We start from the raw sequence: 55,634 nt of genomic DNA on the forward strand, positions 1-55,634 counted from the left end.
TCGACAACACGAGCCAGTTTGGATAGGCCAACAACGCCTTCCGCCGGATAATAGGCGATGTGGGCTTCGCCGATAAACGGCAGCATATGGTGTTCACAATGCGAATGGAACGGAATGCCGCGCACCAGAACGATGTCTTGGTAACCGCCAACATCTTCGAACGTGCGCTCGAGGTGTTCGGCCGGGTCTTCGAAATAGCCCGAATATAGCTGCGTAATGGCTTTCACCACCCGCTGCGGGGTGTCGATCAAGCCTTCACGGTCCGGATCGTCGCCGGTCCAGGCAAGAATAGTCCGCACGGCCGCCTCAGCCTCTTCCCGGCTAGGCCGTTGCAACTGGTCCGGTGCTTTGCGCTCGAATGTTTTTTCGATCGGCTTCAGGACAGCGTCCATGGGGATCCTCGCAAATTTACCCTTATCACTCGTCATACGGCGTCCGCTCTTGCTCAGATCAAGTGTTCTTAATCCTAAGGGCGCGGAGATGTAACATACTCCGCTCAAAAAGCGAACGCACAGTTTCAAAGCGGGTGAAGCCAGCGTCAAGCGCCAATGCGGCATGATTTAATACCGGCTGCGACCCCTCTGCCCCTTGCGAATTTGCTGTGGCGTCTGATCTATATATATAAAAGAAGCGTGCCGGCAATGAGGCACGTGTTCACCGGTTGTCACGAAGAGGCGAGAATGCTCGACGACATCTATAATGCCAAGATCCTGGAATTCGCGGGCAACATTCCCCGAGTTGGACGTCTTGAGCATCCAGACGGCACCGCCAAGGCGCATTCTAAACTGTGCGGCTCGACGGTTGTTGTTGATTTGTGCGTTAAAGACGGTGTGGTGACCGATTTTGCCCACGATGTGAAAGCCTGCGCCTTGGGACAGGCATCCTCTTCGATCATGGCGCAACATGTAGTTGGGGCTGGCGCTGACGAGCTTCGGGCACTGCAAAAAACCATGCACGCCATGTTGAAAGAGGGTGGAGACCCACCGGAGGGCCGGTTCGCAGATTTGAAGTTTCTGGAGCCAGTGCGTGAGTACAAAGCCCGGCACACGTCGACACTTCTAACTTTTGACGCGGTTGTCAGCGCACTTGATCAGATCGAAGGCAAGGCGGACGGCGCGGCGGCATAAGCTGGCCGCTCTTCAGCTTTTAAACAGCAGATGTGTCCTCCGACCGACAGGCAACCTGATCCAGAAAAGCGGCTGTCGCCCGCCAGCTATGTCGCGATCGGGCTGATCTGGGTCTACCGGCATTCCCTCTCGCTCTTCATGGGGCGCGGCTGCCGGTATGCGCCGACCTGTTCCGATTACACCGAACAAGCGATCCGCCGCTTTGGCTTTTGGGCCGGCGGCTGGCTGGGCCTATCCCGTATCCTCAGATGTAATCCCTGGGGGGCATCCGGCTTTGATCCGTTGCCAGAAGATTTACCGGCCGGTGCCCGCTGGTTTTTGCCGTGGCGTTATGGCCGCTGGAATGGCCGGCACATTCCACCCGAACACCGGATGGATTGATTTCAAACGGGAATTTACCTTCTGTTAAGAAAGGGTTGAACTTACCTATGGTGAGTGCAACTCTCCGGCTGTGGGCAGTGTGGCCGGAGAGGGTGAATGGACGCAAAAGACTTCCACTTTGTGATGATCAAGCCGACGCATTACGATGACAACGGCTATCCCATTCAATGGCTCCGATCTGCCATCCCCTCCAATACTCTGGCCAGCTTAAATGGCCTTGCCGAAGCCGCCCGGGGAAGAAATGCGCTCGGCGAAGACGTCCGAATTCATCTTCACACCTATGACGAGACCAACAAGCGGGTTCGTCCTGAGAAGATCGCCAGAGATATCCGGCGCAGCGGTGGCAAGGCGCTGATCGCCCTGGTCGGGGTGCAATCCAATCAGTTCCCGCGAGCAACCGATCTGGCTCGCAAATTCATGAAGGAAGGCCTGGCGACCGCAATCGGTGGGTTTCATGTTTCTGGCTGTATTTCCATGCTGGATGAGATGCCGGAGGAAATGGTCATCTTACAAAATGAAGGTGTTGCCTATTTTGCGGGAGAGGCCGAAGACCGGCGGCTCGATCAAGTGTTCCGCGACGCCTGGGCTGGCGAATTGAAGCCGCTCTACAACTTTATGACCGATTTGCCGTCGCTCGAAGGGGAACCGACCCCGATCCTGCCGACCAAACACATCCAATTCACAGCTGGGTCCCATTCCAGTTTCGATCTTGGGCGCGGCTGTCCGTATCAATGTTCGTTCTGCACGATTATCAATGTGCAGGGCCGCAAAAGCCGGTTCCGCTCCGCCGATGACCTGGAACAGATTATCCGGGACAATTATGCGCAAGGCATCGACCGCTTCTTCATTACCGACGACAATTTCGCCCGGAACCGGGAATGGGAGCCACTGTTCGACCGGCTGATCCACCTGCGGGAAGAAGAAAACTTCGACATCAAGTTCATCATCCAAGTGGACACGCTCTGCCACAAGATTGAGAACTTTATTGAAAAAGCGACGCGGGCCGGGGTGAACCGGGTGTTTATCGGGCTTGAAAACATCAACCCGGACAATCTACTGGCCGCCAAAAAACGGCAGAACAAAATTACCGAATACCGTGAAATGCTGCAGAAGTGGCGGGCCCATGGGGCGACCACCTATGCCGGCTATATCATCGGTTTCCCGGGCGATACCAAGGAAGCTGTGCTCCGCGACATTGAAATCATCAAGAACGAATTGCCACTCGATCTCCTGGAGTTCTTCTATCTGACCCCGCTGCCAGGATCGGAAGACCATAAGGTTCTATTGAGCAAAGGCACCTGGATGGATCCGGATCTGAACAAATACGATCTCAATCACCGGGTAAGCCATCATCCAAAAATGTCGGATCAGGAGTGGGAAGAGGCTTACCGCGAAGCTTGGTCTACCTATTATTCGGATGATCATATCGCGACAGTTCTCAGGCGGGCAGCCGCCCACAAGAAGGGACGGCCGGGCAACAAGCTGTTCTTGATGATGTGGTTCAAGCTGATGATTGAATATGAAGGGGTGCACCCGTTGGAGGGCGGGTATTTCCGCCTGAAATTTAGGAGGGACCGGCGCAGCGGTTTGCCGGTTGAGAACCCGCTGGTGTTTTACCCGCGCTACGCCTGGGAAGTGTTTACGAAACATTTGGCCTGCGTTGGCGTCGTCTGGCGGGCCTACAGAATCTATAAGAAGGTCAAGGCGTCTCCGGACCGCAAAGCCTATTCCGATCTGGCCATCGCGCCGATGGATGCGGCATCTGAAGCCGATTTGGCGATGATCAAGGAAACCCGGGGCGGCACGGATGCCGCCGCCAAGTCCGCACGCGATGCCTCCATCGTAAAGGCTGCGAAAGAGAAGGCGCTGGCGTCCTGATTTTTTTTAAGCGGAAACCCGCGTCATGACGTCCCGGCCTTGAGCCGGGACCAGATTTTGTGCCCCCGGCTCAAGGCCGGGGAGGCTGCAGTAGGCTAGATTTTTCCGTGAGAAAAAGGGCTGGTTCTTCTGGAAAATGGCAGGCGCCAGCCAAGGGTCATGCCTGCAGCCGCCAGCATGATGACTGCAATTCCCAGAATTTGTATGGGGCCAAATTTTTGCCCCAAAATAAGATAATCGGTGGCGTAGGCCACGGATGGATAGAGGAAGGTCAGTGCCCCTTGAAGGTGGGTCGGCAGTTTCTGAACAGCGCTGTATAAGATTGTGTACATCATCGCCGTATGTACAAAGCCCAAGGTCAGAAGGGAAGCCCAGGCGGACGTTTCCGTTGGAAGGTCTGAAAAACTAGCTAGCGGGGTCAGCATCAAGGCGCCCGTTGAGACCTGGATTAGTGCGATCAAATGAGGTGGGACATCGCTTAGCTTTTTGGTGGCGACAACAGCGACGGCCCAGAGAAATGCAGCGCCGATGGAAAGTGCGACACCAACAGCAAAGCTGCCTTCAGCATAGGCCAGCTCCGGTTTTGATTGGGCAATCAGGACAACACCGCAAAAGGCAATGGCTAGCCAGCAGAGTTTTCTAAGCGTGAGCTGTTCTCCGAAAAAGAGCGCGCCAAAACAGACAAGCATGAACGGTTGGGTGTTGTAGATGGCAGTCGTCAGTGAAATTGATGCATGGCCAATCGCGTAGAACAGCATGACCCAATTGGTGGTTAAGGCTATGCCGCCGAGCATTGCCAGCAGAAACTGGTTCAACGAGATCTTGTATGCGAAGGCGCCTTTAAAGGCGCAGATGGCCGTAAGGCCGATCGCGCCGAACATGCATCGCCAAAAGGCAACATTGATTGGGCTTTCACCACTGAACACGACGAAAATGCCTAAAGTGCCGATCAAGCTCATGGCGAAGGTCATTTCTAATATGCCGCTGGTTCTTTCTGACATTCGAGCAACTCCTTTGAATGTGCATTCAAGGATCTGCCTTTCGGTGTAAGGGTTCTATGTTTGAAGTTAGGTGTTTGGGTGTGATATCCTAAAAATGTAAGGCAAATTTATCTCGGAGATTAATATTGAAAGATATAGATACTCAGGACCATGAGATCCTGAAGATGCTGATCGAGGATGGCCGGTGTTCGATCAAAGAGATCGCTGCGAAGGTCGGGCTGTCGTCTCCGAGTGTTTCAGAGAGGTTGCGGCGTTTGCAAGAACGGGGGATTATCCGCAGTTTTACTGCGGACATTGACCCGCGCGCTCTGGGGTACTCACTTCAGGCCATTACCCGTGTCCGGCCGCTTCCGGGAAAACTTCATATTGTCCGGGAGCTATTACGGGAAATTCCCGAAGTGATTGAATGCGATAAAGTCACGGGCGACGATTGTTTTGTCGTGCGGCTGGTGATCCGGGAAATCGAGGAGCTGGATGGGATACTGGAGCGGATCACTGATAAGGCGGAAACCAGTACCTCGATTGTTAAATCGCAGCCGATCTCCCGACGTCCCCCGCCGTTGTGTGCCAGCAGTGCTGAAAATTGAACGGACTGGGGCAGGTACATTCCTGGCGATCAGCTTAGCGTAAGTTTATCTCGCTATACTTTTTCAGGCTTGAGGTGACTATGTCCGGTTTGATCAAACGGTTCAGTAAATCAGACAGGGTCAACTTGTAGTTCTATCCAGGGTGGTTGGTCGGTTGTGCTGACGAGTTGCCGGACTTCTGTCGGTTCAAAAAAGAAAAACAGATTAAATCTGCGGATTGTTACTGTTTTTATACCTGGTCTGGTGTAGGTGTTTTAACTGAAGTGTGGGCAACAATTGAAGCAGAAGCTGATTCTTACACCGGATTTGGGTTCGGCTGGATGGGTTTGGAGCATTTGCAATAATGAAAATTGATATGCCCCTGCGATTGGCTGCCACCATAATGATGGCCGTGATGCTGCCCAGTCCGTCCCATGCCGATGCGAACTGCGGTCCGATGGAAGTTGCTGCAGCCGAAATCCCATATTTTGTTGAAAGTCCGGAGAAGGGGCAGTTTGTCGAATTGCTCCGCGCTGCGGCCGAACGCGCTGAAATTGATCTTGAGATCAAGCTCTATCCCAAGAAACGGGCTCTGGGCCTGTTCCAGATCAGTGTCGTTGATGTGTTGATGCCGCATTCCAGTGCAGGTGTCGACGTTCCGTCCTTAAAATCGGTTCCAATCCTGAACAAGCGGGATTTTGTTTTTGTGCGCAAAGGCACGCCAATTCCAACGACCGTTAAAGAGCTTGAAGGCCGGCGGATTGGATTGACGTCGCAATATGCCTATCCCAAGTCATTGATTGGGAATGAAAATATTGAGTTCAGCCGGGCACCGAACTCGGATCTTGAGAGTGTCAAAATGCTGTCTATCGGTCGTTTTGACGGTTCGATTATTGAAGAACGTTCCGGTCTAAAGGCGATCTCCGAAGCCGGGGTCAGCAATATTGTTTATGATAAGAACCATCCGATCAACGAGCTTAACGTCTGGATTTTATTCAGTAATACCCCGTGCGGCTTATTCTATCAGGAAAAGATCAACGCTGCTTTCCAAGCGATGATCGCCGACGGCGAGTGGGATACCATCAAAAAGCTTACGGCACCGAACGGATAATCCTTACCGTATAGAGGCTTTGAGGCGGGTAGCCCGGCAGAATGGGTTGCTGTTTTGCTTTGAATCCCCTATCAGCACACATCTCAAAACCAATGAAACGCTTACCTGCCTTGTCTGCAGGAGTGAGCAGGAGATTAAAATGATTCAATTGACTTTCCCCGACAATTCCGTGCGTGAGTATGAAGCTGGAACTTCCGGCTTTGATGTTGCCTCCGGCATTTCCAAATCGCTGGCCAAAAAAGCTGTTGCGATGGCTCTTAACGGAGAGCTCAAGGACCTTACCGATCCGATTGACGCCGACGCTAATATTGAAATTGTCACCCGAGAAGATCCGCGGGCGCTGGAATTAATCCGCCACGACGCGGCCCACGTGATGGCCGAGGCTGTGCAAGAACTGTGGCCGGGCACTCAAGTGACCATCGGTCCAGTCATCGAGAACGGCTTTTATTACGACTTCAAACGTGTTCATCCGGACGGCGCCGCCAATGCTGGCGACGACTGGCCGTTCACGCCGGAAGAGCTGCCGGTCATCGAAAAGAAGATGCGCGAGATCATTGGCCGCGCTGCGCAGTTCACGAAGGAAGTCTGGACACGCGAGGAAGCCAAGACCTATTTTGCCGCCAAGGGTGAGCACTATAAGGTTGAGCTGGTTGACGCGATCCCGGAAGACCAGGAAATCAAGATCTACAAGCAGGGCCAGTGGCTGGACCTGTGCCGTGGACCGCATATGGTTTCCACCAAGCAGATTGGTGATGCCTTCAAGCTGATGAAGGTGGCGGGTGCCTATTGGCGCGGCGACAGCAATAACGAAATGCTGACCCGTATCTACGCGACCGCGTGGCACGATCAGAAAGAGCTGAAGAACTACCTTCACATGCTGGAGGAAGCAGAGAAGCGCGACCACCGCAAGCTTGGCCGCGAAATGGATCTGTTCCACTTCCAGGAAGAAGGGCCTGGTGTTGTCTTCTGGCACCCGAAGGGCTGGGACATGTTCCAGAACCTGATCGCCTACAAACGGCGTGTGCTCAAGGAAGACTACAGCGAAGTGAATGCTCCGCAGGTGCTCCACACCTCGCTTTGGGAAACCTCCGGTCATTGGGGCTGGTACAAGGAGAATATGTTCGCCGTTCAGAGCGCTGATCCCGAGAGCGAGGACGATCGCGTTTATGCGCTCAAGCCGATGAACTGCCCGGGCCATGTTCAAATCTTCAAACACGGTTTGAAGAGCTACCGCGACCTGCCGATGCGCTTGTCCGAGTTCGGCGTTGTTCACCGTTATGAGCCGTCAGGTGCCTTGCACGGCTTGATGCGTGTGCGCGGCTTTACCCAGGATGATGCCCACGTCTTCTGTACTGAAGAGCAGATGGCGGACGAATGCCTCAAGATCAACGATTTGATCCTGTCCGTTTACAAGGACTTCGGCTTTGACGAGGTTGTTGTCAAACTGTCGACACGGCCGGAAAAGCGTGTTGGTTCTGATGAAGTCTGGGATCATGCCGAAGGCGTGATGACCAACGTTCTCGAGACAATCGAGGAGCAATCGGAAGGCCGCATCAAAACCGCCATCCTGCCGGGTGAGGGCGCATTCTACGGTCCGAAGTTCGAGTATACCTTGCGTGATGCGATCGGCCGGGAATGGCAGTGCGGCACGACCCAAGTCGACTTCAACCTGCCAGAGCGCTTTGGGGCTTTCTACGTTGACAACAATGGCGAGAAAAAGGTTCCGGTGATGATCCACCGGGCGATCTGCGGCTCCATGGAACGGTTCCTGGGCATCCTGATCGAGAACTACGCAGGACATTTCCCGCTGTGGTTCGCGCCTTTGCAGATCGTTGTTGCAACGATCACATCGGAAGCTGACAGCTATGGCCAGGAAGTGGCTGATCTTCTGAAATCCAAGGGCCTCAAGGTCGAGACGGATTTCCGCAATGAGAAGATCAACTACAAGGTCCGTGAACACTCGCTGGCAAAAGTTCCGGTGATGCTGGTGTGCGGGATGCGGGAAGCTGAAGAGCGGACCGTCAACATCCGCCGGCTCGGGTCCAAGAACCAAACACCTATGGGGCTGGATGAAGCGCTTGCTGCGTTTGTCGAGGAGGCAACAGCGCCTGACTTGAAATAACAAGCTCCGTATTATCAACGGAAAAACTGCCAGCTTGCACACTGCCCTGCCATAAGGGCAGTGTGCCGTCATCAGACTGCAATAGAAATTCTGTTAGAGCGTCACATTGTGGGAGGCTCTGATGGGCTGCGCCCAGACAGTTCAATATTAAAAGTCGGCTTGCCGTGGACTACGCAGAATTCAGTTATGCCAATCCTGATCACCATCCGCTGAAGCGCTGGGTGATCCGCACGATTGAAGGTCTCTCCGGACGCCGGAAGATTCTCGATCTTTATGAGATCTGGAAACATTCGATCATCGGGACCTCAGACTATATCTGGAGTGACCTGCTCGGCCTCATCAATATCGATGTCGAAATGGAAGCCGGGGAGTGGCCGCCAAAGGATTTACCGGACGGTCCGCTGGTTCTGATCGCGAACCATCCTTATGGAATCGGCGATGGACTGGCTATCCTCTCGCTTGCAGAACAACTTGGACGGCCTTTCAAGATCCTCATCAACAACGAGCTTTTGAAAGTCCCGGAGGTTCGTCCGTTTTCTCTGCCGGTCGATTTTGAGGAAACCAAAGAAGCCCTCAAAACAAACATGGAGACCCGCAAGAAGGCGTTGCAGCTCTTAAAGGAAGGCACGACAATCGTTGTCTTTCCGGGCGGTGGCGTGGCGACAGCACAAAAGCCCTTCGGCCGTGCGGAAGAGTTCCCGTGGAAGACCTTCACAGCCAAGATGATCCGCTCGTCAAAAGCGACGGTGTTGCCACTTTATTTTGATGGCCAGAACTCCTGGCTGTTCCATCTGGTCAGCAAGTTTTCGCTGACGTTGCGGCTTTCATTGTTGGTCCGGGAGTTCCGCAAGATCCTGGGATCGGTCATTCCGGCCCGCTCAGGCGCGCCAATTCCGTATGAGACATTGTCCGGCTTTAGTGACCAGAAGGAAATCATGGATTTCTTGCAGTCGAAAGTCATGGAAATGGCTCCCTCGGAGCGTAAGCGCCGCTTGCTCGGCCGCCGGTAAAAGCGGCCGTTCTCAAGTCTTTACGCCGAATATTGCCAGGCCGTTAGTTCGCCCTGGGCGCTCTGGTAACCAGTTCGCTTGTCGCTGCGACCACTTCCACTTCCCGGTCTTCGCCCGGCGAAACGGTGAACGTGTGCAAATAGGTGCGGCCGTTGTTTCGGGCGATTGCCTCATATTCCCCGGCTGCCAGGACAAAATCCGGAAATGCGCCGGTCGCTTCTACGACCACGTCACCGCCCGGGCTCAGGACCGACCAGGTGGTGTTGGCGATGGCTTCCCCGCCGCGCTCGTTGACGAGCTTCAATGTGATGTCGGCAGCTTTGTGGAAGATCGTTGCTTCGGTGAGCTTGCCTGGCAGAACCTGGATGTCGGCCCGGATCTCGGCATTGGCCGCGCCATAGCGGCTGACAATATGATAAGTGTTAGCGTTCAAGCGAATAATCGCTCCAGGCTGGACTTGGCTGGCGATGAGATCGCGTTCGCCGCGCTCGTCAAATTCCTGGCTGTAAACATCAAAGGTGACTGGAGCGCTTTCCAGCGGCGCGCCATCAGGCAAGCTGGCATCGAATTTGACTCCGCCCGCATTCAGCGTCACCATTTTTGACAAGACTTCCTTGCCGATCACAATCCGATTGGTCGCCTGGGCGTAGCCGTAAGCGGTATGGATGAGATAGGTCCCCGGATCTAAGCGGAATTCTGCGTCTCCACCTTTGGAGGTCGCAATCAGCTGCAGGCGTCCATCGGCATTTGTGGTTTCCGAATAGATCCGCCAGATAAGGTCGTCATTAAGAGGATCGCTGTCCCGGGTCAGTTTGGCCATCAAATACAATGCGCCCCGGGTCAAACCCTCCGACGTTCCTTGTGCACTTGAAAAGGCGGGGGCATAGGGAACGAGGGTGTTGTCGGAAAACAACGGTTCCGGTTCCCGGTCGAGAAGGTTCTCGATCGGCACAGACGGCGCCGCCACAGGCGCATCCGGATCCGGTTTGAATGCGGGTGGCATCGGTAAGTTGGATTGTGCGCTAGCAGCCATAGGCTGTGCCGCGATTACCGTGCAGCACAGCGCGGCGGCCAGTGTACGGCGCGCAACTGTGTGCTTGGTCTTGATCCGGTTCCACAAAGTCGTTGGATTCTGCATGCCCACTTATTATCGTTTTGGCCAAGCGCTGTCATCTGGTCAGCGGTGCCTTCCAGCTTGTTTCTTCCATTGGACCCGAAATTTTGGCGAATTCAAGACCTTAAGCCACGCACACGCAAATGAAATGAAATTGGTGGGGATGACTCTATTCCGGTACAAGGCGTGAGCCCTCAGGAATCCGTCTGGTTTTCAAGGGACTGCTACGCTGCAGCCGGGCAAATTCACGCCGTCGAGAAGCGACCCCAAAATAGCTTTGATCTGCAGCGTCAAATCGCTCAACCGGGCGCTAAGTTCGGTTCATGCGCTTTTCCGTCCATTTCGTTGCCTTTCCATTTCATTTGCGAGGGCGTTGCCTTTAGACCGGAGTTGACAAATTCCAACAATCAATTACGTAGATAGTTGCAAATGAAACTATCTCAGTTAGAGGCAGTTAAAATGTCAGAAATGGTCAAGGGGTCACCAGAGGCCCTTGAGTTTTTGCGAAAGCGCCGATCACACCCGTCGGTGACTATGTCAGAGCCGGGTCCCGACGAAGGACAGCTTTCGGACCTTTTGACCATCGCAGCCCGGGTTCCCGACCATGGCAAATTGGTGCCTTGGCGCTTCATTGTTTATAGGGCGCCCGATGGTGAAAAAATCGGCCGGTTCCTGGCAGGCCTCTATGAAAAGAAAAATGGTTCGCTGGATGCGGCCCAAATGGAAAAAGAACTGACCCGGTTCACACGCGCCCCCATTGTGGTTGGTGTTGTCAGCCGGGCGGCGGATTACCCCAAAATCCCCTTGTGGGAACAGCAGCTTTCCGCAGGTGCTGTGTGCATGACACTGGTGTCAGCCGCGGCGGCTGCCGGATTTGCTTCACAATGGCTGACCGAATGGTGTGCCTTTGATGAGGACGCCGGTGCCTATCTTGGTCTTAAGGACGGTGAGCGGTTTGCCGGTTTCATCCATATTGGTACGCCGACCCAACCGCCGGTCGAGCGTGCCCGCCCCAATCTCTCCGACATCACTTCCAACTGGACGGAAACTCAATAACGATGTTCTACGAAACGGAAAAAAACGACCACGGATTGCCCCATAATCCGTTCAAAGCAATTATTGCCCCCAGGCCGATTGGCTGGATCTCCAGCTTGGACAAAGACGGCAGGACCAACCTGGCGCCCTACAGTTTTTTTAACTGTGTCTGCGACCGCCCGCCGATCGTGATGTTCTCCTCATCCAACTATAAGGACAGCGCGGCCAACATCGATGCCACGGGTGAATTCGTTTGCAACATGGCCAGCTATGACCTGAAGGACGAGATGAACCTGTCATCAGCTGCGGTTCCGCATGAAACGTCCGAATTCGATTTGACCGGTTTGGAAATGGCTGAGAGCAACCTGGTCAAGGTGCCTAGGGTCGCGAAAGCGCCAACGGCGCTGGAGTGCAAACATCTGCAAACCATTCGGATGAAAGGTCTGGACGGTGCAGATACGGACAGCTGGGTCATCTTTGGCCAGGTTGTCGGCGTTCATATTTCCGATGATGTGATTGTAAATGGCATGGTCGATGTCACCCGCTACAAGCCACTTTCCCGCCTTGGCTACATGGACTACGCGGTGGTCACCGAAGTCTTCCAAATGGGCCGACCGAAGGTCTGAAGGTTAACTCTGAGAATCGGAACAGGCGCTCAAAAATGGGTGCCTGTCCCAATATGGAACACCCGAATCACATATTTATCCGCTGGCGAGCGGCAAAATCTTCCTAGCGGCTAGGCAAATTTTTCCCAAGAAAAATCGCAGAAATCCGCCAAAGTCCACATTTGTGTTTGATTGCATTGACATAGTTACGTAGGGAGCGAATGGTTTTTAAGAGATCAATAAAGGAATTTCGCCTGGCTGTGGGCTGTTAAGGATTTGTTAACCTTTTGGGCGCGAAAGTTAACAAAGTAATAAATAGTTTCGTCGAGGAGGTCCAGTCATGCGGGTTGGTGAAAATGCCTCGGTCGCGTCTAAGATCGAGCTTGCGTTTCAGTCTGCGAGTACATCAACAGGAACGTCGTTTGACTATCTTGTTAAGACAGCTGCACGGGAATCTTCATTCAATCCGTCGGCCAAAGCCAAAACCTCGAGCGCAACGGGGTTGTTCCAATTCATTGAGTCCACCTGGCTAGAAACCATGAAGCAAGCCGGGCCGGAGCATGGGTTGGACAAATACTCCGATCAAATCAAGCGCTCCAAAAGTGGCAAATACTACGTCAATGATCCTCAGATGCGCCGGGAAATTCTTGATTTACGCAAGGATCCGGAAATCTCTTCGATCATGGCCGGTGCTTACACGCAGAAGAACGCCGCTTATCTGGAACGCAGGATTGGCCGAGAGCCGACCGATGGCGAACTTTATATGGCGCATTTCCTCGGTGCCAATGGTGCCAGCCGGTTGATTGAAAACACGGCGTCCAACCCGGACCAGCGTGCGGACAGGATCTTTTCAGCTCAGGCGAGGGCCAACAAACCGATCTTCTATCATCGCAATGGCACAGCCCGGTCGATGGAAGAAGTGTATCAGGTGATTGTCTCCAAGCACGACGCGGTTTCGATGATCGCGGAAGCTGGTGGACGGAAGAACCTGCGGACGTCGGGCGAATTGCTGAACGTGGCGACTTTGCCGAACGCCAAGCCCGGGTCTCAAGCGCCAGCCCCGTCTGTGCCGTTTGATGATTTGGCTGGAGATCCGGCAGCGGCCTTTGCGATGCGTTCCAAGCCGCCTGCACCAGTGAGAACGGTTGAAGCAACACCTGAGAATTTCGATCATCTTGCAGGCGATCCGGCGGCCCAGTTTGCAATGCGTTCGAAGCCGCAAGCACCGGTTCAGGTCGCTGCAGTCGCAGAGCCTGTTCAGCAGGAACTGCCGTTTGATAAGCCGCTGGTTGTTGCGAAGGCACCAGTTCCGGAAAGCCGGCCGAGCAATCCGGTCACCGCCAGCGCGAACGCTGTAGACCCGGCAGAGCAGCAGGTGCAACCGCAACCGCAGCCACAAGCTCCGGTGCAGCAGGTCGCAGCAAGCATGCCGCAGCCGGTTCCGGATGATCCAAGGGATTCGTCGATCAATCAGGCCGCAGATGCAGCCTCACACCGCGTGTTGTCAGCTTTCCAGGCGGCACAGACCGCAAACCCGTTTGAGGCTTTGTTCCGCAATGATCCGGGGTCAGATCAGGCCGGCGTCAATCCGCGATTTGCATCTGCATTTGCGGCGGTTGAGGAAGCTGCCCTTTTCAGTGCTCTTTCCGGTGCTTCGAATCAGGTCGCAGCGCAAGAGCTGGCACTTGCCAATCAGGGCGGTCCATTGGACCTCAGCCGTTTTCTGAGACTGAAAGCTCAGGAAGAACAGAAAGACTTGTTGCCTCCGGCCTAATCCGAGGCCGGATACATGTGGGGGCATGTCAAAATTATAGTGAACCGATCGTTAAGTCTTTGATGTCAGGATAGGTGCGAAGCTTATTCTAGACAGCATTAAGATCATGACCGTTCACGATATTCTGCACCTCACCGACAGCGATCAAGGTAGTCTCGATATTGAGGCTGCACGAACTTACGCAGAACGTTATTTGGCTGCCGAAGAGGGCAGTTCGGAACGGACGACCATGGCTGCAGCACTGACAGTACTCCTCGACGACCCGAGCCGACCGGTGCGCAAGACCATCGCCAAGGTTCTGGCTGCAAGCGAGCATGCGCCTGGTCATATTATCCGCTGCCTTGCTCACGATGTGGACGATATTGCCGTTCTGGTACTCAAATCCTCGCCATTGCTTACTGAAACCGAACTTGTTGATCTTCTGGCCGAAGGCAGTCCTGCGGTTCAATGCGCGATTGCAGAGCGGGATCAGGTCCCTGCCAGTGTGAGTGCAGCACTTTGTGAGGTGGCTGACGAGTCCGCTTGCATGAGGCTCCTGCAGAACCCGAGCGCAGCTATTTTGAAATCCTCTCTTATACGGTTGGCGGAGCGCTTTGAGCAGCACCCCGACCTTTGCGATCAACTTCTTAAGCTCGGCGATTTGCCGATTCCTGTGCGCTATGAACTGTTGATGGGGCTGGCGCAGAACCTGGAAAATCATCCGGTTGTTCTTGAACGGGTGCCAGAGCACCAGCGTGATGTCTTCTTGAGTGACGCTGTCGATAAGGTTGTTCTGCGGCTGGCACTTGAAGCCAAAGATGAAGACCTACCTGAATTTGTTGAACATCTGCGCGCCGCTGGACAGCTGAATACAAGGCTTCTGCTGCGGGCCGTTTGTTGTGGCCGTTTGCGGTTTTTCGCTGCCGCGCTTGCCAATCTTGGAAACATGCCGTTGGCGCGCATGTGCAAGGTGTTGCTGTCAGTCCGGCGGGCTGCGCTGCAGGCGATTTTGCGCAAGGCCGGTCTGCCATACCGGTCGCATCAAGCGTTTTTGCTAGCCATTGATATCGCGCGTAAGGCCGATGCCGACTTTAGCTATGATCTGGCATTGGAAGAGGCGAGGGCGCTCACTGAGGCCTTGCTTGCCGGGATGCAGGATGGGGCATTTGGATCGGACGAAGACGTCAATGCGTTCTTGCGCCGTTTCGCGATAGATGTCGCGCGTCTGGAAGCACGTTCAGTGATGAAAAAGAACGCTAAAGATCTGCGTGCGGTGCACGCAGCCTAATCTAATTCAGTTTTTCGAGATTCAAAAATTAGCATCGGCTCCGAATTCGGAGCCGAACTGCTTTTAAAACTTGTGTCCAAGTCTCTAAGATTCGCCGTCCCGGTCTTTCGGTGGAAACTGAGCGAGGTAAGTGTCGGTTGCTGTGCGAAGAGTATCCAGTAGTTCCACACCGGTCTTATTGGCCGTGTCCTTGGCGCCTTCTGTAACCATCGCGCGGATCGCTTCCACAAAACCTTCAGCCAGCCCGACCGGCAGATCTTCCGGTGCTGGGAGATTTTCAATCAGATGGCAAAAACTGGCAGCGACATCCCCGACCAAAGGAAATCCCAAGGTCAAACCTTGACCTTTGATATTGTGAACAGATTGGTAGAGCGTATCCACGCTTTCCTTGGATACGCCGTCGGACTTGACGATGTCCCAGGCGCTTACGAGCCCCTTGGCTTCATTATCCATCCAGTTGCCAAAATGGGGGGCGATACGCTCAAGGGCTGCTTCAGCTGCTTTGACTGGATCAAATTTCCGTGCTTCGCGCGGTGACAGCTCGCGAACCTTCTTTCGCAAGTCCGTTGGCGGAGACACGATTTCGTAATCCTGATCCTGGGGCATGCTGGTCATTGCGGCAAAGTCCTCATCTGGGGATGAGCTCTCGCTCACGCTGTCAGTATGGGTCCACAAATTTAACAGGGGGTTGCCAAGGGGAAACTTATTGGATTTCGAAACCTCTTCGACCTTGCAAACGCCCTCATCAAGTAAGATCGGAAGTGGACAAAAGTTCCGGCTTGATCAAAACGGAATCTCTAGTAGCGGAACATTTCCGTGAGAATACGCTCATCCCAGCCGTGATCATCATCAAACATGATCCGGCCTTCTTCCTCGGTGGATTCGCGCACGGACACGCGGGCAACGCGCCGGATCTCGGTATGATCGGCGGATGCACTAACGGGGCGCTTTTCCGGATCTAGAATCTCTATATCGACACTTGCCCAATCGGGAAGAAGCGCGCCACGCCAGCGCCGCGGACGAAAGGCGCTGATCGGAGTAAGGGCGAGAAGCTGCGCAGAAATTGGGAGAATAGGGCCGTGGGCAGACAGGTTATAAGCCGTGCTGCCTGCCGGTGTTGCCACTAGAATTCCGTCACAGATCAACTCTTCAAGCCGGGTCCGGCCGTCGACGGAAATCTTCAGTCGAGCAGCTTGAGACGTCTGCCTCAGCAAAGAGACTTCATTAATGGCGAGTGCCGTGTGCTCTTTGCCATCTTCATCCGTCGCAACCATTTCCAGCGGATAGATCGCGGTGGTGTCTGCTTTCGCCAGGCGCTCCATGAGCCCATCTTCGCGATATTCATTCATCAGGAAACCGACAGATCCCCGATTCATGCCATAGATCGGCTTGCCGCTGCCCATATGAGCATGAAGGGTTTCCAGCATTAGACCATCGCCGCCGAGGGCAACGATTATGTCAGCATCATCTGCAGGGACTTCGCCATATTGTTCGACGAGAGAGTCGCGAGCCTGTTTTGCCTCATCCGTTTCGCTGGCCACAAACGCCAGTTTTTTTTCAGGCACTTGGTTTGCCGTTTCAGGAGAAGACACAATACGATTCATTGTTCAACAGATGTCCGGACAAGGTGATCCATCCGCCTTCACGGCCAAATGGGGGCTGCTTTCAGCCAAGTATTGGGACTAGGCCATGCCCTCGGAAATTTGGCAAGGGCTGCTCTATCAAAAGTACAGCTCAGGCGGGCTAATAGTCTGGAAAGAAAAATCTTTTGAGGAACTTTATACTCGAGCATCTGATTGCTGGCGTAACTGCTGCCGGTGTTCAAATTGAAGCGTAGCGGCAAAAAGCATAAGAAAATCAATCGAGGGAGGAGCGAAGAGCGGCTTTCGAAGCTGGTGCGCCAGTGTTGCAAGCTGGGGCATCCAACAATTCCTGCCATTCATAAAAGGGGACAATGGCAGAGCGGACATCGTCGATCTTGGCAGACATGATCCCGGCCACGCGCAAGCCATCAGCCGTCTCGACCAGGAGTGGGCCGCCGGAGGCACCGCTTTCAGATGAGCAATTGGTGACCCAGCTGTCTTTCACCGTTCCCGTGACCTTGCAGGCCGATACTACGGTCGGCAAAAACCGCCGGCTTCGCCGATAGCCAGCCGAGTCGAAACGTGTGGCCTTGGTCAAGACAGAAGCTTCCTCCGGTGCGAGGGCCGGGACGGGTGGCAGGCTGGACCTTTCCTTCAAAACCAAAATGCCGACATCATTGTGAACATCAGAAAGCTTTGGCTGTTTTTTCGGCTCATACCCGGCGGCAGGCAGCGCGCAGGCAACTTCGAGCCGCGCTGAATACTCATCACGCCGGACACCAGCCACAAAGAACATGTCTTTTTCAGGAAACTTCTTCAGTGAGGCTTTGTTGAAAAGGCAATGGGCCGCCGTCAGCACGATGTTTGGCGCGATCAAGGTCCCGGTGCACATGGAAGTCGTCCGGTAACCCGCCACATTCACCCGGCCGATCGACGGCCAAGGGGCATCCGTGCTGTCGATGACTTTCAGGATGGGGTCTGAGGCGGCGGCTGGTTCGAACGAGGTAAGGCTCATAAGCGCGAACGTTGCCAGCCTCAAGCATAAGGAAAGTCCATTTTCAGATTGGGTCCTTTGAAAGACCGGCATGGCAGTCGCCCCGTTGATCACGGCGACAATAGTCATCCAAGGATTTTAACGGAGCCTAAAACCCGGCAGAAAAACCCGTCCCTAGTTTGAATAATACTCCCAGACCATCGACCGGGCGAGGGTATCATCGTTGTGGCGCATCCGTGTTGAGAGCAGTGCTTCAAGATTTTCAAGGTGCGCATTTGGGGCGTCGTCCAAACGGTTGTCCAAGGTGCAAGGAGGCGCGTTCGGATCCAAAAGCAGGTTTGGCAGGCCGCCAAAATGAACATATTGCCAGTCTTGAGCCAAACGGGTTAGGGCGCAGCTCTGACCGTTCTGGCAGGCCTTGCGGAGTGGCTCAGGGAAAAACTGCAGCAGGCGGCGGAAATCAAACTCATAAAGGGCTGCATCCCGCCAGGATAGCGGCGTTCCGCCGTTCAAGTACGGCATCAAACTGCTGCCGTCAGGCTTGTGGTTCGGGGTCAGAAGCAAAAGGTCTAGAAGGGTCGGAAAGATATCGGCTGCGGATGTGAAGGCCGAAACCCTGTTTGCCTTGGCCATGCCCGGTCCCCGGATCATGAGCGGGATGTGATAACTTTCTTTGTAAAATCCGCCTTTGCCGAGCATCCAGTGGTCGCCCATCATCTCTCCATGGTCGGAGGTGAAGATGATCAGTGTGTTGTCGGCGATCTCTTCGAGTTTGTCGAAGATCCGGCCGAGTTGCGTATCGACCTCTGTGATCATGCCGAAGTAGAGCGCGCGGATGCGCTTCAGGTCTTCTCGGCTCAGGTCCCGCACATGTCCGCTGGACCCTGGAATATGGCTGGTCAGATGCTGAGCAGCCTGCAGTGCAGCGATCAACGGGTGAAAGGTGGCTTCTTTCCCTGCAGTGGTAGCACCTTTGAATTCCGGTCCGTCATCCGGATCGTACATTAAATTGTATGGCTCGGGCACAGCCATGGGCGGATGCGGGCGCAGGAAAGAGATATGCGCCATCCAAGGGCTGCCGGTATCCTGTTCGCTCAGCCAGCTAAAAAAGCGGTCCGTCAGAAAGGCAGTTTGCGTTTCTTCTTTTGAGTAGCTCGGCGCTTTCCGCGAAATGCGCTGTCCATCTTCCGGCTCCAATTGGTGGATCGTGTCGAAAGTCGCAGGATCATGACCTCTGGCTGTCAGCCAGGAAAACCATTCCTTTTCATGCCCTGGCAAAGCTTGTCGGACTTCGAACCCCGGTAGAACACCTTCGTATGTAGACAGCTCCGGATCTCCCGGGTGGTGCTGGCGCGGGTCGGGAGAGGTGTCGGTGTAGCCGAACAGCGTAGGCGTGTAACCAGCGCGCCGGGCTGCGCGGGCAATGTTGTCAAACCGGTCGTCCAGCGGAGCCCCATTCCAGATCACCCGGTGGTTCATCTGGTAGAGGCCGGTATAGAGCGAAGCGCGCGCCGGAGAGCAGGGTGCCGTTGTTGCGTAATGCTGTTCAAAGACCGTCGCTTTTGCGGCAAAGGCGTCCAGATTGGGGGTCTTGACCACCGGATGCCCCACTGTACCCAGGCAATCACCTCGCCACTGGTCGGCAGTGATCAAAAGGATGTTCGGACGGGCGGTCATGCGGCTTCCATTTGATCCATCAGCGCAGGAAGATCGGCCACTGTGTCGATAACATAATCTGCCCCGGCTTCTTTCAGCTTTGTTGTCGCTTCCTGGCGAATGGCGTGCACTTCTGCATCTGACAAAGCAGCCAGTTCGTCCGGTGTCTTTCCGGCAAAGTTTCCAGAAAGCGCAAGACCCACTGTTATGCAGCCGGCGGCAACACCTTCAGCAATACCGGGTTCAGTGTCATCAACTTTGATGACGGCGCGGGGCGGATAGGCGACGAGATCGACAAAACATTGGTACATGCCCAGCGGTCCCGGGCGGCCTTCCGGCAGATCGTCGGAGCACACCAGGTTGTCCGGTTCATATCCCTGTTCAGCGGCTTTCGGCAAAACCCGTTCCATGATCGAACGTGTGTAGCCGGTGGTGGAGCCGATTTTGATACCTTTGCTGCGCAGGTACTTAATCGTATCGAGCGCGCCTGGAACGAGTTCGGCATAATCGGTAACGACTTCCTCGTTCATCGGCACAAAGATTTTGTAGACCTTGTCGACATCTGCATCGGTGGGAGCTGTGCCGTGCTTGGCCTGCCACTGTGCCGCGATATCCGGATCATCCATCATGGCACGGATGTGATCCCATTTCGGGCTGCCCATGGGCGCACGGGCCTGGTCAATGCTGGCGGTGATGCCGAATTTTTCGAATGCCTTGACGAAGACGCCCATCGGCGCGAAGGAGCCGAAGTCGATCATTGTTCCGGCCCAGTCGAAGACCACTGCTTTAAATTTGCTCATGTTTTTATCCTGATTGGTTTGCAGTTAGGCCGCAAGGCGGGCGCGTTCTTTAAGGGCCTCGGCCGGCGGGGCGGCGCTTGTGACGCCCATTTCTTTCAAGACATCATTGGCGGCGGCGACAACAGCGCGCATGACTTGTTCATCCATCTGGCCAATGCATCCGACCCTGAAACTCTCCACAACAGTCAGCTTGCCGGGATATAGAATGAACCCCCGTTCTTTCATCAAGTCATAGAATTTCGGGAAGCTGAAGGCCGGATCCGCAGGGCAAAAGAATGTGACGATGATTGGCGACAGCCATTCCGCGTCCAAGAGTGTTTCGAAGCCAAGGGATCGCATCCCGGAGACCATCACATCCCGGTTCGCAGCATAACGCGCGCCACGCGCAGCAATGCCGCCTTCCGTTTTGTGTGCCCTCAAAGCCTCCAGGAACGCGGCCACCACATGGGTCGGCGGGGTAAAGCGCCATTGACCTGTCTTTTCCATATGCGCCCATTGGGCATGTACATCGAGGCTCAGCGAGTGGCTGTTCCCTTCGGCGGCTTCTAGGGTGGTTTTTTCGGCAATGACAAAACCGAAGCCGGGAACGCCCTCGATGCATTTGTTGGCCGAGGAGACCAGTGCCTCGAATTTCAGGCTTGAAGGCTCGACTGGAATGGCGCCAAACGCGGACATGCTGTCGATCAGCAGTGCGCGGCCCTCTGCGGCAACGACATCGGAGATTTCCGTCAAGGGATTGAGGATGCCGGAGCTTGTCTCGCAGTGGACGATCAGGACATGGCTGATGTCAGGATCAGCTTGCAGGAGCGCTGCAACCTCCGGACCGCGCGGCGGCAGGTAATCGCCCTTATCCAGGACTTCTGTCGGGCGGCCAAGATAAGCCATGGTCTCAGCTGCTCGTTTGCCATAAGCGCCGTTGGACAGGATCAACGTTTTTTTGTCCTTGGGGGTGAAGCTTGCCAGCATCGCCTCGACCGCAAACGTGCCGCTGCCCTGGATCGGAACACAGTCATAAGCTTCGCAGCCGGTGCCCAGAAGATCCACGAGCCCGTGGCGCAGATCGGCGGTCATTGCCCTGAAATCACCGTCCCAGCTGCCCCAGTCCCGCAGCATGGCTTTCTTGACTTCGATGGACGTTGTGAGCGGCCCTGGGGTTAAAAGGTAAGGTTCACCGCATTTCGGTTTCGGCAACACTGCCGGAGATTGGCTCATGGATTATCCGCGTTCAAATGATCAGGTTTTTGCGCAGCCGAGTGGCCGGATATTGTTGCGGATTTCGTTATAGGGATTTTTGTGATCGTGTTATTAAAAATTAAAATACATAGCTTTTTATTATAGACTTAACGCTGACGAAAAGCCGTCACAATTGAAGCGGTTCCGTGACCTTGAGGCTTTTGCAAAAGGCCTCGACTGCGGCAACACCAGCCATGTGCTTCGGCCAAACCACAAAGTGGTTGGCGATCAGGGCGGGGTCATCGATCGGTACGGCAACGCAGCCGTCCCGGTCCGTGATTTCTGCCTCCATGGCAATACCGACCCCGACCCCAGAACGGATCAATGTTGCGATTGACCCCCAGGAGCCGAGCGCAAGGATTGTCTTTGGCCTTATGTTTGCGACAGTCGCAGCGGCTTCGAACATTCTGCGTGTTCCTGAGCCACTTTCCCGCTGCAAAAGGGGAAGGGCGTCGATGTCCTTCCAGGATAGCGTTTCTTTTGAGGCGAGTGGATGATCTGGGGCGACCACGGCGGCAATCGGAGAACGGATCAGAAGTTCCCCGTCAAGCTCTGCCGGAATTTCCGGCGCGGTGATGAACCCGACATCAATCTCACCATTGTCGAACAAATCCAGGATATTGCTGGTCGCAAGCGCTCGCGCTTCGATGGTGATGTCTGGATGTTGGGTCATAAAGCTGGAGATTTTGGGGATCGCCAGCTGATACGTGGAATAGCCAATCCGCAATTCGCCGGACCCAAGCGCCTTCTGGTCTAGAAGTTCAGTTTCCAGATCTTCGGAGAGTGCCAAAACCGCCCGGATCTTTGGCAGCAATTTTTCGAGCGCCGGGGTTGCGGACACCGAGTAGCCGGACTTTATCAGGAGCTTGGTCTTGAACCGGTTTTCAAGACCGTGAACATGATTGGAAATCGACGGCTGCGAGACGCCGATTTCTTTGGCGGCAGCCGAAAAACTTCCCCTTCGCACGACCGCCTCGATGGCCCGCAGCTGGCCCAGACTCAAGGTGCTTTTGCTGCGCTCGTTTTGGTTCATGGAATGCCCGGTCAATTGCCTAAAATGATGCTGGCTTGGCGGGCACTTAAACCAGATTTGTGCAAGAAGTCGAGGCGCACCGTCCGAGCGGTCAGTTTGTGAGTGTCAACAAGGTGCTATTTTCACCCAGCAGGGATCGGTCCCATATCCTTTGGGACTTGATAACCGCGCTGAACTGCGGGGCGATCAAGTATTCTGCGATACCAATTTTTGACATTCGGGAATTCAGAAAGATCAATATTCTGCCATTCATAGCGGGAGATCCATGGCCAGCACGCCATGTCGGCTATGGAATAATCGTCCACGATGAAATCGCGCCCGGTCAGACGCTGGTCGAGCACCGCGTAAAGCCGTTTGGCTTCGGCGCCATAGCGCTCTTTGGCGTAGTCTGATTTGTCCGGATTGAAATGCACAAAATGATGGGCTTGGCCAAGCATGGGGCCAAGTCCGCCCATCTGCCACATCAACCATTCAAGGGTCTTGGTGCGCTGATCGCCATTTTTTGCAAGGAACTGGCCGTATTTATCGGCGAGGTAAATGAGGATGGCACCCGATTCCATCAGCTTCAGACCCGTCTCTTGATCCACAATCGCCGGGATCTTGTTATTGGGGCTGATATCTAGAAACTCGGGAGCCATTTGCACACCCTTGGTAATGTCGATGGCGTGGGCCGTGTAGTCGACGCCGAGCTCCTCTAAAAGGATCGAGATTTTGCGGCCATTTGGGGTTGACCATGTGTAGAGATCAATCATGCGGAGCTCCGGTGAAGTGAAAGCTTTGAATTTCAAAAAGGGCGCAGGCGGCAGAAGTTCAAGGCATGAGGTCATTTTTGAAGTGCGTTTCACTGGATAACGACCCGTGAACGCATCAAATTAATCGTCTGTTTACCATAATGATGTTGCCATCAGCACAGTGGCCTTGGGTGTTTATTTTAGTGCCCAGCGTTCGGAATTTTTGGTGAGCTAACAAGCCGTCAGAGCTTCTTGAAGAGAGGGCACCTCATAAAAGTGCCGGTGAAAGGACACGAGCATGGCGCATCGATTTAGCCGCCGCAGCTTTGTAATTGGTCTCCCCCTGGTGCTGGCGGCCTGCCAGAGCAAAAAACAAGCTTCGATCGAAGCCGGACTGAGACCTTTGGCAGACGGGACGCCGGATTACGCGTCGGCTTATGCGCCCGTGCGGGACGGCGGATTCTCGCTTCCGGCCATCGACTATCAGAGCTTTGATCCCAAATATCTGCGTCAGACGGTCTACTATTCAGGCCGCTATCCGACCGGAACAATCGTGGTCGATCCCAAGAACAAGTTTCTCTATCTGGTGCAAGACGGCGGCTGGGCGATCCGGTACGGCATCGGGGTCGGCCGGGCTGGATTCGCCTGGAACGGCGATGCCGTGATCCGCTTTAAGCGCGAGTGGCCGAAATGGTTCCCGCCGGATGAGATGATCGAGCGCGATCCAAGTCTGGAGAAATACCGGGACGGACAGGAGGGCGGACCGCGCAATCCGATTGGCGCCCGTGGGCTTTATCTGTGGCAGGGCAACAAAGATACTCTATACCGCATTCACAGCACCAATCAGCCTTCCAGCATTGGCACCAACGCCTCCAGCGGCTGTATCCGCATGTGGCACCAGGACATCATCGATCTTTATGACCGGGTCGAACTTGGCACCAAGGTGATCGTGCTGGGCTGAGTGATCTCGGCTTTTGTCTTTTGGCTCAGCGCGGCGTCAGCGCCGTACCGGTTCAAATACATATGTCCGGTTTTTCCGGGAGACTTGAGAAAAGAACCCGGATCGGGTGATGGCGCCGGGCACAAAGCCGGCAACTGGAAACAGCCACACGCCCATTTTTCCGGTGGGTTTGAGCACACGGTGCATCTCGGGCAGAAGTTTATTAAGTGGCAGTGTGGGGTGGGGAAGAACCCCGAGCAACAGCGCCAGATCAACACTGTCGTCATCCAGGCCCGTGTGAAGTGCGTCCCGCCGGATCACCTCGACATGGGACAGACCGGCGGCTTCGGCTTTCTCGCGCACCCGCTCGACAAAACTCACCATCGGGTCCATCGCGATGAGTCGGCCCTGAGTGCCAATCATCTTCGCCGCTGGAAGGGTGAAAAAACCCGTACCACAACCCACTTCCAAAACGGTCTGCCCCGGTGCCACTCCCGCATCGCGCAGTGTTTTCTCGGCATCAAAAATCAGGTGTCGCAACCGGCTTTCCATCGCCCTGCCGCCAATCCAAAAGAGCGCGTTGATCAGGCGGGATTGTCCAAGATCTTCGGTGTTCATGGGACTGCCGGAACTCTATTTTGAGTAAAGCCAGATTGAAGCTTAGCACAATTGCGATTGTGAAAAGTCCGTATTGGTAAGCCTGCTAATCTAATTCTGAGGCATCCAGCTGAGATCGCAGACAGCGCACAATTTGCGCAGCTTGGTCGACGGAGCCGGTGATCTGCTAATTTGAGCGGATACAGGCCCGTCCACGCAAACAGCACGAGCAGCGGCAAAAGACCAAAAAAATCAAATTATTGGGGGGGAGTGGTGCCGGCAGCAGGATTCGAACCCGCGACCCCGAGATTACAAATCACGTGCTCTACCAACTGAGCTATACCGGCGCTGGGGGTGGCTTCTATCAGATTAGACGGGCTTGTCTATACCCGATTTGAAATTTTCCGCGGCGAGCGCTTTTTTTTTGTGTAAGGGCTTGAGATACCAATAAAAAGCTATTCCTGCCTGTGGAAAAGTTCGTGAGGTTTTTTACGATATCGGTTTTGGTATTTGTACGGTACTTTCCTGAAGTCTTTGCAGATGATGTTGCGGTTGGAATGGATGTCCTGCTGCGACAGGCAGGCTGACGTTCTTGCAAGGGCAATCCAGCCACACGCGCCGGTCAGAGTCGAAGCGTGTGTGGCTGGATGGCTGATCAAATTGGCAGTTTCGAGAAAGTACTCACTGTCGCCGACACCAAAAAGTCCGGAACAGGCTGCTTAGGCAGCCACTCCTCCAACACCGTTAGATGGCTGTCGCTCTGCAAGAGGCGCTGGGCGAGGAGGCCCGGTGTCTGGCGACGGCGGATGGCTTCAGGCAAAACCGACTGAGTGGATGATTTTGGAAACCGCCACATCCGGGTAAAAGAGTTTTCCATTATCAGCAGATCTGTGTCGGACGCTGCAGCATTTCCAAACCGAACCATGGGGAGGCTTGCGGCTACAATGGTTCCGCCAGCCAGAACCTTTCGGCGGGTGATATTCACTGAGGGAAGACCGGACATCACATCACCAGCCGGTCGTGGTAGGTCACTGTTGGTTGGCCTTCCATAAAGGAGAGCAAGTCCCCCATAACACCGTTGTCCATGATCGACTTGATATAGGCCTGGTGGTGGTCTTGTGAGATCCATTCTTCCAGGATCAGAAAGTCCCGCGTTTCCGTATTGTAGAAAAGCGAAACCGACAACGCGCCGTCAAAGCCGCGCACAGCCGGAAGTTTGTCTGACAGAAAGGTTTCAAGCTGCGGAAAGGCGTTTTCAGAAACCTTCATCTGAAGGGTGACCCAGGTGCTCATCGTGATCTCCTATTTTGAAACAACAGGAGTGGTTTACGGCGCCCTTTGATTTGAAACTGTCGGCGAAACATCAAAAGTGCCGGTTTTCGGTCATAAGCTGTGACCTGAGACATTCTGTCCATCTCGCCAGCAAGGCCAGCCGGTTTGAGGATCTTCGAAATCAGGTATGGTTGGGCATGATCCAAACCAGAAGTTTTCTCTCCCATCCGCCAGATGATGTCCTGACCTTGCCGGAAGACTTGCATGCATTCCAAGAGGCTTCGGTTGTTATGGCCCATGGCGAAGCGGGAATCTTTCACAAGCTGATTGAAAAAACGATGTTGGCGGTGGAGTTCCGCACCGCCGCGCCGTGCCTGTGCATGACCCTGCGCGGCCGTGAGACTTTTTGGACGTCCGATGGCCGTGAAATCTCATTGCAGGGCGGCGAGATGATCCTGATGCCGGCTAACACCTACATGATTTCGGATTTTTCGGCGAAGGAAGGCCCGCTCGAAGCCTATATCCTGTCGTTCGACACAGCGGCCATCCGAGCCCTTCAAGGGCCTCACCCGCAGTCTGGCGCTACAGGGGCAGCCAGTGCCTATAAAATTCAGGCCCATGCGGCATTGGCCGGTTTCTTTGACAGTGCAAAGACAATCTATGGGCAGATGACAGGTTCGCCGTCACTGTTGCAGACAAAGCTTCTGGAGTGTCTGCATCTGATTGCGGAAGTTGATGATGCCGAGCGGCTGACAGGATTTCTGACCGCCTGTCATACCGGCCAGGCGCCTCGAAACATTCTCCATGTGATGCGCGAAAATGCCCGGCGGAACCTGTCTGTCGCCGAGTTGGCACGAATGTCCGGCCGGTCGGTGACGTCTTTTACCCGTGACTTCAAACGTCAGTTCGGCATGCCGCCCCGGCAATGGCTGGCGGACTATAAACTGCAAAAGGCCCAGGAGCTGGTTTTGAATTCCCGGCAATCGGTGACGGAAATCGGGGCAGAGCTCGGTTATTCCAGCACGTCCCATTTCATCGAAAAGTTCCGCAAGCAGTTTGGAACAACGCCCAAGGCGATGCGGTTGAGGAGTTTATAGGGGCTGATGACGGGCTTAGCCGCCTCAAAGCCCCATCTTCTGCCGTGCTACATAAAGAGACAAGACCGCCGCATTCGACACATTGAGCGAGCGGATTTCACCGGGCATGTCGAGACGGGCGAGCAGGCCGCAGGCTTCCCGCACACCTTGGCGCACACCTTTGCCTTCCGATCCGAGAACCAGAACCGTCTTGTCGGTAAACTCGGTGTCTTCCAGGCTGGCCGGGCCGTCACTGTCCAGCGCGATGCAACCGAAGGCCTGGTCCTTCATTTCGGCAATAAAGCGGGCCATGTTTTTTACACGCACATGTTTGATCATGTCGAGCGCGCCGGAGGCGGATTTGGCAAGAACCGAGCCTTCTTCTGGTGCGTGGCGTTCGGTGGTGACGACAGCGTCTGCATCCAGAGCAACCGCTGAACGCAGGATCGCACCGACATTGTGCGGATCGGTCACCTGGTCGAGCGCAAGGATCAGCCGGGCACCTTTCAGATGTTCTGCGCCATAAGCGGGCAGGGGATCAGCTTCCAGGATCATGCCCTGGTGAACCGCGTCCTTGGTCACCATCCGGTCCAGTTCCTTGGGGCGCTTGTCCTCTATCGGAACGTCAATGGTGACACCGCGCTCCTTGAGCCGGTTCTGAGCGTTTTCGGTCGCATAGAGTTTCAGGCGTTTGCGGTCTTTGTTGGCAAAAGCCGCTTCCACTGTGTGAAGGCCATATAAAAGCACCGGGCCTTCCGGCGGCAATCCAGGGCGGCGCGGTCCCGGTTTGCCGGAGTTTTTTGAAAAGCGGCCCTGGCCCTTGTTGGGGCCTGGGCGCGATTTTTTCCATGCAGGTCTTTTGTCGTCAGTCATGCTGCCTGCTGTAACCCCAATTATCCGTTAGGGGAAGAGGCTGCCGGGTTCGGGAAGATCATGCAGCTGACAGCGCCGTGGGCAATCAGCTTGCCGTTGGCATCTCTCAGTTCACCTTCAGACGTCGCCAGGCGCGAGCCGCGATGGACAATCCGGCCTTCACAAGTGACTTCGCCGCTGCCCGGTTTTAACGGGCGGACCATATTCACGGTGAGGGATGTCGTCGTGTAAAACTCACCCGGTTCAAGGCACGTATGAACCGCGCAGCTGAGTGCTGTGTCGATCAGTGTGGAGATCCAGCCGCCATGAACCGTACCGAGTGGATTTAAGAACTGCTTTTCAGGAACGCCGGTAAATACAGCGCGGCCATGCTCAAATTCCTTAATCCGGATATTGGAGTGGATCATCATTGGTGGGGCCGGCAATTTGCCGTCCTTCATCAATTCAAAAATCTGCAGGCCTGAGATACCGGCCACCTGCTGCTTTGGCAGGGCATCGATTATATGGGTCTTGCCGTTTTCGGTGATCGTGTCTGGAAGGCTCATAGGTCTTTTCCTTTAAAATGTCTGTGACGGTTCTGTCGTGTGTGCTGGACGCTCAGGAGGAGGTGGAGCGGTGAGCTGTGTTCTTCGGCGGCGCATTTTTGTCTGGGTCCGTCTGTTCCAGGTGTTTGACGGTTCTTCTCAGGGCTGACAGATGGCCCCGGATCGCTTCGGCTGTTTCTTCGCCCAGTTCATTTGCCAGATCTTGCTGAGCCTTTTCCCAAGTCGCGTGAAGCTCGGCAGTGAGCTGTTCGCCTTTTTCTGTCAAAACAGGCACGACCTTCCTGCCTCCGCTTTTGCGGCGCGCGATCAAGCCGGCTGCTTCAAGGGGTTTAAGATTGCGGGCGAGGGTAGACCGGTCGATCCCGATGTAGCGGGCAATGTCGGAGGATGAGAGAGAATCGCCACTGGCAATCACCGCCAGTAACTGCGCCTGAGTAATCTCTAGCCCGTAGGGCGCTAGATAGCGGTTGAAATGCCGGGTGAGCAGATTCGCTGTTCGCCGGACGGTGTGTCCCAAACAGGTCTGGCCCATCTGATAGAAATCGATGCCGTCCAAAGAATGTGTCATTTGTTGTAGCTACAACATAATTAGTAATGCGGCAAGCGGGTTCTTTTTTTGCCAACAAAACCGTTGTTTCCAGAGATTGCGTGAAGTGCGGATCGAAGATCTGAAATTCGAGGGATTGTATCCGTGTAAATGTAAGTGTTTGTTCGAAGGTGTTGAAGATTCGACATTTTGGAGCCGGGGAGGGGCGCAATGATAGGTCTTGTGGAGCAGGTCGGGCTGGCACTGATGCTTTTCATCATCATGTTGGGAATGGGGGCGACGATCCGTGTCAATCACTTGCGGATGGTGCTCGCGAGGCCTTTGCCGCTTCTAATTGGTTTGATCAGTCAGTATGGATTGATGCCAGTCATCGCTCTTGGGCTTGCGATCTTTTTTGAGTTGCCAACCGCAATTGCGTTCAGCCTTATTATGGTTGGTGCGACGCCAGGTGGCACGACCTCAAATCTCTTTACCTATTATGCAAAAGGTGATGTTGCGCTGAGCGTCAGCATGACGGTTGCCTCGACGCTTGCGGCCGTTGTCCTCATGCCACTGGCAATTTGGATTTATGCAGGCGGTTACACATCTGCCGACTTGCAGGTGCCGTTCTCCAGCATCATAGCGACTTTGCTCTTTGTGATGGTGCCGGTCGCTATCGGGATGGTCATCCTTTCAAAAAGTGTTGCCGCCGCCCGCCGATTGGAAAGGGCGAGCAGCGTTGTCGGGATTCTGCTTATCTCCGGACTGATCATCAAGTTTCTCATTCAGAACCGCGAGATGTTTCTTGGAACACCCTATGAGGTCATTCTGTCTGCTATTCTGTTGGGCCTGATCGGGTTCTTTTTTGGATATATGGTCGCCTGGATCACGGGTTTGTCCCCGGTAATCCGCAGAACCATTTCGATGGAAACCGGGATTCAGAACACGCCCCTAACTGTGGCTCTCATATCCTTGAGCTTTCCGACAGGCGCTCAGCAGGACGAGATGCTTCTTCTGCCGGCGTTTTATGCCTTCTTTATTGTTATGACCGCAATGGTTGTCGCCATGGTTTATAGGGCGTTTGCAAAAGGTCTTTGATCGAGGAGAGTGGCCTTCGCTGCTGCGCTTCGTTTTATGGCGGTCTGTATCAATTGGAATCTCAAAGCCATTTTTGTGGAGCGGTCTCCCCGTTTTGACTGCAAATCACGTTGAAGGGGCGGGGCGAGAACGGTTCTTTATATAAATGAAGTTCGAGACGCCTGCGCCTTCTGAGTTGTCCACAGGGAGCGGCTGGTTCCGGAAAGTGACTGCAAAGACTGAGGCTTTTGGCCGTTTTTGCGGTCGCGTGCTTTGAGCTCAAGCGCTGGAAATGGCGGGTACTGGGCAGGTTCTGCGGCCGGGTTTTTGGTGCGATGCGGATTTTGTTCGTTTCTTTTCAAAAACGTCGTTGACAGGTCAGGTCCCTATCTGCATAACACGCGCCACGGGATTGCTCGCCCCTCGCGGACGGGCTTTCCGGTCAAGCCATCCTGATCGCTTCGGCGTGAAGCAAGACGAGATGGAGGAGTGCCCGAGCGGCTAAAGGGGACGGACTGTAAATCCGTTGGCTATGCCTACGTTGGTTCGAATCCAACCTCCTCCACCATCGTCTGGTTTCGCAATTAAGTGCGGGTGTAGCTCAATGGTAGAGCAGCAGCCTTCCAAGCTGACGACGAGGGTTCGATTCCCTTCACCCGCTCCATCATGGGTGCTGATCGGAGTGTCCGGGACGGAAGGTATTTTCGCACCGGAAATCCTGAAAGAATATATAGGGAAGTTGTTCGTCGCTCGCGGCTCTGTCCAAGGCGCCGGATTGCGGCCCAAATCGAGCCTTTATCGACCGAACGACTATTGGACAGAGAGCGACGCCGATGGCGAAGGAAAAGTTTGAGCGCAATAAGCCGCACGTTAACATTGGCACGATTGGCCACGTTGACCACGGCAAGACGACGCTGACCGCTGCAATCACCATGACGCTTGCAGAAGCTGGTGGTGCAGAAGCAAAAGCCTATGATGAGATTGACGGTGCGCCTGAAGAAAAGGCACGCGGCATCACCATCTCCACGGCGCACGTTGAGTATGAGACGGAAAACCGTCACTACGCTCACGTTGACTGCCCGGGCCACGCCGACTACGTGAAGAACATGATCACCGGTGCTGCGCAGATGGACGGCGCGATCCTGGTGTGTTCAGCAGCAGACGGCCCGATGCCGCAGACCCGTGAGCACATCCTGCTTGCGCGTCAGGTTGGCGTTCCGGCTCTGGTTGTTTTCATGAACAAGGTTGACCAGGTCGACGACGAAGAGCTTCTCGAGCTCGTCGAGATGGAAATCCGTGAGCTGCTGTCTTCTTACGAATTCCCGGGCGACGACATTCCGATCGTCAAGGGTTCTGCGCTGGCAGCTGTTGAGAACCGTGATGCGGCGATCGGCCGTGACGCGATCCGTGAGCTGATGGCTCAGGTTGATGAGTACATTCCGACCCCGGAACGTCCGAAGGATCAGCCGTTCCTGATGCCGATCGAAGACGTGTTCTCGATCTCCGGCCGCGGCACTGTTGTGACCGGTCGTGTTGAGCGCGGTGTGATCAACGTGGGTGAAGAAGTCGAGATCGTCGGCATCAAGGACACCCAGAAGACCACGGTTACCGGCGTTGAAATGTTCCGCAAGCTGCTGGACAGCGGTGAAGCTGGCGACAACATCGGTGCTCTGATCCGCGGCGTTGGCCGTGAAGAGGTTGAGCGCGGCCAGGTTCTGTGTAAGCCGGGTTCTGTTAACCCGCACACGAAGTTCAAGGCTGAGGCTTACATCCTCACCAAGGAAGAAGGTGGCCGTCATACGCCGTTCTTCACCAACTACCGCCCGCAGTTCTACTTCCGCACGACCGACGTGACGGGTGTGGTTCACCTGCCGGAAGGTACGGAAATGGTGATGCCGGGTGACAACGTCTCCGTCGACGTTGAGCTGATCGTGCCGATCGCTATGGAAGACGGCCTGCGCTTCGCGATCCGCGAAGGTGGCCGCACCGTCGGCGCCGGCGTCGTAGCATCCATCATCGAATAAGATGATCTATTTGGATTGCCGGGCTCCGGCCCGGCAATCTTGTCTTCAAAGGCCTTGCAGACGATGTCTTTGAAGCGTATCAGGAGCAGATCCCGGATAGGGATCTCTGAAGGGGTATAGCTCAGCTGGTAGAGCGACGGTCTCCAAAACCGTAGGTCGCGGGTTCGAACCCTGCTGCCCCTGCCACTTTTGCTCTTGATTAATTGGCCTCGAGGGCTTAAAGAGTTTCCTCGGGTGAGGCGCGCGGAGATTTTCGCGCGCCCACTCGTATTTAACGGACCGGAGCCGGAATGGCAAAGACCAATCCCTTTAAATTCATCCAGGAAGTGCGCTCTGAAACCGCGAAGGTCACTTGGCCGACGCGCAGAGAGACGGCCGTGACCACTGTTATGGTGTTCATCATGGTTTTGATTGCCTCGATTTTCTTCCTCGTGGCGGATCAGTTGATGGGCCTTGGGGTCGGATACCTTCTCGGTGTCGGCGGTTAAGCCGCCTGCCGGACTGTTTAAAGACAAGAACAACAAACGGAACTGAGAAACATGGCCAAGCGCTGGTACATTGTGCACGCCTATTCGAATTTCGAGAAAAAGGTCGCCGAGTCCATTCGCGAAAAGGCCGAGCAGAAGGGTTTGTCCGATCTGTTTGAGGAAATTCTCGTTCCGATGGAGAAGGTCGTTGAAGTGCGCCGTGGCCGCAAGGTCGATGCGGAGCGCAAGTTCTTCCCGGGCTATGTCCTAGTGAAGATGGATATGACCAATGAGGCGTTCCACCTGATTAAGGACACGCCGAAAGTAACCGGGTTCCTGGGCGCGGATCAAAAGCCGATGCCGATCCCGGAAAAAGAAGCCATGCGCATCATCAACCAGGTGCAAGAGGGCGTCGACCGGCCGAAGCCGTCCGTCAGCTTTGAGGTTGGTGAGCAGGTCCGGGTGTCCGATGGCCCGTTTGCGTCCTTCTCCGGCTTGGTCGAAGAAGTTGATGACGAGCGGGCGCGCCTCAAGGTGGCAGTGTCCATCTTTGGCCGGGCGACGCCGGTTGAATTGGAATTCGGTCAGGTCGATAAGCTCTGACTGGTTGCCGCTCTTTTGTGAGCGGTTGAGTGCCAGGCAGTGATGCTGTCTGGAATGAAGTCGGTGGCAGGTTCTAGCGCTCATCGCCGGGTGCTGACAAAGGGCCATACCACCAACTCCCAAATGGTCAAATTGCCGTTTGGCCATGAATGATTGGAGAGAAACATGGCGAAGAAGATCGAAGGCTTCCTGAAGCTTCAGGTGCCGGCAGGCTCTGCGACCCCGTCCCCGCCCATCGGGCCGGCACTTGGTCAGCGTGGTCTGAACATCATGGAATTCTGTAAAGCGTTCAACGCGCAGACCCAGGATGTTGAAAAGGGCGCTCCGTGCCCGACCGTGATCACTTACTACACCGATAAGTCTTTCACGTTTGAAGTGAAGACGGCTCCGGTCAGTTTCTTCTTGAAGAAAGCTGCCAAGCTCCAGAAGGGTTCTTCCACTCCGGGCCGCGGCACCGTTGGTTCCGTGAGCAAGGCTCAGGTGAAAGAAATCGCCGAAGCCAAAATGAAGGACCTGAATGCCAACGACATCGATGCAGCAATGCTGATGGTTGAAGGCTCCGCCCGTTCCATGGGCTTCGAGGTAACGGAGTAAGATCATGGCGAAGGTTGGAAAACGTATTTCTGCAGCGCGTGAAGGTATCGACCGCAACAAGCTGTACTCGCTGAACGAAGCTATCGGCCTCGTCAAAGACCGCTCCAAGACCAAATTCGACGAAACCGTCGAAGTTGCGATCAATCTTGGTGTTGATCCGCGTCACGCAGACCAGATGGTCCGTGGTGTGTGCGTGCTGCCGAACGGCACAGGCAAAAACGTCAAGGTTGCCGTGTTCGCACGTGGCGACAAGGCGGAAGAAGCCAAAGCTGCTGGCGCTGACATCGTTGGTGCAGAAGAGTTGGTTCAGGAAGTCCAGGGCGGCAAGATCGATTTCGATACGGTCATTGCAACTCCGGACATGATGCCGCTCGTCGGCCGTCTCGGTAAGGTTCTCGGCCCGCGTGGCATGATGCCGAACCCGAAAGTCGGTACTGTGACCCCGGACGTCTCCAAGGCGGTTAACGACGCCAAGGGCGGTGCGGTTCAGTTCCGTGTTGAAAAGGCCGGTATCGTTCATGCAGGCGTTGGCAAGGTGTCTTTCTCTGAAGAGAAGATCTCCGAAAACGTCAAGGCTTTGATCGACGCCGTTCAAAAAGCCAAGCCGACAGGCGCAAAGGGCACTTACATGAAGCGCATTGCTGTGTCTTCCACGATGGGCCCGGGCGTGAAAGTTGATCTGGCGAGCGTCGCTGGCGAATAATCCGGGTTTTCCGGATTGATAAAGAATTTCAGCCTTAGGGCTGAATAGATCCGGCGGTCCGCCGCCGGATTGCCCTGTCCGAGACTGCAGGTGCCGGGTAACCGGCTTAAGCCGTAAAGGCCTGCATAGATGGGTGAGAACCGAATTTCCCGCGAATTGCGGATAACCGGTTCGAACCAGACCTTGCTGACTGCTTTTTTAAGCAAGAGGTGAGGGGACAGGACCCTGAGCGTCGTTTTTGAGGCGGTTCCGGGTTCGGAACCTCCGCGAAGGCGGCAAGGTAAACCGGTGGCGATTTTCGCCATCAAATGGAGAAGGCAAGTGGAAAGAGCGGAAAAGCAAGAGTTCGTGACATCCTTCAACGCCGAGCTGGCTGACACCGGCGTCGTTGTCGTCGCGCACTATGCAGGTCTTTCGGTTGCACAGATGACGGCCCTACGGTCGTCCGTACGTGACGCCGGCGGTTCTGTAAAAGTCGCAAAAAACCGCCTTGTGAAACTCGCCCTCAAAGGCACTGACCTTGAGCACATCTCCGACCTGCTTCAGGGCCCGACCGTACTCGTCTACTCCGACGATCCGGTTGCAGCTCCTAAAGCAGCTGTCGATTTCGCCAAGGCCAACGATAAGTTGGAAATCCTTGGTGGTGCTCTTGGAACGACAAACCTGAGCCCGGAAGGGGTCAAGTCACTGGCAACAATGCCGTCGCTCGACGAGCTGCGTGCAAAGCTGGTTGGCATGATCCAGACACCGGCATCGCGCATCGCGCAGGTTGTCAACGCACCGGCCGGGCAGGTTGCCCGCGTCTTCGGCGCGTACGCCAAGAAGGACGAGGCCGCATAAGGCGCCCCCAAACACTGTCTAATGAACCCAACTACTGGTTCGAACTTAAGGTACTGAAAAATGGCTGATCTTGAAAAGCTCGTAGAAGAACTGTCCGCACTGACTGTTATGGAAGCTGCTGAACTGTCCAAGCTTCTGGAAGAGAAGTGGGGCGTTTCTGCTGCTGCTCCGGTTGCTGTTGCAGCTGTTGCTGGTGGCGGCGAAGCTGCTGCTGCTGAAGAAAAGACTGAATTTGATGTTGTTCTGGCGTCTGCTGGCGACAAGAAAATCAACGTCATCAAAGAAGTCCGTGCAATCACCGGTCTTGGCCTGAAAGAAGCTAAAGAGCTCGTCGAAGGTGCTCCGAAAGCCGTCAAGGAAGCTGTTTCCAAGGACGAAGCTGAAGAGCTGAAGAAGAAGCTGGAAGAAGCTGGCGCTTCTGTCGAGCTGAAGTAATAAAGGCATTAATGCCTTATTGCGGTCCCGGGTTTCCGGGACCGTATTTCGCCCCGGCGGGTCCAACCCGTTTCCGGGGCATACGTCCCACTAGGGCCCTGTTTGTCTGAGCACTGTGCAGGCAAGGGGTTCTAGATCCACAGTCTGGTCAATTCTTCTCATGAACACAGAAGGTTGATCTCATTGGTGGACGGTTTTCCGAAGCGCCCGGGCAGAGGCCCGATTGGACAAGGGGCGTTTCGGGAAGCCGTTTTCCGGCCGATACGAGGAGCGACAATGACCCAAACGTTCAACGGTCGCAAAAAGGTCCGTAAATATTTCGGATCGATCCGCGATGTCGCGGCAATGCCCAATCTCATTGAGGTTCAAAAGGCCTCCTACGACCAGTTCCTGCAGGTCGATGAGATGCCTGGGGGCGGCCGCAAAGATGAAGGCCTTGAAGCGGTCTTCCAGTCCGTATTTCCAATTTCTGATTTTGCGGGCACTTCCCTTCTGGAATTTGTTTCCTACGAATTTGAAGCTCCAAAATACGACGTTGATGAGTGCCGCCAGCGCGACATGACCTTCGCAGCACCGCTGAAGGTTACCCTGCGCCTCATCGTCTTCGACGTCGATGAAGACACCGGTGCCAAGTCCGTTAAAGACATCAAAGAACAAGATGTCTACATGGGCGACATGCCGTTCATGACCGACAACGGTACGTTCATCGTCAATGGCACCGAGCGTGTGATCGTCTCCCAGATGCACCGCTCTCCGGGCGTGTTCTTCGATCACGACAAAGGCAAGACCCACTCTTCGGGCAAACTGCTGTTTGCAGCCCGCGTTATTCCGTACCGCGGTTCCTGGTTGGACATTGAGTTCGACGCCAAGGACATCGTCCATGCGCGGATCGACCGCCGGCGCAAAATTCCGGTGACGTCACTGTTGATGGCACTTGGTCTGGACGGCGAAGAAATTCTCAACACGTTCTACAAGCAGATCGATTATGGCCGTCAGAAAGACGGATCCTGGCGCATGCCGTTTGACGGCGCACGTCTGAAAGGCACCAAGGCCTCCTACGATCTGATTGATGCCGACAGCGGTGAAGTGGTTGTCGAAGGTGGCCGTAAGATCACTGCACGCACCATCAAGCAGCTCGGCGAAAAAGGCGTTACCGCGCTGAAAGTGACCGACGAAGATCTGCACGGCCAGTATCTGGCTGAGGACATCGTCGACATGCAGTCCGGTGAAATCTACGCCGAAGCTGGCGACGAGATCACCGGCAAACTGCTGGAAGAGCTGGTTGAGCGTGGCTACCACGATCTAACCGTGCTCGACATCGACCACGTCAACACCGGTCCTTATATTCGCAACACGCTGAACGTGGATAAGAACGAATCCCGCGAAGATGCGCTGTTCGACATCTACCGTGTGATGCGTCCGGGTGAGCCGCCCACCATCGACACCGCAGAAGCGATGTTCCAGTCGTTGTTCTTTGACGCTGAGCGTTATGACCTGTCCGCGGTTGGCCGCGTGAAGATGAACATGCGTCTGGATGTTGATGCGGAAGACACGGTCCGTGTTCTGCGCAAGGAAGACATTCTGGAAGTTATCCGGGTTCTTCTGGAGCTGCGTGACGGCAAAGGCGACATCGACGACATCGACAACCTGGGCAACCGCCGTGTTCGCTCTGTCGGGGAATTGATGGAAAACCAGTACCGCGTCGGCCTGCTGCGCATGGAACGTGCGATCAAGGAGCGGATGAGCTCCGTTGAGATCGACACGGTGATGCCGCAGGATCTGATCAACGCGAAACCGGCGGCCGCAGCTGTCCGTGAATTCTTTGGCTCTTCGCAGCTGTCGCAGTTCATGGACCAGACCAACCCGCTGTCGGAAGTCACCCACAAGCGCCGCTTGTCGGCTCTTGGGCCGGGCGGCTTGACTCGTGAGCGCGCAGGCTTCGAAGTCCGCGACGTTCACCCGACGCACTACGGCCGTATCTGCCCGATTGAGACCCCGGAAGGTCCAAACATCGGTCTGATCAACTCGCTCGCAACGTTTGCCCGTGTCAACAAGTACGGCTTCATCGAAAGCCCGTACCGTAAGGTGAAAGACGGTGTTGTCACCAACGACGTCGTATATCTGTCGGCTATGGAAGAAGCGAAACACTATGTTGCGCAGTCCAACGCCGAATACGACGCAGACGGCCGTTTCACTACAGAGCTGATCACCTGCCGCCACGCTGGCGAAAACATGATGGTTCCGTCCGACAAGGTCGACCTCATGGACGTGTCGCCGAAGCAGCTGGTATCTGTCGCTGCATCGCTCATTCCGTTCCTGGAAAACGATGATGCGAACCGGGCTCTGATGGGCTCGAACATGATGCGTCAGGCTGTGCCGCTTGTTAAGGCGGAAGCACCGTTTGTCGGCACTGGTATGGAAGCGGTTGTGGCCCGGGATTCCGGTGCTGCGATTGGCGCCCGCCGGGCAGGTGTTGTTGACCAGGTGGATGCGACCCGTATCGTTATCCGGGCAACTGAAGAACTCGATCCGGGCAAGTCCGGTGTTGATATCTACAGCCTGCAGAAGTTCCAGCGGTCCAACCAGAACACCTGTATCAACCAGCGCCCGCTGGTTCGGGTTGGGGACCGGGTCCATAAGGGCGATATCATCGCGGATGGTCCGTCCACGGATCTTGGTGATCTGGCACTCGGCCGGAACGTGCTCGTCGCGTTCATGCCTTGGAACGGATACAACTTCGAGGATTCCATCCTCTTGTCCGAGCGCATCGTGTCTGACGATGTCTTCACCTCCATCCACCTTGAAGAATTTGAGGTGATGGCGCGTGATACCAAGCTTGGACCGGAAGAAATCACTCGCGATATTCCGAACGTTTCTGAAGAAGCGCTGAAGAATCTCGATGAAGCCGGTATCGTTTACATCGGTGCAGAGCTTCAGCCGGGCGATATCCTTTGCGGTAAGATCACGCCGAAGGGCGAAAGCCCGATGACACCGGAAGAAAAGCTTCTGCGTGCCATCTTCGGCGAAAAAGCCTCTGATGTTCGCGACACCTCTCTGCGCTTGCCGCCGGGAGTTGGCGGTACTGTTGTTGAAGTTCGTGTTTTCAACCGCCACGGCGTTGAAAAAGACGAACGCGCGATGGCCATCGAGCGTGAAGAAATCGAACGCCTTGCAAAAGACCGTGACGATGAGCAGGCAATTCTTGACCGCAACGTCTATGGCCGCCTGGCCGAGATGCTGATGGACAAGTCTGCTGTAGCTGGTCCGAAGGGCTTCAAGAAAGACACGACCCTGACCGGGGATGTTCTCAACGACTTCCCGCGCTCGCAGTGGTGGCAGTTTGCGACCGACGACGAGAAGTTCATGTCCGAGATCGAAGCTCTGCGCGGTCAGTATGACGAAAGCCGCAAGCGCCTCGAGCAGCGTTTCATCGACAAGGTCGAGAAACTGCAGCGTGGTGACGAACTGCCGCCAGGCGTCATGAAGATGGTCAAAGTTTTCGTTGCTGTGAAGCGCAAGCTGCAGCCGGGCGACAAAATGGCCGGCCGTCACGGCAACAAGGGTGTGGTTTCCAAAATCAACCCTTGTGAAGACATGCCGTTCCTGGAAGATGGCACGCACGTCGACATCGTGTTGAACCCGCTCGGCGTTCCGTCGCGCATGAACGTTGGTCAGATCCTTGAAACCCACATGGGTTGGGCCTGCCGCGGCATGGGCTTGCGCATCGGTGAAATGTACGATGAGTACCGCAAGACTGGTGAGATCGAGAACCTTCGTGGCAAGGTGATCGAGATCTACGGCGACAACATGAAGGGCGATCCGGTCAAGGAATTTGACGATGAAGGTGTCGTCAAGCTTGCCGAACAGCTGAAGAAGGGTGTGTCCATCGCGACCCCAGTCTTTGACGGTGCGCGTGAGCCCGATGTTGTCGATGCGCTGAACATCGCCGATTTCGATCCGAGTGGTCAGTCAACACTGTTTGACGGCCGGACCGGTGAGGAATTCGACCGGAAGGTGACTGTGGGCTATATTTATATGCTCAAGCTTCACCACTTGGTCGATGACAAGATCCACGCCCGTTCGATTGGCCCGTACTCGCTTGTCACCCAGCAGCCGCTTGGTGGTAAGGCACAGTTCGGTGGCCAGCGCTTCGGGGAAATGGAGGTCTGGGCGCTTGAAGCTTACGGTGCAGCTTACACGCTGCAGGAAATGCTTACCGTTAAGTCGGATGACGTTGCTGGCCGGACAAAGGTTTATGAAGCCATTGTCCGCGGTGATGACACCTTCGAAGCTGGTATCCCGGAAAGCTTCAACGTGCTTGTGAAGGAAATGCGGTCCCTGGGTCTCAACGTTGAACTTCAACGTACCGATGCCCCAGAGATTGGCGCGGAAGAAACTGCGGACGCCGCAGAATAAACCCCGGCAACGGACCCCTTTAGACTGAAATGCCGGTCGTAAGAGGGGAAAGGCAAAGGTCTTTCCCCCACCGCGCATCGAAGGAGACGGATCATGAATCATGAGGTCATGAACCTGTTCAATCAGCAGGCTCCCACACAGACCTTCGACAATATCAAGATCTCTCTGGCAAGCCCGGAGAAGATCCTGTCCTGGTCGTTCGGTGAGATCAAAAAGCCGGAAACCATCAACTACCGGACGTTCAAGCCGGAGCGTGATGGCCTTTTCTGCGCGCGCATCTTTGGCCCGATCAAAGACTACGAATGTCTTTGCGGCAAATATAAGCGTATGAAATACAAAGGCGTTATCTGTGAAAAATGTGGCGTTGAAGTCACTCTTTCCCGCGTGCGCCGTGAACGTATGGGCCACATCGAGCTTGCAGCTCCGGTCGCTCACATCTGGTTCCTGAAGTCCCTGCCGAGCCGCATTGGTTTGCTGCTCGACATGACGCTGAAGGATCTGGAGCGCGTTCTATACTTCGAAAACTACGTTGTTCTGGAGCCGGGCCTGACCCCGCTCAAGCAGCATCAGCTTCTGTCTGAAGAAGATTATGTCGCTGCTCAGGACGAGTACGGCGAAGACGCCTTCACAGCGATGATCGGTGCAGAAGCGATCCGCGAGATCCTGATGTCCATGGATCTTGAGCGCGAAAGTGAAAAACTGCGCCAGGAAATCGCCGAAGCAACCACTGAGCTGAAGCCGAAGAAACTGGCCAAGCGCCTGAAGGTCATCGAAGCGTTCATGGAATCGGGCAACCGTCCGGAATGGATGATCATGACCGTTGTTCCGGTCATTCCGCCGGATCTGCGTCCGCTGGTTCCGCTCGATGGTGGCCGGTTCGCAACGTCAGATCTGAACGATCTGTACCGCCGTGTGATCAACCGGAACAACCGTCTGCGCCGCCTGATGGAACTGCGCGCTCCGGACATTATCATCCGGAACGAGAAGCGTATGCTTCAGGAATCCGTTGACGCTCTGTTTGACAACGGCCGCCGTGGCCGCGTCATCACCGGCGCCAACAAGCGTCCGCTGAAGTCGCTGTCCGACATGCTGAAAGGTAAGCAGGGCCGCTTCCGTCAGAACCTTCTTGGAAAGCGCGTCGACTATTCCGGTCGTTCGGTTATTACCGTGGGTCCGGAACTGAAGCTGCACCAGTGCGGTTTGCCGAAGAAAATGGCGCTTGAGCTGTTCAAGCCGTTCATCTATTCGCGCCTCGACGCCAAGGGCTTCTCTTCAACTGTCAAACAGGCGAAGAAGCTCGTTGAAAAAGAGCGTCCGGAAGTCTGGGATATCCTCGATGAGGTCATCCGCGAGCACCCGGTTCTCTTGAACCGTGCACCGACGCTTCACCGTCTTGGCATTCAGGCGTTCGAACCGACCCTGATTGAAGGCAAGGCCATCCAGCTGCACCCGCTCGTCTGTTCCGCGTTTAACGCTGACTTCGACGGTGACCAAATGGCTGTTCACGTCCCGCTGTCGCTGGAAGCCCAGCTGGAAGCGCGGACGCTGATGATGTCTACCAACAACATTCTGCACCCGGCCAACGGTGGCCCGATCATCGTACCGTCGCAGGATATTGTTCTCGGTCTCTACTATCTGTCGATCATGGCTGAGAAAGAGCCGGGCGAGGGCATGGCCTTCTCCGATATCGGTGAAATCCACCATGCGCTGGCCAACAAGGTCATCACGCTGCACACGAAGATCAAAGGCCGGTTCCGCTCTGTGGATGCAGAAGGCAATCCGACGTCTGAAATCTTCGAGACCACACCAGGCCGGATGCTGATTGCAGAACTTCTGCCGAAGCACCACGAAGTGCCGTTTGATGTGGCCAACAAGCTGATGACCAAGAAGGACATCTCCAAGATGATCGACACGGTATACCGTGCTTGCGGTCAGAAGGAGACGGTTATCTTCTGTGACCGGATCATGCAGCTCGGCTTCACCAACGCGTGTAACGCAGGCATCTCCTTCGGCATGGACGACATGGTTATCCCGGACACCAAGCAGAAGCTTGTTGGGGAAACCGCGTCGCTCGCAACCGAATACGAGCAGCAGTACAACGATGGTCTGATCACTCAGGGCGAGAAGTACAACAAGGTTGTCGACGCCTGGGCGAAATGTACCGACAAGATCGCTGACGAGATGATGGCCCGCATTAAGGCGGTTCAGGTCGACGAGGAAACCGGACGTCAAAAGCCGATGAACTCGGTTTACATGATGTCCCACTCCGGTGCCCGTGGTTCGCCTCAACAGATGAAGCAGCTGGCCGGTATGCGTGGTCTGATGGCCAAGCCGGATGGTTCGATCATCGAAAACCCGATCATCTCGAACTTTAAAGAAGGTCTCTCGGTTCTCGAGTACTTCAACTCCACCCACGGTGCCCGTAAGGGTCTTGCCGATACGGCGTTGAAGACTGCGAACTCCGGTTACCTGACTCGCCGTCTCGTGGACGTTGCGCAGGATTCCATCATCCTTGAACCGGATTGTGGTTCTGAGCGCGGCATCACAGTGGCGCCGATTGTTGACGCCGGTAACGTCATTGCCTCTCTGGGTATGCGTGTTCTCGGCCGGACAACGGCGGAAGACGTCATCAACAACCAGACCGGCGAAGTCATCGTTCCGAAGGGGACTTTGATCGACGAGAAAGACGTTGATGCGATCGAAGCGGCAAAAGTTCAGCAGATCAAGATCCGTTCGGTTCTGACCTGTGAAACGGAAACCGGCGTGTGTGCGACCTGTTACGGCCGTGACCTTGCACGTGGTACTCCGGTGAATATGGGTGAAGCTGTCGGAGTTATCGCTGCGCAGTCGATCGGTGAACCGGGCACTCAGCTGACCATGCGTACCTTCCACATTGGTGGTACGGCGCAGGTTGTCGATAGCTCGTTCATCGAATCCAACGTCGATGGCACGGTCAAGATCCGTAACCGTTCGGTCAATCGCGACAGTGAAGGCAACCTGGTTGCCATGGTCCGCAACATGTCTATCGTTGTCATCGACAGCGACGGCAACGAGCGTGCCGTTCACCGTGTTGCATACGGCTCCAAGCTGCATGTCGACGAAGGGGATGCGGTTAAGCGCGGCCAGCGGATTGCCGAATGGGATCCGTACACCCGTCCGATGCTTGCCGAAGTTGACGGTGTCGTGGACTTTGAAGACCTGGTTGACGGGGCTTCTGTTCAGGAAACTGCCGATGAGGCGACCGGTATCACCAAGCGTGTTGTCATTGACTGGCGCTCTTCGCAGCGTGGTGCGGACCTCAAGCCGGCGATTGTCATCAAGGACGCAAAAGGGTCTGTTGCTAAAAACCAGCGCGGATCCGATGCACGCCTGATGCTGTCTGTGGATGCGGTTCTGTCCGTTCAGCCGGGCAACTCCATCAAGGCTGGTGACGTTCTTGCGCGTATTCCGCTGGAAAGCGCGAAGACCAAGGACATCACCGGTGGTCTGCCGCGTGTTGCGGAACTGTTCGAAGCCCGCCGTCCGAAGGATCACGCGATCATCGCTGAAATCGATGGTACGATCCGCTTCGGTCGCGACTATAAGAACAAGCGCCGCATCATCATCGATCCTGCTGAGGACGGTGCGGAACCGGTCGAATATCTCATCCCGAAAGGCAAACACTTCCACCTTCAGGAAGGCGATGCCATTGAGAAGGGTGAATATATCCTCGACGGTAACCCGGCACCGCATGACATTCTGGCCGTTAAAGGCGTTGAGGCCCTGGCTGCCTACCTCGTCAACGAGATCCAGGAAGTCTACCGTCTGCAGGGTGTGACCATCAACGACAAGCACATCGAAGTGATTGTCCGTCAGATGCTTCAGAAAATCGAGATTACCGATCCGGGCGAAACGGAGTTCTTCTCCGGCGAACAGATCGACAAACTCGACTTTGAAGAAGCCAATCGCAAGGCGGTCGATAATGCCCGTGATCCGGCAAAGGGCGTTCCAGTCCTTCTGGGTATCACCAAGGCATCGCTTCAGACCCGCTCGTTCTTCTCTGCCGCGTCCTTCCAGGAAACGACCCGCGTTCTTACCGACGCAGCGGTCAACGGCAAGACCGACCCGCTGGTCGGCCTCAAAGAGAACGTCATCGTGGGCCGCTTGATCCCGGCCGGTACTGGTGGGGTGATGAAGCGGATCCGCAAGATTGCAACGCATCGCGACGACCTCATCCAGGAAGCGCAGCGTCAGCAGTCTTCGGACAGCGCCGCGGAAGGCCTTCTGGAAGATATGACCGGGGCGGCCGAATAAACTTCGGTCAATCCAGGAAAATCGAAAGGCCGCCTCCGGGCGGCCTTTCTTGTCTCAAGACCCAATCAAATGGTGATCGACAATGAACGACAACGATATGGATATGGAACCGGTGGTCTACATTGTGATCGGCCGGGTTTGGAAGGACGAAGATACGTCGCCGGATGCGGCAATCACGATCCATGCGCTGCTGAGAGCTCCGGATGATGACGATGCCGTACGCAAGACGCTGGAAGCATTGTCGTCTCAAGGGTTCGCCGAAGCTGAACTGGATCAGATTGGTGTGATCGATGGTGAACCTGATGAACCGATCTATGAAGGGGCGTATCAGGACGCATTGTCCGGGAACGTTGCGATAGTAACCCTATCCGAATAAGGGTAGGGGATAGACAGTCTCTTGCCAGAGTAAATATGCATTAGAATAAAAGGCGTGCTCCCATCGGGCGCGCCTTTGTTCTTGGGCAATACCGAATAGCCGGATGATCGGTTACTGCGGAGACAATCTTGAAAAATTGCATGTCTGCCATGCATGTGGGAATCAATCGCAAGAACGGGCCTGTAGAACCGTTGTACTGAGCGATTCCGGTGCAATTGTTGGAATTTGAATCATCTGGTTAAGGTTTGATTCATTGTTGGAAATTGGTCTGGATTAGGTGTAAATAACAAAAGAACCGAATTGGGTATGCATTGGAAATAATCTTGCGTTTAGTGCTGTTTTGACGGTCATTTATGAGGCGGTATTTCCCGAAGTCGCGGAAATGCGGAATTTCCAACAAATCACTTGACGCAAAGGGTGCATCTGAGTAGGTTCCGCGCATCCCAAGGGCAGGCGGTAAGAGCGAACCCTCCAGCGCTTCTGAAGAGCGCAGGACACAGTCCTCTTAAACGCTGCCGGGTCACATAGGCGAATACGCGTCGATTGCATGACCGCGAGGTAACTCGTGGTCCTCTGGTTTTTCGCAGCGCCGGCCGCTCTTTTCGGAGCGTGCGGGCGCGATTCTGCATGTTTGAACACATGTGGCATCAGCGGGGGACTGCAGTTGCACAAAGAATTTTGGATGGACAAGGTAAAGGGCACAGAATGCCGACCATCAACCAGTTGATCCGCAAGCCGCGGAAAGATCCGCCGAAGCGGAACAAAGTGCCGGCCATGGAGGCCTGCCCGCAGAAGCGTGGTGTTTGCACCCGCGTCTACACGACCACTCCGAAGAAGCCGAACTCGGCTCTGCGTAAAGTGGCGAAAATCCGTCTGACCAACGGCTTTGAAGTCATTGGATACATCCCGGGTGAAGGCCACAACCTTCAGGAACACTCCGTTGTGATGATCCGCGGCGGCCGTGTGAAGGATTTGCCGGGTGTCCGTTATCACATCATCCGTGGTGTGCTGGATACCCAGGGCGTTAAAGATCGTAAGCAGCGCCGTTCGAAGTACGGCGCCAAGCGGCCGAAGTAAGGAGCACGTTAGATGTCCCGTCGTCACCGCGCAGAAAAACGCGAAATCAACCCGGATCCGAAATTCGGGGATATGGTCGTCACCAAGTTCATGAACTCCATCATGTACGACGGCAAGAAGTCCACCGCCGAGCGCATTGTTTACGGTGCTTTCGACGTTGTTGAGAACAAGACCCGTGAGAACCCGATCGAAGTGTTCCACGCCGCTCTTGAGAACGTTATGCCGCAAGTGGAAGTTCGTTCCCGCCGTGTTGGTGGTGCGACCTACCAGGTTCCGGTTGAAGTTCGTTCTGACCGCCGTCAGGCGCTTGCGATCCGTTGGTTGATCGCAGCAGCTCGTAACCGCAACGAAACCACAATGGTTGATCGCCTCTCCGGTGAACTGCTCGATGCAGCAAACAACCGTGGTACCGCAGTTAAGAAGCGCGAAGACACGCACCGGATGGCCGACGCCAACCGCGCATTCTCGCACTATCGCTGGTAATAAGTTACTTCGAAGGGCTGACGCTATGTCGCGCACGCATAATATCGAGGACTACCGTAACTTCGGCATCATGGCTCACATCGATGCTGGTAAGACGACCACCACCGAGCGGATCCTCTACTACACCGGTAAGAGCCACAAGATCGGTGAAGTTCATGATGGCGCTGCCACTATGGACTGGATGGAGCAGGAGCAGGAGCGTGGTATCACGATCACCTCTGCTGCAACCACCGCTCACTGGAATGACAAACGCCTGAACATCATCGACACCCCAGGCCACGTTGACTTCACAATTGAAGTTGAGCGGTCCCTGCGTGTTCTTGATGGCGCGGTTGCTCTTCTGGACGCCAACGCTGGCGTTGAGCCGCAGACTGAGACTGTTTGGCGTCAGGCCGACAAGTACAACGTCCCGCGGATGATCTTCGTCAACAAGATGGACAAACTCGGCGCCGATTTCGATCGCTGCTGCGAGATGATTAAGTCCCGTCTTGGGGCCACTCCGCTGGTCATGCAGCTGAACATCGGCGCTGAAAGCGAATTCGCTGGCGTTGTTGATCTGCTGAAAATGAAAGCTCTGATCTGGCAGTCCGAAAACCTCGGCGCTGCTTGGGACGTTCTGGACATCCCGGCTGAGCTTGCTGACCGTGCGCAGGAAATGCGCGACGCTCTGATCGAGACTGCTGTTGAGATCGACGAAGAAGCAATGGAAGCTTACCTGGAAGGCGAAGAGCCGTCTTTCGAGAAGCTTCAAGAGCTGATCCGTAAGGGCACCATTGCTGGTGATTTCGTTCCGGTCTTCTGTGGTTCTGCGTTCAAGAACAAAGGCGTGCAGCCGCTTCTTGATGCAGTTGTTGATTACCTGCCGAGCCCGGTTGAAGTTCCGGCTATTAAAGGTATCGATCCGAAGAACGAAGAAGAAGTTGAGCGTCAGTCTTCTGATGAAGAGCCGCTTGGCCTGCTGGCATTCAAGATCGCGAACGACCCGTTCGTTGGCTCTTTGACCTTCTGCCGCATCTACTCCGGTGTTCTGAACAAGGGTGTTTCCCTTCTGAACACTGTTAAAGACAAGCGTGAGCGCGTCGGCCGGATGATGCAGATGCACTCCAACTCCCGTGAAGACATTGATGTGGCCTATGCAGGTGACATCGTGGCGATCGCAGGTCTCAAAGACACCACCACTGGTGACACCCTTTGTGATCCGCTGAAGCCGGTCATTCTGGAGCGGATGGAATTCCCTGAGCCGGTCATCGAGATCGCAGTTGAGCCGAAGACCAAAGCCGACCAGGAAAAAATGGGCCTCGCCCTGAACCGCCTGGCTGCTGAGGATCCGTCCTTCCGCGTGAAGACCGACGAAGAGTCCGGTCAGACCATCATCGCCGGTATGGGTGAATTGCACCTCGACATCATCGTCGACCGCATGAAGCGTGAGTTCAAGGTTGAGGCGAACATTGGTGCGCCGCAGGTTGCTTACCGCGAAACCATCACCAAGGTTGCAGACGTGGATTACACCCACAAGAAGCAGTCTGGTGGTTCTGGTCAGTTCGCTCGCATCAAGCTCACCATCGAGCCGTCCGAGCCGAATGAAGGTTACGTCTTCGAGAGCAAGATCGTTGGCGGTAACGTTCCGAAGGAATACATCCCGGGTGTTACCAAGGGTATCGAAAGCGTCATGTCGTCCGGTCCGCTGGCTGGCTTCCCGATGCTCGACATCAAGGCAACACTCACCGATGGTGCCTACCACGACGTTGACTCCTCTGTTCTGGCCTTCGAAATCGCCGGCCGTGCCGGTTTCCGCGAAGCCATTCAGAAAGCTGGCCCGAAACTTCTCGAGCCGGTCATGAAGGTCGAGGTTGTTACCCCGGAAGATTACATGGGTGATGTGATTGGTGACCTGAACTCCCGCCGCGGCCAGATCGCGGGTACGGAGAACCGGGGCATCGTGACCGTCATCACAGCAATGGTACCGCTGGCCAACATGTTTGGTTACGTGAACAACCTGCGTTCCATGTCTCAAGGCCGCGCCCAGTATTCGATGGTGTTCGATCACTACGATCAGGTGCCGCAGGCTGTCGCCGAAGAGGTTCAGGCGAAATACGCCTGATCCCAACCTCTTGAATTAATTAAGAATTAGAGAAACGGAGTACTCCGATGGCGAAGGAAAAGTTTGAGCGCAATAAGCCGCACGTTAACATTGGCACGATTGGCCACGTTGACCACGGCAAGACGACGCTGACCGCTGCAATCACCATGACGCTTGCAGAAGCTGGTGGTGCAGAAGCAAAAGCCTATGATGAGATTGACGGTGCGCCTGAAGAAAAGGCACGCGGCATCACCATCTCCACGGCACACGTTGAGTATGAGACGGAAAACCGTCACTACGCTCACGTTGACTGCCCGGGCCACGCCGACTACGTGAAGAACATGATCACCGGTGCTGCGCAGATGGACGGCGCGATCCTGGTGTGTTCTGCAGCAGACGGCCCGATGCCACAGACCCGTGAGCACATCCTGCTTGCGCGTCAGGTTGGTGTTCCGGCTCTGGTTGTTTTCATGAACAAGGTTGACCAGGTCGACGACGAAGAGCTTCTTGAGCTCGTCGAAATGGAAATCCGTGAGCTGCTGTCTTCTTACGAATTCCCGGGCGACGACATTCCGATCGTTAAGGGTTCTGCGCTGGCAGCTGTTGAGAACCGTGATGCGGCGATTGGCCGTGACGCGATCCGTGAGCTGATGGCTCAGGTTGATGAGTACATTCCGACCCCGGAACGTCCGAAGGATCAGCCGTTCCTGATGCCGATCGAAGACGTGTTCTCAATCTCCGGCCGCGGTACTGTTGTGACCGGTCGTGTTGAGCGCGGTGTGATCAACGTGGGTGAAGAAGTCGAGATCGTCGGCATCAAGGACACCCAGAAGACCACGGTTACCGGCGTTGAAATGTTCCGCAAGCTGCTGGACAGCGGTGAAGCTGGCGACAACATCGGTGCTCTGATCCGCGGCGTTGGCCGTGAAGAGGTTGAGCGCGGCCAGGTTCTGTGTAAGCCGGGTTCTGTTAACCCGCACACGAAATTCAAGGCTGAGGCGTACATCCTCACAAAGGAAGAAGGTGGCCGTCACACGCCGTTCTTCACCAACTACCGTCCGCAGTTCTACTTCCGCACGACCGATGTGACGGGTGTGGTTCACCTGCCGGAAGGTACGGAAATGGTGATGCCGGGTGACAACGTCTCCGTCGACGTTGAGCTGATCGTGCCGATCGCCATGGAAGACGGCCTGCGCTTCGCGATCCGCGAAGGTGGCCGCACCGTCGGCGCCGGCGTCGTAGCCTCCATCATCGAATAATCGACAGCCGGGCCTGCCGGCGCAATCAAAGTTTGAGCGGGCAGGCCCGCAGTCAATTTGGGAACAATAACAATGAACGGTCAGAATATCCGGATCCGCCTGAAGGCTTTTGACCACCGTATTCTCGATGCTTCCACCAAGGAAATCGTGAACACGGCAAAGCGGACCGGTGCACAGGTACGGGGTCCCGTGCCGCTGCCGACGCGGATCGAGAAGTACACCGTGCTTCGTGGCCCGCATATCGATAAGAAAAGCCGCGATCAGTTCGAGATGCGCACGCATAAGCGTCTGCTCGACATCGTTGACCCGACACCGCAGACCGTGGACGCGCTGATGAAGCTCGACCTGGCCGCTGGTGTCGACGTCGAGATCAAGCTCTGAGGCGAGGCGAAGGGGACACATCCATGCGTTCTGGAGTGATCGCTCAGAAAGTGGGCATGACCCGCATCTATAACGATGCAGGCGAGCATGTTCCGGTCACGGTTTTGCGGCTGGAAAATTGCCAGGTGGTAGCCCACCGGACTGACGAAAAGAACGGTTACAACGCACTGCAGCTCGGTGCCGGTACCCGTAAAGTAAAGAATACGCCGAAGGCACTGCGCGGCCACTTTGCTGTTGCAAAGGTTGAGCCGAAGCGGACTGTGGTCGAGTTTCGCGTTTCCGCGGACAACATGATCGACGTGGGCGCAGAAATCACTGCCGACCACTACGTCGAAGGCCAGTTTGTCGACGTGACCGGCACTTCCATCGGTAAAGGTTTTGCCGGTGTTATGAAGCGTCACAACTTCGGTGGTGGCCGTGCATCGCACGGTAATTCGATCTCGCACCGCTCACACGGTTCTACCGGTCAATGTCAAGACCCGGGCCGCGTGTTCAAGGGCAAGAAGATGGCCGGTCATATGGGTGATGCCCGCGTGACCACGCAGAACCTGAAGGTTGTGCGCACTGATGTTGAGCGTGGCCTGATCATGGTCGAAGGCTCTGTACCGGGCGCCAAAGGCGGCTGGATCCAGGTCCGCGACGCGATCAAAAAGGCGCTGCCGGAAAACGTTCCGGTCCCGGGTGCTTTCAAAGCGTCCGCAGCGGCTGAGGCTGCCGGGAAGGAGAGCGAGTGATGGAACTCCAGGTCAAAACCCTCGAAGGTGGGGCGGCCGGTTCGATCACGGTGTCTGACGAGATCTTTGGTCTCGAGCCGCGCACCGATTTGATCCACCGTGTTGTGCGCTGGCAGCTTGCCAAGCGCCAGGCGGGCACCCACAAGACGCTGCAGCGTTCGGAAGTCACTGGCTCGACGAAGAAATTCGTCCGCCAGAAAGGTTCCGGCGGTGCACGTCACGGCAACAAGAAGGCTCCGCAGTTCCGCGGCGGTGGTAAGGCATTCGGTCCGGTCGTTCGCGACCACGGCCATGACCTGCCAAAGAAAGTCCGCGCTCTGGGCCTGAAGCACGCTCTGTCGGCCAAAGCCAAGACAGACAGCATCGTTGTTGTTGAAGATGCAAAAGCTGCTGAAGCAAAAACCAAGGCTCTGAAGTCCCAGCTGAACAAGCTCGGCCTGACCAGCGCTCTGGTGATTGACGGCGCTGAAGTTGACAACAACTTCGCACTGGCTTCCCGCAACATTCCGCACCTGGATGTGTTGCCGGTTCAGGGCATCAATGTTTACGACATCCTGCGCGCCAACACGCTTGTGTTGACAAAAGCTGCGGTGTCCGCACTTGAGGAGCGCTTTAAATGAGCAATCTTCCTCACTACGACAAAATCGTCGGTCCGGTAATCACCGAAAAATCGACGATGGCTTCTGAAGAGAACAAGGTTGTCTTCAAGGTTGCCAACGATGCAACTAAGCCGGAAATCAAGGCCGCTGTCGAAGCTCTGTTCGGCGTCAAGGTCACGGCAGTCAACACTCTGGTCCGCAAGGGCAAAGTGAAGCGCTTCCGCGGACGTCTTGGCCGCCAGTCTGACTTCAAAAAGGCCGTCGTTACGCTGCAGGAAGGTCACGCGATTGACGTGGCTACCGGGCTCTAAGACGGGGACTTAAGAAAAATGGCACTTAAGACATTCAATCCGACGTCCCCAGGCCGCCGTCAGCTGGTTCAAGTTGACCGCTCCGGTCTGTGGAAGGGCAAGCCGGTCAAGACTTTGACCGAAGGCCTGTCCAAGTCCGGTGGTCGTAACAACACCGGCCGCATGACGTCTCCGAACCGCGGTGGCGGTCACAAGCGGACTTACCGTCTTGTCGACTTCAAACGGCGTAAATGGGACGTACCGGCAACGGTTGAGCGCCTCGAATACGATCCGAACCGGACCGCATTCATCGCTCTGATCCGTTATGAAGACGGTGAGCTGAGCTACATTCTGGCTCCGCAGCGTTTGGCCGAAGGCGACACTGTCGTAGCTGGCGAAAACGTCGACGTGAAGCCGGGCAATGCAGCTCCGCTGTCCAAAATTCCGGTCGGTACGATCGTGCACAACATCGAACTGAAGCCTGGTAAAGGCGCTCAGATCGCTCGTTCTGCCGGTGCGTTCGTTCAGATCGTTGGCCGTGACCAGGGTTACACAACGCTGCGCCTGATGTCTGGTGAGCAGCGCCGTGTTCTCGGCACTTGCATGGCCACTATTGGCGCTGTGTCCAACCCGGACCATGCCAACATCAACCTCGGTAAGGCAGGCCGTTCCCGCTGGCTCGGCATCAAACCGCATGTTCGCGGTGTTGCTATGAACCCGATCGATCACCCGCACGGTGGTGGTGAAGGCCGGACATCTGGCGGACGTCATCCGGTTACTCCTTGGGGTAAACCGACCAAAGGTAAGCGCACGCGGAAGAATAAGCAGACTGATAAGTATATCGTCCGCTCCCGCCACGCGCGTAAGAAGTAAGGGACAGGATCGTGGCACGTTCGATCTGGAAAGGTCCGTTTGTCGACGGGTATCTGCTGAAGAAAGCGGACAAGGTACGCGAGTCCGGCCGGAACGAGGTCATCAAGACCTGGAGCCGCCGCTCGACGATCCTGCCGCAGTTCGTTGGTCTTACCTTCGGCGTCTACAACGGTCAGAAGCACGTTCCGGTGCTGGTGTCTGAAGAGATGATTGGTCACAAGTTCGGTGAGTTCTCACCGTCCCGGACCTATTACGGACACGGCGCCGACAAGAAGGCGAAGAGGAAGTAACGATGGGCAAGCCGAAGCGTGAGCGGACGCTCGCTGACAACGAAGCTCGGGCGATGACACGGATGATTCGTGTTTCCCCCCGCAAGCTGAATCTCGTTGCTGCTGCTATCCGTGGTAAAAAAGTCGGTTCCGCGATTGCGGACCTGACATTCTCCCGCAAGCGTATCGCACAGGATGTCAAGAAAACTCTGATGTCTGCCGTTGCCAATGCGGAAAACAATCACGACCTGGACATCGACAACCTGGTGGTTGCCGAAGCTCATGTTGGCAAAGCTTTTGTCATCAAGCGGTTCCAGCCCCGTGCACGTGGACGTGTTGGCCGGATCGAGAAGCCTTTCTCGAACCTGACGATCGTCGTGCGTGAAGTTGAGGAGAGTGCCTGATGGGACATAAAGTTAACCCGATCGGCATGCGCCTCGGGATCAACCGCACCTGGGATTCTCGCTGGTACGCCAACAAAAACGAATATGGCGATCTTCTGCACGAAGATTTCCGCATTCGTGAGTACCTGATGAAGGAACTCAAGCAGGCTGCGGTTTCCAAAGTGGTTATCGAGCGCCCACACAAAAAATGCCGCGTGTCCATTCACTCCGGTCGTCCGGGTGTGGTCATCGGTAAAAAGGGTGCCGACATCGAGCGTCTTCGCAAGAAGATTGCCGACATCACCAATTCCGAAGTGCATCTCAACATTGTTGAAGTGCGCAAGCCGGAAATCGACGCGACCTTGGTTGCCGCTTCGATCGCTCAGCAGCTGGAACGCCGTGTTGCTTTCCGCCGTGCCATGAAGCGGGCCGTTCAGTCCGCGATGCGTCTTGGCGCACAAGGCATCCGGATTAACTGTGGCGGCCGTCTCGGCGGTGCGGAAATCGCGCGTATCGAATGGTACCGTGAAGGCCGCGTGCCGCTTCACACACTGCGTGCGGACATCGACTATGGTGTTGCCAGCGCTCACACAGCTTATGGCGTGTGTGGTGTGAAGGTCTGGATCTTCAAAGGCGAAATCCTCGAGCATGATCCGATGGCGTCCGAAAAACGGGCAACAGCGGGCAACGAGGGTGGAAACCAGGGTGATCGCGGCGGACGCCGGGATCGGGGCCGCGAGCGCGCAGCTTAATCTAAGCTGCCTGCCGCTCGTAAGAATAGAAAGACGAGAGAAGAACGATGCTGCAACCGAAGCGCACTAAGTTCCGCAAGCAGCACAAGGGCCGCATCCACGGCTTGTCGAAGGGGGGGACTGACCTCAACTTCGGCGCATTCGGTCTGAAGGCTCTGGAGCCGGAGCGGGTTACCGCTCGTCAGATCGAAGCGGCCCGTCGTGCTATGACCCGTCACATGAAACGTGCGGGTCGTGTTTGGATCCGTATCTTCCCGGATCTGCCGGTTTCTTCGAAACCTGCTGAAGTCCGCATGGGTAAGGGTAAGGGTTCTCCGGATTACTGGGCTTGCCGCGTCAAGCCGGGCCGGATCATGTTCGAAATTGACGGTGTGCCGGAAGACATTGCGCGTGAAGCAATGCGTCTTGCCGCTGCCAAGCTGCCGATCAAATGCCGTTTCGTTCAGCGTATCGGCGAATAAGGCAGGCCAGGAGAGACAGCCATGAAGGCGACCGATGTACGGGCTAAGACCCTCGACGAGCTCCGCACAGAGCTTGAGGGCCTGAAGAAAGAGCAGTTCAACCTGCGCTTCCAGAAGGCTACGGGTCAGCTTGAAAACACCGCACGAGTCCGGCAGATCCGCCGTGATATCGCGCGTATCCAGACGATCATGCGCGAAAAGCGCGTGTCGGCGACCGCATAAGGAGACGGATCTATGCCAAAGCGTATCCTGCAGGGCACCGTTGTCAGCGACGCCAATGACAAAACGGTGACGGTAAACGTGGAGCGCCGCTTCACACACCCGCTGCTGAAAAAGACTGTGCGCCGGACTAAGAAGTACCGCGCACACGATGAAAGCAACCAATACAAGGTTGGCGACTCTGTTCAGATTGAAGAGTGTGCGCCGATCTCGAAAAACAAACGTTGGACAGTGGTTACTCAGTAACCACGCTCCATGTGTGAGCATCAGGCGCCCGCAAACGGTGCGCCGATAGAAGAACAAGGCAGCCAGTCATGATTCAGATGCAAACAAACCTCGACGTCGCGGATAACTCCGGCGCTCGTCGTGTCATGTGCATCAAAGTGCTCGGTGGCTCCAAGCGGAAATATGCCTCTGTTGGCGACATCATCGTTGTGTCAGTCAAAGAAGCTATTCCACGGGGCCGCGTTAAAAAGGGCGACGTGATGAAGGCTGTCGTCGTGCGCACGGCAAAGGATATCCGCCGTCCCGATGGCAGCGTGATCCGGTTCGACCGCAATGCGGCCGTGCTGGTCAATAACAACAAGGAGCCGGTCGGCACCCGTATTTTCGGACCAGTGCCGCGTGAACTCCGCGCTAAGAACCATATGAAAATCATTTCGCTGGCGCCGGAGGTGCTCTGATGGCTGCGAAAATCAAAAAAGGCGATACGGTGGTCGTACTGACCGGCCGTGATAAGGGCAAGTCTGGCGAAGTCGTTCAGATCCTGCCGGCCGACAACAAAGCACTGGTACGCGGCATCAACATGGTTCGCCGTCACCAGAAGCAGACCCAGACCCAGGAAGCTGGCATCGTTTCTAAGGAAGCGCCGATCCATCTTTCCAACATCGCTCTTGCCGATCCAAAAGACGGTAAAGCGACACGCGTCGGCTTCAAAGTGCAGGACGATGGTGCCAAGGTCCGTGTGGCCAAGCGTTCGGGAGACCTGATCGATGGCTGAGACCTCTTACGTGCCGCGTCTTAAGACGCACTACGACGAAGTCGTGCGCAAGCAGCTTCAGGAAAAATTCGAGTATGCGAACGTTATGCAGGTTCC

The 55,634-nt window shown here is 55.4% G+C and carries 59 protein-coding genes and 4 tRNA genes (2 of these 63 cut by a window edge); 45 read left to right on the plus strand and 18 right to left on the minus strand.

Translation table 11 applies throughout. The features are described from left to right. Positions 1-392, minus strand: partial view of a GTP cyclohydrolase I FolE gene (gene folE, locus FJ695_RS14775; protein WP_141186170.1) — the 5' portion only. It extends 235 nt beyond the left edge of the window; the window shows 392 of its 627 coding nt (coding positions 1-392); it begins with the start codon at positions 390-392; its stop codon lies beyond the left edge, outside the window. Between the two features lie 288 nt (positions 393-680). Here folE and FJ695_RS14780 point away from each other — a divergent pair, with 288 nt between their 5' ends. The 3 genes from FJ695_RS14780 to FJ695_RS14790 all read left to right on the plus strand — a co-directional run bounded on the left by FJ695_RS14780 (position 681) and on the right by FJ695_RS14790 (position 3,386). Beyond that, positions 681-1,127: an iron-sulfur cluster assembly scaffold protein gene (locus tag FJ695_RS14780; protein WP_141186171.1), complete on the plus strand. Its 447-nt coding sequence runs from the start codon at positions 681-683 to the stop codon at positions 1,125-1,127. 30 nt (positions 1,128-1,157) lie between these two features. After that, positions 1,158-1,508, plus strand: a complete 351-nt coding sequence (yidD, locus tag FJ695_RS14785) for a membrane protein insertion efficiency factor YidD (protein ID WP_141186172.1) — start codon at positions 1,158-1,160, stop codon at positions 1,506-1,508. 96 nt (positions 1,509-1,604) lie between these two features. Beyond that, positions 1,605-3,386 carry a radical SAM protein gene (locus FJ695_RS14790; RefSeq protein ID WP_141186173.1) on the plus strand — a complete coding sequence of 594 codons (1,782 nt, stop codon included), beginning with the start codon at positions 1,605-1,607 and terminating at the stop codon, positions 3,384-3,386. A 95-nt stretch (positions 3,387-3,481) separates the two neighbouring features. Here the strand turns inward: FJ695_RS14790 and FJ695_RS14795 are convergent, their stop codons facing one another. Continuing rightward, complete coding sequence (locus tag FJ695_RS14795) at positions 3,482-4,387, minus strand: DMT family transporter (protein ID WP_141186174.1); 906 nt, start codon at positions 4,385-4,387, stop codon at positions 3,482-3,484. A 134-nt stretch (positions 4,388-4,521) separates the two neighbouring features. On the opposite strand from FJ695_RS14795, the gene FJ695_RS14800 reads away from it, so the two are divergent. From FJ695_RS14800 to FJ695_RS14815, 4 genes are all read left to right on the plus strand, one after another. After that, positions 4,522-4,974 carry an Lrp/AsnC family transcriptional regulator gene (locus FJ695_RS14800; RefSeq protein ID WP_141188747.1) on the plus strand — a complete coding sequence of 151 codons (453 nt, stop codon included), beginning with the start codon at positions 4,522-4,524 and terminating at the stop codon, positions 4,972-4,974. A 343-nt stretch (positions 4,975-5,317) separates the two neighbouring features. Further along, entirely contained in the window at positions 5,318-6,064 is a 747-nt protein-coding gene (locus tag FJ695_RS14805) for an ABC transporter substrate-binding protein (RefSeq protein WP_141186175.1), read from the plus strand. Positions 6,065-6,203: 139 nt separating this feature from the next. After that, on the plus strand, positions 6,204-8,186 hold the full coding sequence (thrS, locus tag FJ695_RS14810) for a threonine--tRNA ligase (RefSeq protein WP_141186176.1): 1,983 nt from the start codon (positions 6,204-6,206) through the stop codon (positions 8,184-8,186). A 164-nt stretch (positions 8,187-8,350) separates the two neighbouring features. After that, positions 8,351-9,196, plus strand: coding sequence for a lysophospholipid acyltransferase family protein (locus tag FJ695_RS14815; RefSeq protein WP_141186177.1), 846 nt, complete (start codon positions 8,351-8,353; stop codon positions 9,194-9,196). 43 nt (positions 9,197-9,239) lie between these two features. Here FJ695_RS14815 and FJ695_RS14820 read toward each other — a convergent pair whose 3' ends face one another. After that, positions 9,240-10,334, minus strand: coding sequence for a hypothetical protein (locus FJ695_RS14820; protein WP_141186178.1), 1,095 nt, complete (start codon positions 10,332-10,334; stop codon positions 9,240-9,242). 435 nt (positions 10,335-10,769) lie between these two features. On the opposite strand from FJ695_RS14820, the gene FJ695_RS14825 reads away from it, so the two are divergent. From FJ695_RS14825 to FJ695_RS14840, 4 genes are all read left to right on the plus strand, one after another. Next, positions 10,770-11,366 carry a nitroreductase gene (locus FJ695_RS14825; RefSeq protein ID WP_141186179.1) on the plus strand — a complete coding sequence of 199 codons (597 nt, stop codon included), beginning with the start codon at positions 10,770-10,772 and terminating at the stop codon, positions 11,364-11,366. A 2-nt stretch (positions 11,367-11,368) separates the two neighbouring features. Beyond that, a complete protein-coding gene (locus tag FJ695_RS14830; RefSeq protein WP_141186180.1) occupies positions 11,369-11,971 on the plus strand; it encodes a flavin reductase family protein in 603 nt (200 codons plus the stop codon). 319 nt (positions 11,972-12,290) lie between these two features. Then, positions 12,291-13,724: a transglycosylase SLT domain-containing protein gene (locus FJ695_RS14835; RefSeq protein ID WP_141186181.1), complete on the plus strand. Its 1,434-nt coding sequence runs from the start codon at positions 12,291-12,293 to the stop codon at positions 13,722-13,724. 106 nt (positions 13,725-13,830) lie between these two features. Beyond that, a complete protein-coding gene (locus tag FJ695_RS14840) occupies positions 13,831-14,991 on the plus strand; it encodes a DUF2336 domain-containing protein (RefSeq protein ID WP_141186182.1) in 1,161 nt (386 codons plus the stop codon). Between the two features lie 84 nt (positions 14,992-15,075). Here the strand turns inward: FJ695_RS14840 and FJ695_RS14845 are convergent, their stop codons facing one another. The 8 genes from FJ695_RS14845 to FJ695_RS14880 form a co-directional block, all read right to left on the minus strand. Next, positions 15,076-15,606 carry an Hpt domain-containing protein gene (locus tag FJ695_RS14845; protein WP_141186183.1) on the minus strand — a complete coding sequence of 177 codons (531 nt, stop codon included), beginning with the start codon at positions 15,604-15,606 and terminating at the stop codon, positions 15,076-15,078. A gap of 182 nt (positions 15,607-15,788) precedes the next feature. Further along, entirely contained in the window at positions 15,789-16,595 is an 807-nt protein-coding gene (locus FJ695_RS14850) for an NAD kinase (protein WP_141186184.1), read from the minus strand. 253 nt (positions 16,596-16,848) lie between these two features. Next, on the minus strand, positions 16,849-17,697 hold the full coding sequence (locus FJ695_RS14855) for a serine protease (protein ID WP_209010673.1): 849 nt from the start codon (positions 17,695-17,697) through the stop codon (positions 16,849-16,851). Between the two features lie 45 nt (positions 17,698-17,742). After that, complete coding sequence (locus tag FJ695_RS14860) at positions 17,743-19,245, minus strand: sulfatase-like hydrolase/transferase (protein WP_141186185.1); 1,503 nt, start codon at positions 19,243-19,245, stop codon at positions 17,743-17,745. Then, positions 19,242-20,024, minus strand: coding sequence for a phosphonoacetaldehyde hydrolase (gene phnX, locus FJ695_RS14865; RefSeq protein WP_141186186.1), 783 nt, complete (start codon positions 20,022-20,024; stop codon positions 19,242-19,244). The genes FJ695_RS14860 and phnX overlap by 4 nt, the downstream gene beginning before the upstream one ends. 24 nt (positions 20,025-20,048) lie before the next feature. Continuing rightward, a complete protein-coding gene (locus FJ695_RS14870; protein WP_141186187.1) occupies positions 20,049-21,236 on the minus strand; it encodes a 2-aminoethylphosphonate--pyruvate transaminase in 1,188 nt (395 codons plus the stop codon). 148 nt (positions 21,237-21,384) lie between these two features. Further along, positions 21,385-22,290 (minus strand): LysR family transcriptional regulator, encoded by a 906-nt coding sequence (locus FJ695_RS14875; RefSeq protein ID WP_141186188.1) that lies wholly within the window; start codon positions 22,288-22,290, stop codon positions 21,385-21,387. Positions 22,291-22,412: 122 nt separating this feature from the next. Next, a complete protein-coding gene (locus FJ695_RS14880; protein ID WP_141186189.1) occupies positions 22,413-23,042 on the minus strand; it encodes a glutathione S-transferase N-terminal domain-containing protein in 630 nt (209 codons plus the stop codon). A gap of 277 nt (positions 23,043-23,319) precedes the next feature. Here FJ695_RS14880 and FJ695_RS14885 point away from each other — a divergent pair, with 277 nt between their 5' ends. After that, positions 23,320-23,982, plus strand: coding sequence for a L,D-transpeptidase (locus FJ695_RS14885; RefSeq protein WP_141186190.1), 663 nt, complete (start codon positions 23,320-23,322; stop codon positions 23,980-23,982). 36 nt (positions 23,983-24,018) lie between these two features. Here FJ695_RS14885 and FJ695_RS14890 read toward each other — a convergent pair whose 3' ends face one another. From FJ695_RS14890 to FJ695_RS14905, 4 genes are all read right to left on the minus strand, one after another. Continuing rightward, positions 24,019-24,579, minus strand: a complete 561-nt coding sequence (locus FJ695_RS14890; protein ID WP_141186191.1) for a class I SAM-dependent methyltransferase — start codon at positions 24,577-24,579, stop codon at positions 24,019-24,021. 250 nt (positions 24,580-24,829) lie between these two features. Further along, positions 24,830-24,905, minus strand: a tRNA-Thr gene (locus tag FJ695_RS14895). A gap of 308 nt (positions 24,906-25,213) precedes the next feature. Further along, positions 25,214-25,561: a hypothetical protein gene (locus FJ695_RS14900; RefSeq protein ID WP_141186192.1), complete on the minus strand. Its 348-nt coding sequence runs from the start codon at positions 25,559-25,561 to the stop codon at positions 25,214-25,216. Beyond that, positions 25,561-25,851, minus strand: coding sequence for a putative quinol monooxygenase (locus FJ695_RS14905; RefSeq protein ID WP_141186193.1), 291 nt, complete (start codon positions 25,849-25,851; stop codon positions 25,561-25,563). Before FJ695_RS14905 ends, FJ695_RS14900 begins: the two co-directional genes overlap by 1 nt. Before the next feature lie 176 nt (positions 25,852-26,027). Between FJ695_RS14905 and FJ695_RS14910 the strand changes: the two genes are divergently transcribed. Beyond that, positions 26,028-26,927, plus strand: coding sequence for a helix-turn-helix domain-containing protein (locus FJ695_RS14910; protein WP_141186194.1), 900 nt, complete (start codon positions 26,028-26,030; stop codon positions 26,925-26,927). Positions 26,928-26,951: 24 nt separating this feature from the next. On the opposite strand, the gene FJ695_RS14915 is transcribed toward FJ695_RS14910, so the two are convergent. Genes FJ695_RS14915 through FJ695_RS14925 form a run of 3 tightly spaced genes read right to left on the minus strand, consistent with a single transcriptional unit; the run spans position 26,952 to position 28,892 of the window. Next, the gene (locus tag FJ695_RS14915) at positions 26,952-27,779 is read right to left on the minus strand and encodes an RNA methyltransferase (protein WP_141186195.1); all 828 of its coding nucleotides are present in this window, start codon (positions 27,777-27,779) and stop codon (positions 26,952-26,954) included. Between the two features lie 20 nt (positions 27,780-27,799). Next, on the minus strand, positions 27,800-28,324 hold the full coding sequence (locus FJ695_RS14920; RefSeq protein ID WP_141186196.1) for a PaaI family thioesterase: 525 nt from the start codon (positions 28,322-28,324) through the stop codon (positions 27,800-27,802). 52 nt (positions 28,325-28,376) lie between these two features. Next, positions 28,377-28,892: a MarR family winged helix-turn-helix transcriptional regulator gene (locus FJ695_RS14925; protein ID WP_141186197.1), complete on the minus strand. Its 516-nt coding sequence runs from the start codon at positions 28,890-28,892 to the stop codon at positions 28,377-28,379. 189 nt (positions 28,893-29,081) lie between these two features. Between FJ695_RS14925 and FJ695_RS14930 the strand changes: the two genes are divergently transcribed. From FJ695_RS14930 to rplE, 32 genes are all read left to right on the plus strand, one after another. After that, entirely contained in the window at positions 29,082-29,948 is an 867-nt protein-coding gene (locus FJ695_RS14930; protein WP_141186198.1) for a bile acid:sodium symporter family protein, read from the plus strand. Between the two features lie 462 nt (positions 29,949-30,410). Further along, positions 30,411-30,495 (plus strand) — tRNA-Tyr (locus FJ695_RS14935). A 22-nt stretch (positions 30,496-30,517) separates the two neighbouring features. Then, positions 30,518-30,591, plus strand: a tRNA-Gly gene (locus FJ695_RS14940). A gap of 169 nt (positions 30,592-30,760) precedes the next feature. After that, entirely contained in the window at positions 30,761-31,951 is a 1,191-nt protein-coding gene (gene tuf / locus FJ695_RS14945) for an elongation factor Tu (RefSeq protein ID WP_141186199.1), read from the plus strand. 110 nt (positions 31,952-32,061) lie between these two features. After that, positions 32,062-32,137, plus strand: a tRNA-Trp gene (locus tag FJ695_RS14950). Between the two features lie 104 nt (positions 32,138-32,241). Next, positions 32,242-32,439 carry a preprotein translocase subunit SecE gene (gene secE, locus FJ695_RS14955; RefSeq protein WP_141186200.1) on the plus strand — a complete coding sequence of 66 codons (198 nt, stop codon included), beginning with the start codon at positions 32,242-32,244 and terminating at the stop codon, positions 32,437-32,439. 51 nt (positions 32,440-32,490) lie between these two features. After that, positions 32,491-33,021, plus strand: coding sequence for a transcription termination/antitermination protein NusG (gene nusG, locus FJ695_RS14960; protein WP_141186201.1), 531 nt, complete (start codon positions 32,491-32,493; stop codon positions 33,019-33,021). Between the two features lie 165 nt (positions 33,022-33,186). After that, positions 33,187-33,615 (plus strand): 50S ribosomal protein L11, encoded by a 429-nt coding sequence (rplK, locus tag FJ695_RS14965; protein ID WP_141186202.1) that lies wholly within the window; start codon positions 33,187-33,189, stop codon positions 33,613-33,615. Positions 33,616-33,619: 4 nt separating this feature from the next. Then, positions 33,620-34,318 carry a 50S ribosomal protein L1 gene (gene rplA, locus FJ695_RS14970; RefSeq protein WP_141186203.1) on the plus strand — a complete coding sequence of 233 codons (699 nt, stop codon included), beginning with the start codon at positions 33,620-33,622 and terminating at the stop codon, positions 34,316-34,318. Positions 34,319-34,639: 321 nt separating this feature from the next. Further along, the gene (gene rplJ / locus FJ695_RS14975) at positions 34,640-35,158 is read left to right on the plus strand and encodes a 50S ribosomal protein L10 (RefSeq protein WP_141186204.1); all 519 of its coding nucleotides are present in this window, start codon (positions 34,640-34,642) and stop codon (positions 35,156-35,158) included. A gap of 60 nt (positions 35,159-35,218) precedes the next feature. Beyond that, complete coding sequence (gene rplL / locus FJ695_RS14980) at positions 35,219-35,593, plus strand: 50S ribosomal protein L7/L12 (protein WP_141186205.1); 375 nt, start codon at positions 35,219-35,221, stop codon at positions 35,591-35,593. Between the two features lie 276 nt (positions 35,594-35,869). Next, a complete protein-coding gene (rpoB, locus tag FJ695_RS14985; RefSeq protein WP_141186206.1) occupies positions 35,870-40,009 on the plus strand; it encodes a DNA-directed RNA polymerase subunit beta in 4,140 nt (1,379 codons plus the stop codon). A gap of 93 nt (positions 40,010-40,102) precedes the next feature. Further along, the gene (gene rpoC, locus FJ695_RS14990; RefSeq protein ID WP_141186207.1) at positions 40,103-44,302 is read left to right on the plus strand and encodes a DNA-directed RNA polymerase subunit beta'; all 4,200 of its coding nucleotides are present in this window, start codon (positions 40,103-40,105) and stop codon (positions 44,300-44,302) included. 82 nt (positions 44,303-44,384) lie between these two features. Then, positions 44,385-44,678: a regulator gene (locus FJ695_RS14995; protein ID WP_141186208.1), complete on the plus strand. Its 294-nt coding sequence runs from the start codon at positions 44,385-44,387 to the stop codon at positions 44,676-44,678. 705 nt (positions 44,679-45,383) lie between these two features. Then, the gene (rpsL, locus tag FJ695_RS15000) at positions 45,384-45,755 is read left to right on the plus strand and encodes a 30S ribosomal protein S12 (RefSeq protein ID WP_006936459.1); all 372 of its coding nucleotides are present in this window, start codon (positions 45,384-45,386) and stop codon (positions 45,753-45,755) included. Positions 45,756-45,767: 12 nt separating this feature from the next. Continuing rightward, positions 45,768-46,238, plus strand: a complete 471-nt coding sequence (gene rpsG / locus FJ695_RS15005; protein WP_141186209.1) for a 30S ribosomal protein S7 — start codon at positions 45,768-45,770, stop codon at positions 46,236-46,238. 25 nt (positions 46,239-46,263) lie between these two features. Then, on the plus strand, positions 46,264-48,339 hold the full coding sequence (gene fusA / locus FJ695_RS15010) for an elongation factor G (RefSeq protein ID WP_141186210.1): 2,076 nt from the start codon (positions 46,264-46,266) through the stop codon (positions 48,337-48,339). A gap of 47 nt (positions 48,340-48,386) precedes the next feature. Next, complete coding sequence (gene tuf / locus FJ695_RS15015; protein ID WP_141186199.1) at positions 48,387-49,577, plus strand: elongation factor Tu; 1,191 nt, start codon at positions 48,387-48,389, stop codon at positions 49,575-49,577. A gap of 72 nt (positions 49,578-49,649) precedes the next feature. Then, positions 49,650-49,958, plus strand: coding sequence for a 30S ribosomal protein S10 (rpsJ, locus tag FJ695_RS15020; RefSeq protein WP_006936455.1), 309 nt, complete (start codon positions 49,650-49,652; stop codon positions 49,956-49,958). A 23-nt stretch (positions 49,959-49,981) separates the two neighbouring features. Continuing rightward, on the plus strand, positions 49,982-50,692 hold the full coding sequence (gene rplC / locus FJ695_RS15025) for a 50S ribosomal protein L3 (protein WP_141186211.1): 711 nt from the start codon (positions 49,982-49,984) through the stop codon (positions 50,690-50,692). Continuing rightward, positions 50,692-51,312: a 50S ribosomal protein L4 gene (rplD, locus tag FJ695_RS15030; RefSeq protein ID WP_141186212.1), complete on the plus strand. Its 621-nt coding sequence runs from the start codon at positions 50,692-50,694 to the stop codon at positions 51,310-51,312. The genes rplC and rplD overlap by 1 nt, the downstream gene beginning before the upstream one ends. Further along, positions 51,309-51,602, plus strand: a complete 294-nt coding sequence (locus FJ695_RS15035) for a 50S ribosomal protein L23 (RefSeq protein WP_008196252.1) — start codon at positions 51,309-51,311, stop codon at positions 51,600-51,602. Before rplD ends, FJ695_RS15035 begins: the two co-directional genes overlap by 4 nt. An 18-nt stretch (positions 51,603-51,620) precedes the next feature. Beyond that, a complete protein-coding gene (rplB, locus tag FJ695_RS15040; RefSeq protein WP_141186213.1) occupies positions 51,621-52,454 on the plus strand; it encodes a 50S ribosomal protein L2 in 834 nt (277 codons plus the stop codon). Between the two features lie 11 nt (positions 52,455-52,465). Beyond that, the gene (gene rpsS / locus FJ695_RS15045) at positions 52,466-52,744 is read left to right on the plus strand and encodes a 30S ribosomal protein S19 (RefSeq protein ID WP_022998243.1); all 279 of its coding nucleotides are present in this window, start codon (positions 52,466-52,468) and stop codon (positions 52,742-52,744) included. 2 nt (positions 52,745-52,746) lie between these two features. After that, positions 52,747-53,127, plus strand: a complete 381-nt coding sequence (rplV, locus tag FJ695_RS15050) for a 50S ribosomal protein L22 (RefSeq protein WP_141186214.1) — start codon at positions 52,747-52,749, stop codon at positions 53,125-53,127. Further along, positions 53,127-53,858 (plus strand): 30S ribosomal protein S3, encoded by a 732-nt coding sequence (rpsC, locus tag FJ695_RS15055; protein ID WP_141186215.1) that lies wholly within the window; start codon positions 53,127-53,129, stop codon positions 53,856-53,858. The genes rplV and rpsC overlap by 1 nt, the downstream gene beginning before the upstream one ends. Before the next feature lie 47 nt (positions 53,859-53,905). After that, positions 53,906-54,319, plus strand: a complete 414-nt coding sequence (rplP, locus tag FJ695_RS15060) for a 50S ribosomal protein L16 (protein ID WP_141186216.1) — start codon at positions 53,906-53,908, stop codon at positions 54,317-54,319. A 21-nt stretch (positions 54,320-54,340) separates the two neighbouring features. Further along, complete coding sequence (rpmC, locus tag FJ695_RS15065; protein WP_133946861.1) at positions 54,341-54,541, plus strand: 50S ribosomal protein L29; 201 nt, start codon at positions 54,341-54,343, stop codon at positions 54,539-54,541. 12 nt (positions 54,542-54,553) lie between these two features. Then, positions 54,554-54,784, plus strand: a complete 231-nt coding sequence (gene rpsQ, locus FJ695_RS15070; protein WP_141186217.1) for a 30S ribosomal protein S17 — start codon at positions 54,554-54,556, stop codon at positions 54,782-54,784. Positions 54,785-54,852: 68 nt separating this feature from the next. Then, on the plus strand, positions 54,853-55,221 hold the full coding sequence (gene rplN / locus FJ695_RS15075) for a 50S ribosomal protein L14 (RefSeq protein ID WP_116699622.1): 369 nt from the start codon (positions 54,853-54,855) through the stop codon (positions 55,219-55,221). Next, complete coding sequence (gene rplX / locus FJ695_RS15080; protein WP_141186218.1) at positions 55,221-55,538, plus strand: 50S ribosomal protein L24; 318 nt, start codon at positions 55,221-55,223, stop codon at positions 55,536-55,538. Before rplN ends, rplX begins: the two co-directional genes overlap by 1 nt. Beyond that, positions 55,531-55,634: the 5' portion of a 50S ribosomal protein L5 gene (gene rplE / locus FJ695_RS15085; protein WP_141186219.1), read on the plus strand. Its footprint extends 454 nt past the window's final position; only the first 104 of its 558 coding nucleotides appear in the window; the start codon lies at positions 55,531-55,533; the stop codon falls past the right edge of the window. Before rplX ends, rplE begins: the two co-directional genes overlap by 8 nt.

The sequence above is a fragment of the Labrenzia sp. PHM005 genome, from assembly GCF_006517275.1.
Taxonomy (GTDB): Bacteria; Pseudomonadota; Alphaproteobacteria; order Rhizobiales; family Stappiaceae; genus Roseibium.

What these genes read in the sequence shown, in the direction of transcription:
- FJ695_RS14780 (WP_141186171.1), top strand. Translation starts at nt 681, where the DNA reads ATGCTCGACGACATCTATAATGCCAAGATCCTGGAATTCGCGGGCAAC.
- yidD (WP_141186172.1), top strand. Translation starts at nt 1,158, where the DNA reads ATGTGTCCTCCGACCGACAGGCAACCTGATCCAGAAAAGCGGCTGTCG.
- FJ695_RS14790 (WP_141186173.1), top strand. Translation starts at nt 1,605, where the DNA reads ATGGACGCAAAAGACTTCCACTTTGTGATGATCAAGCCGACGCATTAC.
- FJ695_RS14795 (WP_141186174.1), bottom strand. Translation starts at nt 4,387, where the DNA reads ATGTCAGAAAGAACCAGCGGCATATTAGAAATGACCTTCGCCATGAGC.
- FJ695_RS14805 (WP_141186175.1), top strand. Translation starts at nt 5,318, where the DNA reads ATGAAAATTGATATGCCCCTGCGATTGGCTGCCACCATAATGATGGCC.
- thrS (WP_141186176.1), top strand. Translation starts at nt 6,204, where the DNA reads ATGATTCAATTGACTTTCCCCGACAATTCCGTGCGTGAGTATGAAGCT.
- FJ695_RS14820 (WP_141186178.1), bottom strand. Translation starts at nt 10,334, where the DNA reads ATGCAGAATCCAACGACTTTGTGGAACCGGATCAAGACCAAGCACACA.
- FJ695_RS14825 (WP_141186179.1), top strand. Translation starts at nt 10,770, where the DNA reads ATGTCAGAAATGGTCAAGGGGTCACCAGAGGCCCTTGAGTTTTTGCGA.
- FJ695_RS14830 (WP_141186180.1), top strand. Translation starts at nt 11,369, where the DNA reads ATGTTCTACGAAACGGAAAAAAACGACCACGGATTGCCCCATAATCCG.
- FJ695_RS14835 (WP_141186181.1), top strand. Translation starts at nt 12,291, where the DNA reads ATGCGGGTTGGTGAAAATGCCTCGGTCGCGTCTAAGATCGAGCTTGCG.
- FJ695_RS14840 (WP_141186182.1), top strand. Translation starts at nt 13,831, where the DNA reads ATGACCGTTCACGATATTCTGCACCTCACCGACAGCGATCAAGGTAGT.
- FJ695_RS14845 (WP_141186183.1), bottom strand. Translation starts at nt 15,606, where the DNA reads ATGACCAGCATGCCCCAGGATCAGGATTACGAAATCGTGTCTCCGCCA.
- FJ695_RS14850 (WP_141186184.1), bottom strand. Translation starts at nt 16,595, where the DNA reads ATGAATCGTATTGTGTCTTCTCCTGAAACGGCAAACCAAGTGCCTGAA.
- FJ695_RS14855 (WP_209010673.1), bottom strand. Translation starts at nt 17,697, where the DNA reads ATGACTATTGTCGCCGTGATCAACGGGGCGACTGCCATGCCGGTCTTT.
- FJ695_RS14860 (WP_141186185.1), bottom strand. Translation starts at nt 19,245, where the DNA reads ATGACCGCCCGTCCGAACATCCTTTTGATCACTGCCGACCAGTGGCGA.
- phnX (WP_141186186.1), bottom strand. Translation starts at nt 20,024, where the DNA reads ATGAGCAAATTTAAAGCAGTGGTCTTCGACTGGGCCGGAACAATGATC.
- FJ695_RS14870 (WP_141186187.1), bottom strand. Translation starts at nt 21,236, where the DNA reads ATGAGCCAATCTCCGGCAGTGTTGCCGAAACCGAAATGCGGTGAACCT.
- FJ695_RS14875 (WP_141186188.1), bottom strand. Translation starts at nt 22,290, where the DNA reads ATGAACCAAAACGAGCGCAGCAAAAGCACCTTGAGTCTGGGCCAGCTG.
- FJ695_RS14880 (WP_141186189.1), bottom strand. Translation starts at nt 23,042, where the DNA reads ATGATTGATCTCTACACATGGTCAACCCCAAATGGCCGCAAAATCTCG.
- FJ695_RS14885 (WP_141186190.1), top strand. Translation starts at nt 23,320, where the DNA reads ATGGCGCATCGATTTAGCCGCCGCAGCTTTGTAATTGGTCTCCCCCTG.
- FJ695_RS14890 (WP_141186191.1), bottom strand. Translation starts at nt 24,579, where the DNA reads ATGAACACCGAAGATCTTGGACAATCCCGCCTGATCAACGCGCTCTTT.
- FJ695_RS14900 (WP_141186192.1), bottom strand. Translation starts at nt 25,561, where the DNA reads ATGTCCGGTCTTCCCTCAGTGAATATCACCCGCCGAAAGGTTCTGGCT.
- FJ695_RS14905 (WP_141186193.1), bottom strand. Translation starts at nt 25,851, where the DNA reads ATGAGCACCTGGGTCACCCTTCAGATGAAGGTTTCTGAAAACGCCTTT.
- FJ695_RS14910 (WP_141186194.1), top strand. Translation starts at nt 26,028, where the DNA reads ATGATCCAAACCAGAAGTTTTCTCTCCCATCCGCCAGATGATGTCCTG.
- FJ695_RS14915 (WP_141186195.1), bottom strand. Translation starts at nt 27,779, where the DNA reads ATGACTGACGACAAAAGACCTGCATGGAAAAAATCGCGCCCAGGCCCC.
- FJ695_RS14920 (WP_141186196.1), bottom strand. Translation starts at nt 28,324, where the DNA reads ATGAGCCTTCCAGACACGATCACCGAAAACGGCAAGACCCATATAATC.
- FJ695_RS14925 (WP_141186197.1), bottom strand. Translation starts at nt 28,892, where the DNA reads ATGACACATTCTTTGGACGGCATCGATTTCTATCAGATGGGCCAGACC.
- FJ695_RS14930 (WP_141186198.1), top strand. Translation starts at nt 29,082, where the DNA reads ATGATAGGTCTTGTGGAGCAGGTCGGGCTGGCACTGATGCTTTTCATC.
- tuf (WP_141186199.1), top strand. Translation starts at nt 30,761, where the DNA reads ATGGCGAAGGAAAAGTTTGAGCGCAATAAGCCGCACGTTAACATTGGC.
- secE (WP_141186200.1), top strand. Translation starts at nt 32,242, where the DNA reads ATGGCAAAGACCAATCCCTTTAAATTCATCCAGGAAGTGCGCTCTGAA.
- nusG (WP_141186201.1), top strand. Translation starts at nt 32,491, where the DNA reads ATGGCCAAGCGCTGGTACATTGTGCACGCCTATTCGAATTTCGAGAAA.
- rplK (WP_141186202.1), top strand. Translation starts at nt 33,187, where the DNA reads ATGGCGAAGAAGATCGAAGGCTTCCTGAAGCTTCAGGTGCCGGCAGGC.
- rplA (WP_141186203.1), top strand. Translation starts at nt 33,620, where the DNA reads ATGGCGAAGGTTGGAAAACGTATTTCTGCAGCGCGTGAAGGTATCGAC.
- rplL (WP_141186205.1), top strand. Translation starts at nt 35,219, where the DNA reads ATGGCTGATCTTGAAAAGCTCGTAGAAGAACTGTCCGCACTGACTGTT.
- rpoB (WP_141186206.1), top strand. Translation starts at nt 35,870, where the DNA reads ATGACCCAAACGTTCAACGGTCGCAAAAAGGTCCGTAAATATTTCGGA.
- rpoC (WP_141186207.1), top strand. Translation starts at nt 40,103, where the DNA reads ATGAATCATGAGGTCATGAACCTGTTCAATCAGCAGGCTCCCACACAG.
- FJ695_RS14995 (WP_141186208.1), top strand. Translation starts at nt 44,385, where the DNA reads ATGAACGACAACGATATGGATATGGAACCGGTGGTCTACATTGTGATC.
- rpsL (WP_006936459.1), top strand. Translation starts at nt 45,384, where the DNA reads ATGCCGACCATCAACCAGTTGATCCGCAAGCCGCGGAAAGATCCGCCG.
- rpsG (WP_141186209.1), top strand. Translation starts at nt 45,768, where the DNA reads ATGTCCCGTCGTCACCGCGCAGAAAAACGCGAAATCAACCCGGATCCG.
- fusA (WP_141186210.1), top strand. Translation starts at nt 46,264, where the DNA reads ATGTCGCGCACGCATAATATCGAGGACTACCGTAACTTCGGCATCATG.
- tuf (WP_141186199.1), top strand. Translation starts at nt 48,387, where the DNA reads ATGGCGAAGGAAAAGTTTGAGCGCAATAAGCCGCACGTTAACATTGGC.
- rpsJ (WP_006936455.1), top strand. Translation starts at nt 49,650, where the DNA reads ATGAACGGTCAGAATATCCGGATCCGCCTGAAGGCTTTTGACCACCGT.
- rplC (WP_141186211.1), top strand. Translation starts at nt 49,982, where the DNA reads ATGCGTTCTGGAGTGATCGCTCAGAAAGTGGGCATGACCCGCATCTAT.
- rplD (WP_141186212.1), top strand. Translation starts at nt 50,692, where the DNA reads ATGGAACTCCAGGTCAAAACCCTCGAAGGTGGGGCGGCCGGTTCGATC.
- FJ695_RS15035 (WP_008196252.1), top strand. Translation starts at nt 51,309, where the DNA reads ATGAGCAATCTTCCTCACTACGACAAAATCGTCGGTCCGGTAATCACC.
- rplB (WP_141186213.1), top strand. Translation starts at nt 51,621, where the DNA reads ATGGCACTTAAGACATTCAATCCGACGTCCCCAGGCCGCCGTCAGCTG.
- rplV (WP_141186214.1), top strand. Translation starts at nt 52,747, where the DNA reads ATGGGCAAGCCGAAGCGTGAGCGGACGCTCGCTGACAACGAAGCTCGG.
- rpsC (WP_141186215.1), top strand. Translation starts at nt 53,127, where the DNA reads ATGGGACATAAAGTTAACCCGATCGGCATGCGCCTCGGGATCAACCGC.
- rplP (WP_141186216.1), top strand. Translation starts at nt 53,906, where the DNA reads ATGCTGCAACCGAAGCGCACTAAGTTCCGCAAGCAGCACAAGGGCCGC.
- rpmC (WP_133946861.1), top strand. Translation starts at nt 54,341, where the DNA reads ATGAAGGCGACCGATGTACGGGCTAAGACCCTCGACGAGCTCCGCACA.
- rpsQ (WP_141186217.1), top strand. Translation starts at nt 54,554, where the DNA reads ATGCCAAAGCGTATCCTGCAGGGCACCGTTGTCAGCGACGCCAATGAC.
- rplN (WP_116699622.1), top strand. Translation starts at nt 54,853, where the DNA reads ATGATTCAGATGCAAACAAACCTCGACGTCGCGGATAACTCCGGCGCT.
- rplX (WP_141186218.1), top strand. Translation starts at nt 55,221, where the DNA reads ATGGCTGCGAAAATCAAAAAAGGCGATACGGTGGTCGTACTGACCGGC.